Below are 57671 nucleotides of genomic sequence, written 5' to 3' on the forward strand. Positions count from 1 at the left end.
GAATTGCGTTTTTTGTCCAAAAAACAATACAATCGACGACTTCTTTATTGAGTGGAATGTTGCTGATTTGTTTGAGGTTCATAGGGTTTTGCACATAAACGAATCCCTCTTTCAAGCGAGTTATGAACCACGTGGCATAAAAAGCTGGTATGTCTGTACGTCTACTGGCACTTATAATCACAGCACTGCCCCCTGAGACTCATTCACTAAATTAAAAGTATCCAGAGTTTTCCCTAGTATAATTTTTTAACTTTCGGTTATAAAAAAGATGGACATTTAGAAGCGGTCTTATGTATTTTACGTTATAGCGACGCTTATGTGGAGAGTAGCTTTTTTAGGTTGAATACGAAGAGTTGCTATGATAGGTTAGCCATATCAAGGGAGGGAATGGCATGGGGTTTCGTTTTACGAGACGCTTTAGAGTTGCTCCTGGTATTTCCATTAATTTGAGTAAATCGGGAGCTTCTGTTTCTGTAGGGGCAAGAGGTGCGAAGGTAACGGTAGGTCCTCGCGGAGTAAGGAAGACAGTAGGTATTCCTGGGACGGGTCTTTATTACACGACTATGAGCTCCTGGAAAAAAGGTTCAGGCTTAAAAGAATCAGGTTCGCGTTCTATTGCGACGCGGGAGGAAATTATAAAAAAGAAACTCTCTCCTGGCTTTTTTAGAAGATTTTTCCTGTCGCAATCAGAAGAAAACTTTATAGATGGCTTGAGGGCGTATTTAGAGTCTAACGAAGACAAAGCTTTAATTTGCTTTTGCCAATCTCTAAATATAGCAGATTCAGCCTTTATGGCTGGGCTTATAAGCCTTAGCGGGAATAATCCTCAGCAGGCGGTTGTTGCTTTTCGTCAAGCGAAGGAACAAAAGAATTCTCTAGGTTCCCTTTTTAAGAAATTAGGTGTCTGCATGTCGCTTCACTTACCTCTTTCCGAAGAAGTAAACGTGGAAATATGGCCAGATGAAAAGGGAGTTTCCCTTGCTTTAGTAGAAGCCCTGCAGCAAGTGGAGGAGTATGACGAAGCTGTTGTTATACTTAGAGAGCTTATGACAGAAAGTCCCCACGATGTGTCTCTTCGCCTTTCTTTAGCGGAGCTGCTTATAGAAATATCGAAAAATATCCCTGATGAGGCAGTTGCTCTTAAAGAAGTGATAGAGATCAGTGAGGGTATAAATAACGAAACAGCTCTTCATAGCGCTTTGTTGTTATATAGGGGCAAAGCTCTTAGAAAACTCGGCTATTTCTCTGCTGCACGCGATGTGTTGACTGCGGCGTTACGTCGAAAGAAAGATAGACCGACAGATTTGCTTTCAACCATTCGATATGAACGAGCCTGTGTGTATGAAGAGTTAGGGCAGAAGAAAAGGGCTAAAGATGAAATTGAGATCGCAACGGCTGAGAAAGGGGCTTTAGTATAAAGCAATTATTCTTGTTTTTAAGTGCCTATTGCCCTTTCAGCAACGCTATAAGAGATCCTGTCAGTACTAAAATTCCACCAAAATATTGCGAAAAGCTCAGATGTTCTCGAAAAAAGACAATAGAGAGGATAACGGTTACAAGTGGTTCTGTCATGCTAAGAATGGCAGCGATTGCGGGAGTCGTTAGTTTTACACCAAGGAAAAAAGAGAGGAAACCAGAAACGGAAACAAAAGAAATGAAACAGAAAATAAGCCACACAGATGGAGTATGAGAAAGCAACAGATTATGAGTAGTTACGCCAGCTATTAGAAAAGACAAAGCAGAAAAGGAACAGACATAGGCGACAATAATCTGGTATGAGATATTTTTCATAAGAGAGTTCCCGTAAAGAATATATGAGGTGTAAGAAAAAGAAGCGACTCCAGCTAAAAACACTCCTTTTATACTAATTGAATAGATGATGTCCCCTGTAAGAAAAAAAAGGCCTGCCGATGACAAAATAATGGAGGCGAGGAGCATTTGAGTAATAGGTTCCCTATTTATGTATACTGTTACGATGGCAACGACAGCAGGGTATGAATAAAAAATGAGAGTAGCCATGGACGCTGGTATATATTGAAAGCTTGAAAAATAGCTAAAACTAGTAAGAGTAAAGAGAATGCCTCCAAGTACAAACATATGCAGGAAGTCTTTTTTCCCCAATAAAAAGCATTGGTAACCTTTTTTGCGGAAGAGCAAGGCGAAAAGAGCAATGGAAGCAAGAGTGAACCGAATAAAATGAAATGTTATTACATTAACCCCTTCTTTATAGGCATATATAGCGAGGATAGGGATAAAACCAAATAAAAAAGCGGACAAGAGAGCAAAAAATGTCCCTTTCACATAGTTGTCAGAAATAGATTGCTGGTTTTCTCGAGGTGTCTTCATTTTAACTAAGCCTCTCTTTCCATATGATGGCTCTAAGATACATTATTCCCTTGAGACAAACTAGTCTTTGTTTTTTTATTTTTGTATATATTTTGTATATATTAATTTTTTAGTTTTTATGCTCTCATAAAAGCGCTGCTGAGTTTTTGTAAAGGAGAAGTCGCCCAAAAGGTAGTTCTTCCTTTTATTAAGGGGGTATGAAAAATGATCGGCGGATACCGTGTCTTTTTATAAAGTCTTAACGGGAGAGATCAAATACCCCTGCAGGAATTACGAGAGTTTCCGATAGTTTACCTTGAGAAACGTTGTGAAATATTCAGATCTGATGATGGGAAATATCACTTTTTATTAGGGGAAGAGAGTTATTTTAACTGACAGAGACTGTATAATTTACAAGAAGGCCTTGGATTTCTATTTTTTGCTATATTAAAGCACGACGAAAAGTTAAGGAGGGAAGCTGTGGAGGAGAGAAAGGACTTTTTTAACTTATACAATCATAATTTTGTACGTGTTGCTGCGTGTATTCCCGAACTAAAGGTAAGTGACCCTGAATACAATGGGGGCAAGACTATAGATTTGGCTCGGAAAGCTTATGACCAACACGCGATTTTAGCTGCTTTCCCAGAGTTGGGATTGTCCAGTTATACGAATGAAGACCTGTTTTTTCAGGATGCATTGCAAAAATCAGCGTTGTCCAGCCTTGGTATGGTCCTTGAGGCCACTGCTTCAATGGACATGATTGTGATTGTAGGCGCACCTCTTAAAGTTGTGAATGGGCTTTTCAATTGTGCTGTAGTCATACTTAAAGGGGTAATCCTTGGCATTGCTGTCAAGAGCTTTTTGCCAAACTATCGAGAGTTCTATGAGCTGCGCCATTTTCGTCAAGCGAGTGAACTTTTAGTAAATTCCATAGATATTTTAGGACAGAGGAATGTTCCCATAGGGACGGACCTGATATTTGAAGCGGTAAATATTCCAGACTTTAGGCTTTTCTGTGAAATATGCGAAGATCTGTGGACACCTATTCCTCCCTCTAGCTATGCTGCCTTGAATGGTGCTACTATTATCGCCAATTTGTCAGCTTCTAACGTTACTATTGGTAAAGAAGAATATCGTCGCTCCCTAGCGTCCAACCAATCGGCTCGGTGTATTTCTGCCTATATATACACAGCGTCGGGGCCAGGGGAATCCACTACAGATCTCGCTTGGGATGGACATGCCATGATCTATGAAAATGGGGAGCTTATGGCAGAATCGAAGCGATTTTCTTGGGATCCCCAAGTTGTAATGGCAGATGTGGATCTTGGCCGTCTTGCTAAAGATCGAATGATCATGACAAGTTTTGTGGAGAAGAGGACGATGAAGGGGGGAAATAGTGAACCTTTTAGAAGAATTAAATTTTCACTGAAAGTTCCTTCAGGAAAAATTACTCCTGTTCGTACGATTCCCCGATTCCCTTATGTTCCTATGGATGTGGAGCTTCGAGATAAACGTTGTTATGAGATTTTTAATATTCAGGCTCAGGGGCTTGCTAAGAGGATGAAAGCTGCAGGGCTTACAAATCTTGTAATTGGGGTATCGGGAGGGCTTGATTCGACTCATGCTCTCTTGATATGTGCAAAGACGGTGGACATGCTAGGACTATCGAGAGAAAATGTGAAAGCGTATACTTTGCCAGGCTTTGCGACGTCTGAAAAAACCTTGAAGAATGCTTATAATCTTATGAATTCTCTTGGAGTGCAGATTGGGACGATCGATATACGTCCGAGTTGTCTTCAGATGTTAAAGGATATTGGTCACCCGTATGCTGCGGGAGAAAATCTGTACGACATAACTTTTGAGAATGTTCAAGCCGGGCAGAGAACTTCGATTCTCTTTAGGCTTGCAAATTGTCACCGCGGAATGGTAGTGGGAACTGGGGATTTGAGTGAGCTAGCCCTCGGATGGTGTACGTACGGGGTGGGAGATCACATGTCTCACTATAACGTAAATGCAAGCCTGCCTAAAACTTTAATTCAATATATTATTCACTGGGTTGCATCTAGAAAGCTTTTAGGCGCGGATGTTTCTGTTTTTCTTGAAGATATTTTGAATACGGAGATAAGCCCTGAACTTATTCCAGGACAAAAAGGGGATCAACCTGGTCAAAGGACGGAAGCGGTTATTGGTCCCTATGAGCTTCAAGATTTTAATATATTCTACATAACACGTTATGGTTTTCTCCCTTCTAAAGTAGCGTTTCTTTCTTGGTGTGCATGGCATGATGTTACACTAGGAGAGTGGCCTGATATTTCATTAGAGAAAAGGCACCAATATACTTTGTCTGAAATCAAATATTGGCTAGAGATTTTTATTCATCGTTTTTATAAAACGAGCCAATATAAGCGGTCATGCGTTCCAAATTCTCCCAAGGTAGGGTCAGGAGGTTCTCTGTCACCACGAGGAGACTATCGAGCTCCTAGCGACAGCGAAGAAACTCCATGGATGGAAGATTTGCAAAACATACCTGATGAAAATATGTAGCTAAAATTTTTTTGTAGGAGGAATAGAATTCCCTCTCCACAAAATAAAAGGTTTGTGGTGTGGAACATCTGATCCAGCCCTCCGGTGCTACGTTCCCTCTCTACAATGTAAAAGGGTTGTCCTTTTTAAAGGAGGTAGTTTTTTTGAAATTGCTTCAACAGCTTTTGATCGTTCTTGTCATATTTTTTATAGGACAGGCACTGCAATTTTTTACAAAGCTCCCTATCCCTGGGAGTGTCATAGGAATGATGCTCTTATTAGTGCTTTTATGCAGTAACATTATTTCTATAGAATCCTTAAGAGAGTTAGCTGATTTTTGTTTAGGCAATCTGGCTTTTTTCTTTGTACCGGTTATTTTAGGAGTGATTACAAGCAAAGACAAAATTATGCATGTCGCCCCTCAATTTATATTTATTGTTGTTGTCTCAACGTGCCTTGTAATGGCAGCTACAGGAGTTACCGCACAGTATCTGTTGCGAAGGAAAGAGAGAAGATCGAATGGAAACCTTTCTTGATATATTTCGTACCCCTCTTTTTGCTATAGCTCTTACGGTGGGAACGTATGTTCTTGGGGGCTGGGTTCGCAAAAAGACGAGATTGGTTGTTCTGATGCCAGTCATTTTTTCAGCAGTGACCATTGGGCTTATCATAGCAATGACAGATTATAGTTATGAGGATTATCGCAGTGGCGGCGATGTTATATCCATGTTCTTAGGACCTGTGACTGTTTTGTTGGCGGTTCCGATATATCGGGAATTTTCGCGACTAAAAGAAAACCTTTTATCTATTCTAATCTCTATAGGTGTAGGGATTCTGACGGCTTTTATAAGTGTGTGGTCGCTCTGTGGTCTTTTCAATTTTGGAGAGGATTTTTTCCTATCCATGGTTCCAAAATCTGTAACAGCACCAATTGGTATAGAGATAGCCCTTATTATAGAAGGAGTGGTCCCTATTACAGTTCTTGCAATAATTGGTGCAGGAGTTTCAGGAGCTATTATTGCTCCTATTTTGTGCAAAATAGCTTGTATACATCATCCGATTGCACGAGGATTGGCTATAGGTACCAGCTCTCACGCTGTAGGAACGAGCCGTGCTTTTGAAATGGGGGAGATAGAAGGGGCATTTAGTAGTCTGGCTACAGGCCTTTGTGGGGTGTTGACTGTTTTAGCGGTTCCTTTGTTACTTCGAATTGTTTCTTTTATTTCTCAATAGAAGATCCGAATAGTGAGAGAGAGTGCTATAATCTCCTTTGTGAATTCTTGGAGAAGGAGGTGGGGTAGATTATGTCAAAAGTACAGGAACTTGTTGCTAAGATAGAAAGTACGTCTAGAGATCCGAAGGCCACCGACGCAATAATAGATGGACTTCTTAACGAAATGGTAAGTCTGCTGAACAAGGAGCCGGAGGCATGGGATTTATGTACAGACAAGGTTCGTTTCTTGTTAAGTGAGCGCTTTTGTTACACGGGGCCTATGTCTTTCGGATCATATCGTTGAATCGACGATCTACCAACAGCCTCCAGATGGAGGCTGTTTCTTTTTGTTAGAATGAAGGGAGCTATCTTTTCGGCGTCGAGTGGGGGACTGTAGTAGTACCCTTGGATACTTAGGTTGGAGAGACCTAAGTCCAGGCTGTTAATTTGCTCGTTTGTCTCAACGCCTTCTATAACAATATGTTGAACTAAGCTATGGGCCATGCGAATGAAAGAATTAGCAAAGGTTTTTTCTCTCGCAGAGCGAGGGGCATTTGTTATGATCTCTCGATCAATTTTTATTCCATCGAAGGGAAAGCTTTTTACAAAATCTATAGACGAATAACCTTTCCCGAAATCATCTAAGTAGATTTTTACCCCATGGGAACGAATTTCTCCCATGACCTTCTCAAAAAGGCCATGACGATCTCGCAGGGTTTTTTCTGTTATTTCCAGTGTAAGCATTGAAGCTGGGATACTTGTAAATCTAAGTAATTTTTCTATCTCTTCTTTTAAGTGTCGATCTTGATAAATTTGAACAGGAGAGATATTTACTGATATGTTTAATTGGATACCTTGTTTTATCCATTTTTTGGCCTGTACAAAAGCTTCTTGGAGTACCCACCTCCCAATATCTATCATAACAAGGGAAGTCTCGGCCATGGGAATAAAATCGTTAGGAAAAATAACTTCTTTGTAGCCACGATGCCAGCGAAGAAGAGCCTCTACGCCAATAACGTTAGATGTTTTTATATCTATTTGTGGCTGGTATTGCAAAAAAAGCTCTTTCCGTTCTAAAGCTCTGTAGAGGTCTTTTTCGAGTCTTAAAACTTTTTTAACTTCTTCCTCAATGTTGTTGTTATAAAAGATGACATCGTTTGAAATTTTATTTTGCCTAGCTTGATGAAGCGCCATGTCTGCGCAACGCATAAGTTGTTCCGCTGAAGCTGCATTCTGGGGAAAAAGGCTTGCTCCTATATGGGTTGAGATTTCAAATGTTTCATTATCTACAATTATAGGTTGGGAGAAAATCTTTTTAATTCCTTTTATAAGGGAAGAAAGGCGTTCAGGTTTTTTTAGAGGAACAAAAAGGGCGAATTCATTATTTCTCGTTTTAAAGAAAAAATCTTCTTCAGTCAACAAGGCAAAAAGTAATCGGATAGTTTGGATAAGAACCTGTTTCCCGCTAAAAGAACCATTCCCATCTTTAAGAGTTCTGAAACGATCAAAATTAACAATAATAAGAGCAAAAGTGTCGCTCGAAAGTTTTTTCTTAATGCGTTGTTTTAAAAGAAACATAAGCGTTGTACGGTCAGAAATTTGGTATGGCAAGTTAGGATACGTTTCCCCCTTTGTAATGTGAGGCGTTCCTCCCTTTTCAATTCCTGCTCTGACAAGGTATAATTTTCGCTTGTTTTTGCTTATAAGTTGTTGAATAGAAATCCAGTATCGATGGAGTGTTCCATCGTCTATTACGGCGCCTTCCCAAGACCCGTAATTTTCCACCGTTTCCCACACGGCTTCAGGGATGTTGTTTTCTAACAAAGAAAGAATAGAACAGTTTTCTTTATGAAAAGATTTTGTAAGAGAAGGGCTCCCTATTTTATCGGAAAGAAGAACGTTGGTAGCGAATGTTTTTTTGTTTTCATCTAGAAGGATACTATGCTCTTCAACGTAAAATTCTCTTTGCATAATGAGCCTCACTTTATCTATAAAGAAAGGTTTGTGCGTTTGGCACAAGCTCTCTACTATAACGTATTGTTTTTTCACGACCCCTGAATTTTTATATCAGCGAGAGTGTGCTTAGGAAAAGAGGAGGAGGCGTTGATCGATGAAACAAAACTCCCCAGTCCATGGTCGCTAACGGGGTCGGTTCTTGGAGGAAGTAAACAAAATACTGAAAAGATATCCAGAAATAGATAAAAATATTAAAGTATCAACTTTTATTAATATTAAACGACAAATTGGATATGCACAAGGGGTTTTCCTTTTTTTAAAAAAATAAAGAACGATAAATATCTTAAATGATAATTTTTATAGCCAAAGAGATTATTGAGTTATCTATTCCAATGGATACAGTAGTCCATAAGGGCTTTTTTATTAAAGAGGAGATAGGGATGATCGGGCACAGGATAAAAGTAGTTCGACGCAAAAGAGGCTTAACTCAGCAGGAGTTAGCGGAGATTATTGGAGTCACGAAGCTAACAATTTCTCGATGGGAACGAGGAGAACGTTCCCCAAACGCAGAGATGGTATTTGCTGTGGCAAAGGCTTTGCAAACAACTTCCTCTTATCTTTTGGGTGAAACAGATTGCGCTGATGGCTATGAAAAAGAGAATAGTTTTATGTTGCGGGCTATGCGGCAATATCTAGAGCTAAGTTTGTATGAAGCGGCAGGTATTCTAGGCATTTCTCCGCAAACCTTAGAGTATTTAGAAAGAGAGGAAAGTAGAGGATCTATAGAAGATAAAACTTTAATTATAAAAAAATATGGTATCTATATGGCTCGTCTAGATAATGATTCAGGTGTTTATCAAGAGAAAAAACAGAGTGCTATGGACTTTGAGGTATTGTTAAAAATCATGGCATCATATGATCCAGATATAGTTCTCCACTTACGCAGCCTTGCAAAAAATGTTGAAGAGATTTCTGAAGAAGACTGGGAATTTTTAGCTAACCTTCTGAAAATTTCCTTAAAGCGTATTTTGAAAAAATAGAGCGATATTACGTCATCATATGAGGTGTCCTTTAAACTGACTTATATATAAATGGTAATAAAATCCTTGACGTTGTAATAACTCTTCATGGGTTCCTTTTTCAACAAGTTCTCCTTTGTTTATTACAAGAACCTGGTCAGCATTGCGGATTGTACTTAAACGGTGAGCGATTACGAAACTGGTCCGTCCTTCCATAAGATGTAGAAGAGCGTTTTGAATCCGAATTTCAGTACGTGTGTCTACGTTGCTTGTCGCTTCGTCTAATATTAAAATTCTTGGATTGGCGAGGATAGCACGAGCGATAGAGAGAAGTTGACGTTGTCCTTGGCTAAGGTTGCTTCCTCGTTCTGATAGTAGTGTGTGATATTCTTGTGGCAAGAGGCCAATGAAATGATCTGCTTCAGCCATTTTTGCGGCAGTTATTACTTCTTCGTCAGTTGCGTCTAAGCGCCCGAAACGGATATTTTCCATAACGGAATCGGAAAATAAAAAGGTTTCTTGTAGTACGAGGCCGAGTTGTTGCCGCAAGCAAGATTTGGGTATAGTGCGGATATCTACCTTATCGATGGTAATTCGCCCTTCTTTAATTTCATAAAAACGAGTGATGAGATTAGTGATAGTGGTTTTTCCGGCTCCTGTAGGTCCTACTAATGCTACGGTTTCTCCTGCTTTTGTTTCAAAAGAAAGATTTTTAATGATTGGTATCCCAGGTTTATACTCAAAAGAAACGTGGTCGAAACATACATGTCCACGAAGTGGTTGCCCAGGAACAGTACAAACGTTGTCTTCACCTTCTGGTTCCATATCTATAATTTCGAAAACTCTCTCTGCGCCAGCTAAAGCTGCCTGAAAAGTATTGTATAAGTTCGATACCTGGCGAAGTGGCTGAATAAAGTTTTGCCCATAATTGATGAACGTAGCGATCAAACCTACAGTAGCAAGTCCCTTTAATGCCAGCCAACTCCCTAAGCTCACAAGGATGATGACAAAAAAATTTCCGAGCACGCCTGTTAGGGGCATCAATAAAAGGGCATAGGTGTTAGCGTAAATTCCTGCCGTATATACCCTTTGGTTATGGAGTAGAAACGTTTCTGTTACGGCTCCTTCTTTGCGAAAAGCCTTGATTACTTTAGCTCCGCTAATAGATTCTTCCATCACGCTGTTAAGAGTACCCAAGTCTTTTTGTAACAGTTGGTATCCTTTTCGAGTGTAGCGAGCTACAAATTCTGAGAACCCAAACATAAGTGGTACCACGAATAAGGAGGCCAAGGCTAATTTGGTGTCTAATATAAACATGGCTATTAAAATGCCTGCCATTGATAACATGCTGGCAAGCAGAGATGTTATATTTAAAGATATGGCTTGGCTAATAGCATCAATGTCATTTGTGAGGCGACTCATTAAGTCTCCTGCAGGGGTTTGGTCAAAAAAACTGAGAGGCAGAGATTGAAGATGTTGAAAAAGATCCTTACGCATTTGTTTGAGAGCTTTTTGAGAAATATTGCTCGTGACTCTATTGGCAATAGCTTGAAATATGTTATTTAATACATAAACGATGAGCATGAGTGAAGCGATGTTAACTAAACCTTTCGTAGTTTTAAGGGAAATGTAGAGGTCTATGGCAACTCCCATAAGGTAGGGGGCAAGGAGGCCTAAAATAGAGTAAAGAACTATAAGAGTGCATACAAATATTACAGAGATTCTATAACGGTTGAAATAGAAAAAAAGTCGAAGTAGTGTATTGTGCGGATTTTTAGCTTTTTCTATGTTGCCGATATTCCGCCTTCCTCTAGGGAGCATGTACGTTCGAATCTGATTTCTCCCAGTAGTGCGGGAATCCTTTTCACGCGCCATCTTTATTATACCTGTCTTTCTTGTCCACTTTTTTCGCCAAGCTGTGATATGTAAATTTCTTGATAGATAGAGTTTGTCTGTATCAATTTGTTATGAGGCCCCTCTGCTACTATATGTCCGTTATCTAAAACTATTATTTTATCGGCATTTAATACGGTAGAGATGCGCTGAGCCACTATAAAGATGGTTTGTTTTGCAGCAAAAACTTTAATAGCGTTCTGTATTTTCGTTTCAGTTTCTATATCCACTGCACTGGTGCTGTCATCGAGGATTAGAATTTGAGGACGAGGAAGAATGGCTCGAGCAATGGCGATACGTTGTTTTTGGCCGCCAGACAAGTTCATGCCACGTTGCTCAATATAAGAATTGTATCCTTGGGGGAGACCCATAATAAAGTCATGGACTTGAGCTATGTGGGCAGCAGTAATTATCTCTTCATCAGTAGCATGGGGCGAGCCGTAATAGATGTTATCTCGTACAGTTCCTGAAAAGAGAATAATTTCTTGAGGAACAATGCCTATATGGGCGAGCAACGAGCTATGTTGAATAGTCTGTATATCAAGTCCATCAATTAAAATTCGACCGGCAGTAACGTCATAAAATCTTGGAATTAAGTTGACGAGAGTGGATTTACCAGATCCAGTAGCGCCAAGAATAGCCACTGTTTCTCCTGGAAGAGCTTCAAAATTGATTCCTTTTAAGGTTGACTCCCTAGAGTTGTCGCTATTATAGCTGAAAGAAACATCTTCAAAAACAATATGCCCCTGAATTGTAGGGGGCAGTGCTATTTTTTCTAATCGCTTGCGTGTGTCTGGTGATGTTTCCATGATTTCTTGTATACGCTGAGCTGAAATAATTCCGCTTGCCCAAACATTCGATAGCATTGTCATCATTACAAGAGGGGTCATGGTAGTGAGAAGGTAATTCGTGAAAGCCACTATTTGTCCTGTGGTTATATTTCCTTGAGCTGCCTGAAACCCTCCAGTCCACAGTACTATTACTATGCCGATGTTTACGAGAAGCGTTAGTATGGGTGCCATGTAAGACATGAGCATCATAACTTTAACGGATTGATCGAAGAGTGCTTCATTGCAGACCTCAAATCGTTGACTTTCTGAATGAGCTCGCACAAAAGCTTTGACTAACCGTATTCCGCTGATGTTTTCTTGTAAAACAGTATTAAGTCGGTCTAGCTTTTGTTGTATAGATTGAAAAAGGGGTTCTATTTTAAGTATGAAAAAAAATAGAACTCCTGATGTAAGCAGAAGAAGGGGCAGAATGGTGAAGGCCAGCTTTTGACTTGTTTTAAACATAAGGATGAGACTGCCAATCATGAGCAGCGGTGCTCGTGTCCCTATACGTAAAGACATTTGTACAAGACCTTTTATTGTGTTTACATCGCTGGTAAGGCGCACCATAATTTCTCCTGTCTTTTGCTTGTCGAGGTCGCTGAAAGAATAGTTTTGGATCTTGAAGAAGAGATGTTCTCGTAGATCTCGAGCTACACCTTCTCCAACTTGTATGGAAAAAAAGTTGTTCCCAATGGCGGTGAAGGCACCTAAAACAGAGAGACTGACCATTAACAAGGCCGTATGAATTACAATTTGACGATTGCGAGCTGTTATGCCGTAATCAATGATTCTTTGTATAAGTCGAGGAATAAAAAGATCCATTACAACAAGAGATACGAGTAGAAGAAGAGCTATAAAAGATTGTTTCTTATATGGTTTTAAAAAAGAACGGAGCTTTAAAATGTAATCCATTTTATTCTCTCCTTGCTATGTCCCCGAGTTGTGTAAAAACTGGTGCTTGTTATTTAGCGTTATAGAGGAACGTGTTATCTTCTCGCTGTGGATACACTTGCATAATAGTACGGGCTATAAAGGTTTTACCCTCAATATCATGTCCGGCAAGCCAAAAATCAGAGCGGCATGGAAGTGCTTTTTCTGTAAGCTCTCGGACTCGGAAACGAAGAGTCCAGAGACCATTCTCTTCCAGAAGACTTTGGTCTATAGGCGTTGCCCATAAAGTATGGTTGAGCCCCCCCTGTCCCATAAGAATTGATTTCTCTACGGGGTGTCGACCTTTTAAGTTGAAACGGACAACAAGCTCGGTAGATCTATCTCCCTTAAATATATTTGTGGCGCTTGTTAGCAGTGAGATGGGAGCAAAGGGGGCGAAAAACTTTTCCAGCTTTTCTGCTGTTTGTCGCGAAATAGTTTCCCCCCATGCGGTAAGAAGCGTTCTGGCCTCCTCTTTTTCTCCAGAGAGCATCAAAGTTTCAGCTTTCTGGCGTATTTCTTCCTCTTGTTTCATAAGAGAGTCTTCATAAAAAGAGATCCAATTTTGTAAAGAGGGATGGATATCTTTATAAAGCAAGTCTGTAATTATTTGTTGTTGAGTAATATTCCACCATTTTTTTGAGTCTATATCAAGGAGAGACATATCCGGTTGACAATGCTCTTCCAGAGCAGGAATAGGTCTTTTTATGGGGGAAAGTCCTTCTGGTAAAGAGAGAATGCCGCCATGTAATGGAATATAAGGGTGAGAACAAGGACGGCCGGGGGCAATCCAAAGACAAGTGAGCTCTGGATATTCATGAAAGGCGGCTATAATCCCTTCTACTGTTGTTCCAGTGCAGATCCGCCGTAAGGGAGTATAGTGAGGAGAGAAGCCTGAAAAATCCATACGTAAATCATCAGCTGTACCTTCATAGTGGCTACGGAAAATAGCCTTGATTTTATCAAATTCTATTTTTTTACCTGGGTGCACTGTCATTGGGAGCTCTTCATTGACCCCCCATTCCCTGCCAGTGAGAATCGAAAGAGCATGACGTTGACGAAATGTATTGAACTTATGACGCCACCGTTTAGGGTTTTGGAACGCTTTCGCAAAATCAAAATCTTTTTCTTCTAACACATGGGGCGATACCCAGCCTTTTTGTGAGGCGTAATTCAGAAGATCTTTTGAGCAATAAAACTTTCTATTATTTAGATCGCCTTTACGGATGGTGTAATGGTTAGGGATGAAAGCGGCTTCATCGTCTCGTATTTGTACGGCACAATAGTGTTGGCCATGAACTACTTGTATCATCCATGCTTCGTTAGCATCGGCAATAATATAGCATCTACCTGAATCTCGGTATCCATATTGTTCTAATAGCTTCATGGCCAATATTACGCCATGGTCAGCACTGTAAGCTTGTTCAGCTAAAGCGCGGCGGAGGCCATATCCAATCCCGCCAGCTATGCAATCGGGCTCATGATCAGATCGTATATGTCGACAGCTGTCACTAAAAATACCAACACCGTGGTCGTTATAGAATATATCTGCATTTGAAAGGCCACGTTCACCTCGGACTTCACTCCAGAAAAAACCAAAAGTATGGGGTATTTGTGGGATATGGGCAGATTCCTCTTCGCATGTAAAAGTTGTTCCAGGCTTGTGGTCTCTTGGGGGGACAAGGGCGTGTCGCACTAAAAGACGATCACTATCGTCTTCATTATGAGCAACAAGAACTTTCCCTGTAGGGGAAACATCTTTCCCTAATATAAGACCGCTACAGGCACTAGCGCGACGAACAGGAACTAAGATGCCAAGAAGAACAGAAAGAATTAAGAAGGTAGAAAACACTATAAAAACTCCTTTCCTACTCTTTTAATATTTTGAGGCCCTCTTCTTGAGAGCTATTTTTTATAATATCCTATTCTCTGTCTATTATGATAACGGCTTTTTTGACAAACTTTAAAAAATAAGAGAAAACTAAAAGAGCATCTTTCGCCTTCATTAAAAAAAGAGATGCCCTAGGGCATCTCTTTCGAAACTTTTTCTGTAAGGGGTGTTACGGTAAGTTTATTTGTTTCTATTAATTCAGTTTCTGTATCGAGAGAAGAGCTTTTTCATTTTTTCCTCGTTAGGAATCTCTCCAGAAAAAAGTACTTTCCCATCTACAGCTACGGCTGGGATATGCACCATCCCAAAATGTTTGATGATCTCCCTTGTCTCTGTTACGCGCTCAATGTCATTAACAATATTAAGGGTAGTCAGAGTCTGTTTGGTCATCTCGAAAACCTTGTCACAATCTGGGCATATTCGCCCAATGACCTGAATCTTCATTTTTCTCTGCCTCCTTTTCCTCTCAAAAGTACTGGCGCCAGCGAGGGTTTTTATTAAATATTTTCAATAATCAGCATAGCACACAATTCGTATTTGCAAAATGGAGATTTAGGGTAACTCTGTTGATTACAAATAGTTAAGAGCTATTTTTATTGAATATTCATTGTTATCCTGAAAAGATTATATCTTTTCATATCTTGTTTCTAGTTTATATAGAGGATTTGGGATAAAGATATTTTTTATAAGTAATTAAAGAGGCATTTCTTTTTTGAGGAGAGGCTGAGAAAAATGTAAGGAGAGTTGTAAAAGACCCAAAATAATCATTAGTAATTTAGTAGGGTTTATGCTAGCATAATAACCGTGTAAATAAACGAATTTATACATAAAGGAGCGATAGTGATGAGTCAGAAAATATTCGAGAAGGGAACAAAATTTGAGGCTGAAAAAATGGTAGAAGTTCAAGTTGGCTCAGTGGTAAGCCGTACACTTATTGATCATCCTACCGGCACTGTAACTCTTTTTGCTTTTGATAAAGGGCAGGCTCTGAGTGAGCATACAGCTCCTTACGATGCTTTGGTTCAAATCCTTAATGGGAAGGCAGAGATTAGTCTTGGAGGTGTATCTCAACTTGTAGCTCAAGGGGAGTGGCTTATTATGCCCGCCAATGTTCCTCATGCTTTGAAAGCGGTAGAAGCTTTCAAAATGGCATTAGTGATGATTCGTTCTTAAATGAAAAAAAGGTCTCCATTTCTGTGGGAGACCCTTTTGAATATATTATTCAAATCTCCATATATTTCCTGATACATAAGATTCTTTTTCCGTGTATAAATTATAGTGTTTGTGATTCCAGATAACCTGTTTGTAACGTTCTCTATCTTTTTTTGCTTTGCAAAAGGGGTTCTTTCAGGAAATATATTTAGAAGGAGAAGAGTGATGAAGAAACGTCTTTGTTTTTCTTCTGTTTTTCTATTTTTATGTTGGGCAAGTCTCGCTCAAGGAATAGAGGCAATACCAGTAGCGGAGATTTGGGATCTTAATAAGTGTGTAACTATGGCCCTTGCTCACCACCCCGATCTTAAAAGTGCGCAAGGAAAAGTATATGTTGCTGATAGTCGAATAGGCCAGGTCAAATCAAAATTGAAGCCTCAAGTAGATATTGCTACTGGATATACTCGGCAAGATAGTTCTTCTACCAGAGATAGAGAAATTTATTCGAGTAGCGCTGAGGCATCACAACTTATTTCAGATGGTGGTAAGACAGATGTGGAAATAGAAGTTTCTTCGCTTCAGAAAGAGAGTGCTTTTTATACTCTGAAGGAAACGGAACTTTTGATTGTATATAACGTAAAAAAGTCGTATTTTGATCTTCTTGAAGCACAAAAAAATGTCGAGGTAGCAGAGGAAACATTGAGACTTTACCAGTTGCTTTTAGACCAGGCCCAGGGATTTTATTCAGTCGGATCTGTTTCTAAGTATGATGTTACAACTGCTGATGTAGATTTGAGTAAGGCTCAGTTAGGTGTTATTACAGCGAAGACAGCCGTTAAGAAGGCGAAAACAGCTTTGGATAATGCCATGGGAATTACTACTCCTATAGATTATTCCCTGCAAGATATAGTGTCGACGCAAGAGGTGTCTCTGAATCTAGAAGAAATACAGAAAAGAGCTTTTTCGTCCCGGCCAGAATTACAGGCAAAAAAAACAGATAGTATGGCAGCATATCAAAATATTCGTTTAGCGGCGAAAGAAAACTCTCCTGAATTGAAAGCGTCGGGGAAATATACTGTTGGCGGCAGCTCTTTTACAGAGGATGACAATTGGTCTATGGGAATGACCGTGCAGTTTCCCCTTTATGACGGAGGCTTGCAGACAGAAAAAATAAAACAAGCAAAGGTGGAGCTGGAGATAGCAGAATCAGAAGTTGAATCTCTTCGTTCTGACGTTCAGAAAGAGGTAGAGCAATCTTATTTAGAATTCACAGATTCTTTCGATGTTTTGAAGGTGGCAGAAAAAGTGGTGTCTCAATCAGAGGAAAACCTGGATATTGCTCAAAATAGATATAGAGTAGGAGTAGGATCTCCTATTGAAGTGGCTGACGCGACTGAAAAATATAAGGAAGCTAGAAAGGAGTATTGGGCAGCTCTTTATGATCATTGGCGAGCTTGGACTGCCCTGGAAAAAGCAGTTGGAGGTTCTTTAGAATGAAAAAGTTCGCGGCCTTTTTTGTGGTGATGGCTCTTATCGGTAGTTATTTTTTCTTTCGCAGAGGTACGTCCCCAATTTTTACTGTAGAGACTGTACCTATAGTGAGAGGCGAAATTGTGAAGACTGTTTCTGCTACTGGCAGAGTGGAGGCTGTTAATACGGTGAATGTAGGAACGCAGGTGACGGGCACTATTAAGGCTATCTACGTGGATTTTAACTCTTCAGTGAAAAAAGGTCAGCTTATCGCTGAAATTGATCCGTCTTTGTTACAGGCTAATGTTGAGTCAGCAGAGGCTGACGTTTTAGCAGCTCAGGCCAATGTCTTGAAAGCAGAAACTTCAGTGAAAGATACGAAAAAGAGTAGGGATAGGAAAAAAGAACTTTTTTCCCGAAATCTTATTGCGGAGAGCGAACTCGACGAAGCACAGACGGAATATGATACAGCAATAGCTCAACTAAAAGCGGCGCAAGCTAATGTAGAGCAAACTAAAGCGAGCTTAAAACACAAAAAAATTAGCTTGGGATACGCGAAAATAGCGTCTCCTATTAACGGAGTGGTTATAGACAGAGCAGTGGAAGTGGGGCAGACAGTGAATGCCACCCAATCTGCTCCAACTCTTTTTACTATAGCGGAAGACCTGACACAGATGAAGGTAGAAGCAGATATAGACGAAGCAGACATTGGCTTAATTCAGGCAGGACAAGGCGTGCAGTTTACGGTGGATGCTTATGCTGATGTAACGTTCCACGGTTTCGTGGAGGAAATTCGTTTAGCTCCTAACACCGAAGGAAATATCGTAACATATACGGTCATTATTAAAGTGCAGAATCCAGAACTCAAACTTATGCCTGGCATGACAGCTAACGTGATAATAGAGACAATTAAGAAGTCTGGTGTATTGAAGATCTCTAACGCTGCCCTCCGCTTTAAACCAAATTCAGAATTGGGAGTTTTTAACGGAGAGGTACACAATACATCTGCACCCTCTTCTCCTCATTCTTACACTAAAAACCTTTGGCTCTATGATGGGAAAGCTTTCCAGCCAGTTCCTATAACTATAGGGATCTCAGACGGTATGGATACCGAGATTTCAGGAGAAGTAAAGGAAGGTATGAAAATTGTTACGGGAGTTGTATTCGGCAAGGAGACTACGACTGGAAGGGGGTCTCCCTTTGTGCCTGGTCCGCGTCGATAATATTCATAAATCTTATGTCATGGGAGAAGTGGAAGTCTGGGCTTTGAGAGGCGTGACTTTTTCTGTAAGAAAAGGAGAGTTTCTTTCGATTATGGGAGCTTCGGGGTCGGGGAAATCCACTTTAATGAATATTTTAGGATGTCTCGATATCCCAACGGAAGGACATTATTTTCTTAATGGTACTGACGTAAGCTCTTTAGATAAAGATCAATTGGCTGAAATTCGTAAAAACACGATTGGTTTTGTTTTTCAGGGATTTAACCTTCTGCCTCGAATGACTGCGCTTGAGAATGTAGAGCTTCCTATGCTATACAGAGGCATACCAGCGAAGGCTCGGCACAAACAGGCTCTCCATGCCCTCCAAATTGTAGGGTTAGAAGAAAGGGCCGGTCATCAACCTCAACAGCTTTCTGGCGGCCAGCAGCAACGAGTCGCCATTGCGAGAGCATTAGTTAATGATGCCCCTCTTATTCTTGCTGACGAACCCACGGGCAATCTTGATAGTAGAACAGGCGAAGATGTTATGGATCTTTTCGTCCGGTTGAATAAAGAGACGGGCAAAACGATTATTCAGGTAACTCACGAATTGGATATGGCTCGTTTCGGGACGCGGATTATAACTTTTAAAGATGGGATTATGATAAGAGACGAAGAAGTGAGGATTGCATGTTAAGTCTGTATGAGACTATAAAAATATCTTTTCGATCTCTTCGTGCCAATAAAACGAGATCGGCATTGACCATGTTGGGAATCGTTATTGGGGTTATGGCGGTTATTATTATGTTTGCTATAGGATCTGGCGCTAACCGCGAGATAGCTGACAGATTTTCTAGCCTTGGCAGTAACATGATTATAGTGCGACCCAGTACAGATAGGTCAGTAGGTGGAGTGCGAAGTTATTCGGCATATACACTGACAGTGGAAGATGCGGAGGCTATCCGCGAAGAATGTAGCGCAGTTGCCTATTCTGCACCTACTTACGGGGGCACGCTTCAGGCTGTTTATGGTAACGAAAACTATCCTGGGCAGGTTACGGGAACTACGGCCGATTACCTTTTTGTGCGGGATCTTTCTTTGGTTTCAGGCAGGACCTTTGTGGAACAGGATATTCGAAGTGCTACGAAGGTGTGTATTATCGGAGAAACAATTGTCGAAAATTTGTTTGGCAGCGAAGATCCTTTGGGGAAGGTAATACGTTTAAAAGGTGTACCTGTAATGGTAATTGGTGTTTTGGCGAAGATTGGGGAAAGTCCTATGGGGCGTGACGAAGACGATATTATATTGGTTCCTATTACAACAGTTCAAAGAAGAATGATCAGTCCCCCTAAGATGGGGATGACTTCCTCAATTTCCGTAAAAGCACTTTCGGAATATCATTTAGATAGAGCGCAAGAGCAAATTGAAAGCCTTCTGGCGCAGCGTCATCGCATTAAACCGGGAGAAGACAGCGATTTTACGGTTCGGAATTTAGCGCAAATGGTGGAAAACGCTAAGAGTGCTACTCGAGTAATGAGTCTGCTTCTTACAGCTGTAGCGGGAGTTTCTCTCTTAGTAGGTGGTATTGGCATTATGAATATTATGCTCGTATCAGTGACGGAACGAACGCGGGAGATCGGTATCCGGATGGCTATAGGAGCTAAAAAGGCGGATATTAGACTTCAATTTCTTATGGAAGCTCTTATCCTCTCTCTTTTGGGAGGCGTTGTTGGTATTGTTCTGGGAGTTGCAGGGGCTGAGTTTTTTTCGAGAGTCTTGGGATGGACTACTGATATTTCAGTGCTTTCTATAATTCTTTCTTTTGGGTTCTCTGGATGTGTGGGTATTTTTTTTGGTTTTTATCCAGCCTACAAAGCCTCTTTGCTCAATCCTATAGATGCTCTGAGATATGAATAACAGGGAATTATCAGTGTGTGCTGTCATTTCTTTCGTTCGGTTTAAAGGAGTAGCAAAGCGAAATAGAAACTTAACGAGATTTGTCCGTACAAATTTCAAAAACTTTCTTGACTATTATCATTTTCTCCTGTAAACTTACTAAGTTGCAAAATAACAGCAGCACAATAACATTTTTAGGAGGCAACATTTTGACACAAGGAACAGTAAAATGGTTTAACGGCAGCAAGGGCTATGGTTTTATCACCGGCGAAGATGGGAAAGATTATTTTGTCCATTTTAGTGCTATTCAGGTTGATGGCTTTAAGACTCTTGACGAAGGGCAGAAGGTTTCTTTCGATGTTGAGTCTGGTCAGAAAGGTCCACAGGCTAGCAACGTTAGACCTCTGTAGGAGTTCCCTTTAATACAACTTGAAGGATAAAGGTGGGTGGGTGTCCCGTAAGGGGCATCCACCTTTTTTAATTGAATGATCCTCTCTAAAGGCATCTTTTTCAAGAAGCTGTTCTTTATCGAGCTAAAGCAATGAAACGCGAAAACAATTTGTTTAACTATTTATGATATTATTTATCTACGCTATTCTTAAGGGAGGGCTCATGTCTATTTATGTAACAGGCGATAAACATGGAACAGTGGAGATAGATGAACTATTGCCTTTTTATTATACAGTGGGGAAATATCTCACCCCAGAAGATCACCTTGTAATTATGGGTGATTTTGGCCTTTTATTCGATCCTTGCCTTACGGAACGAGAACAAAAGTGGCTTACCTGGCTTTCTTCCATGCCATGGAATACCTTATTTATTGATGGAAATCACGAAAACTTTACACGTCTTGATCATCTTCCAGAAATAGAACGCTTTGGAAATTCCGTTGGAGTTGTATCTGACAATATATTCCATCTAAAACGAGGATATATATACACTATAGAGGGATTTCGCTGTTTTTGCTTCGGAGGGGCTTTAAGTCTCGATAAAAATATGCGGAGACCTGGTATTTCATGGTGGGAACGAGAAATTCCCTCAGAGGAAGAGATGGCGAGGGGGTGGCAGTCTTTAGATCAGGTTCAATGGAAAGTTGATTATGTTTTTACCCATATGGCCCCAAATCTAGTATTAATAGAGCTTTGCCATAAGAAATATATCGGCGCAAAGCTGAAACTTGCTCATGTGCCCAGGGATCCTGTAGCTATTTATCTCAATACAATTGTTTCTCGTCTCTCTTTTCGGAGGTGGTACTTTGGCCACTTGCATGTCCAAACTCCACCTTTTTGTATAGATGTTGTTCCTCGGAAGTGTTTCCAAGCCTTATATCGCCTCGTAGTGCCTATTGAGGAAGGGCTTACTTCTTCTGGCAGTTTGCCTCTTAAAGAACCTCAAGAAAAAAGCCTTACCCAGATTTTACTTCAGTCTCAATCTCTTCTTGACGTTATAGATAACCACGGAGACCTGCTGAATGCATGGCTGAAGTATGGGAAAACTCTTGATGGCAGGGATGTCATGTCTTTCCAAAGGCTAATTCGTCGGGCAACCCCGCAAAATATGGAAATAGCCATAGAAAATGCTCAGAAAAAAGGATATTATTACCTTCTAATAGCTCTAAAAATGGAATATAAAGAAATGACATGTTAATACCTTCCTTTTTTTCACAAACATCAATGCTTTCCTCTAAAAAATGCGATTTCCGCATTTAGGACCATTATTTTGGCTATATCTCAGCTGATAAGATACGGGAATCGTTGGTCTTGCCATTGCAATAGTCGCATATTATGGCTATCTTTAGTGTACGATTATGTGATACTTCTTTTATAGTTTATAGAGTGAAATGATGGGAGGATATAAAATGCGACTTCGTTCTGAACGAGAAGCGATAGTGGAATATTGTCAAAAAATGGTTACTTCTAGGTTGACAACAGGAACAGGAGGCAATATTAGTATTTTTGATAGAGTCCGTGGAGAAGTAGCCATTACCCCGACCGGGATCGATTACTTCGAGATGGAACCAGAAGATGTTTTGGTGATGGATATTGAAGGGAATATTATAGAGGGTGTAAAAAAACCTTCCAGTGAAACTGCTATGCATCTAGCTTTATATCATAAAAGGAGCGATGTTTGTGCCGTTGTGCATACCCACTCTGTTTTTGCTACAACTATCGCTTGTTTAAGATGGGAACTTCCTGCTGTTCATTATCTCATTGGATTTTCAGGAAATAAAGTTCCTTTAGCGTCTTATGCCACCTATGGAACTCCAGAACTTGCTCATAACGTGGCAGAGTCCATAGGACAATATAATGCGGTTCTTATGGCCAATCACGGATTGCTTGCAGTAGGCGCAACTCTTCCCGGAGCTTTTGGTACTGCAGAGGAGATAGAGTTGGTGTCTGAGATTTATTATCGAACGAAGTGTATTGGAGAGCCAGTGATTCTTCCAGATGAGGAAATGGCTGAGGTCGTTCGCAAGTTTGCAGGGTATGGACAACAATAGACCAATGATACAAGGGGATATGACGCACCTTCTTGCTTTTGACTTCGGCAGTTCGACGGGAAGGGCTTTATGGGGAACTTACAAAGATGGCCAGCTCTCTTTTGAAGTGATCCATTCTTTTCCTAATGGCCCTATTCGACTCAACGGTTCTTGGTATTGGGATATCTTAAGAATATATGATGAAATGTTGGTAGCTCTAAGAAATGCGGGACAGTTAGCGCAAGGAGCCCCCTTTACTGTAGGTATAGATACTTGGGGCGTCGATTGTGCTTTTGTTGATAAAACAGGACAACTTATGGCGCCAGTACATCACTATCGAGATCCGAGGACAGAAGGGCTTTACAGTGAAATTTTTCAAAATGTTGCGCGGGAAGAAATTTATTCTCGTACAGGTATTATGTTCATTCAGTTCAACTCTCTTGTGCAGCTTTTTGCCGAAAAGAAAAGCCGACCTTGGCTTTTAAATCAGGCAGAAAAACTCTTATTCCCTCCAGATTTATTTACATATTTTCTTACAGGCCAATATTTTAACGAGATTACAATAGCGTCTACCTCTCAGTTTCTTGATCCAGCGACGCGGTCGTGGGATCGAGGGCTTTTAGAGTGCTTGGAGATTCCGCACCATTTCTTGTGCCCTTTAATATCTCCAGGAACCATTATTGGGCCGCTATCTCCCTATGTACAAGCTGAAACCGGATTGGGCAATGAGGTGACAGTGGTGGCAGTTGGCGGACATGATACGGCTTCAGCTCTTTCTGCTGCACCCACGGAAACGTCTGCTTCGGCTGTGATCAGTGCCGGGACCTGGTCGCTTTTAGGGCGAGAGCTTGATAGTCCAGAGCGAAGTTCTCACTCTTTGAATGCTAATTTTACCAATGAGTGTAGCGTGGGAAATAAGATTTTTTACCATAAAATTCTTTGCGGCTTGTGGCTTATTCAAGAGTGTCGTCGTATTTGGGAGGAGGAAGGGAAGGAGCTTTCCTATAGTGAAATCCATGAAGCAGCGGAGATGGCGGAGCCGTTACAGCATATTTTTTATCCTGACGATCCCCGCTTTATGAATCCACTTAATATGCCAGATGAAATTAGGGGGTTCTTTCTAGATAGGGGAGAGGATGCTCCAGAGGGCGTGGCCGAAATGGCGCGTTCCATATATGAAAGTCTTGCTTTAAACCATGCTTATGTGCTCCAAGGCATAGAAAAAACGTTAGGGACAGCTATAGATGTAGTGCATATTGTGGGGGGAGGGTCTCAGGCAGAACTCCTTTGCCAATTTACGGCGAATGCTTCTGGTAAAACTGTTGTAGCTGGACCAATAGAAGCGACTGCGCTGGGAAATATGCTAGCTCAGCTGAAGGCACAAGGGCTAATATCCGGTCTAGAAGAGGGACGGCGTATAGTCCGAAATTCTTTGAATCTAAAAGTTTATAAACCTCGGAACATGTCTTTTTGGGTAGAAGCTTTGAATGTTTTTATGGAAAGGCTGTGAGGTGGAAGGGAACTTCCCCCTTTAACAAGTAATTACATAAAATCTAAAGGAGTGTGGATAGCATGAAAAGAGTAACACGAATCATGGCTTTAGCTCTAGCTCTAGCTCTAGTATTTACAGGCTGTGCTTTGGCTAAAGAGCACGAAATTGCAGTAGTGGTTAAAATTAATGGAATTCCTTGGTTCAACCGCTTGGAAGAAGGCGTGAAAAAAGCTGACGCAGAGTTTGATGATGTAAAGGCCTATCAGCAGGGACCTTCCGATGCAGATCCGGCACAGCAGGTAAAAATTATAGAAGACCTTATCGCCAAGGGTGTAGACGCTATTTGTGTGGTGCCCAATGATGCGAAGGCTCTTGAACCTGTCTTCGAGAAAGCCAGATCCAAAGGCATCATTGTTTTAACTCACGAGTCGGACAAACAGAAGGGTGCCGACTATGATATCGAGCTTATCGACAGCAAAAAGTTCGGAGAAGAAAACTTCGAGACTCTTGCCCAGGCTATGGGAGGCAAAGGAGAATTTGCTCTTTTTGTAGGTGGCTTGACTGTGCCTCTTCACAACTATTGGGCTAATGTAGGTCTTGAATATGTAAAAGCTAAATATCCGGAAATGAAACTCGTTACCGATCGTATCCCTTGTGGAGAGAGCGTTGAGGAATCTTTCAAAAAGACCATGGAGCTTACAAAAACCTATCCGAACCTGAAGGGTATCGTTGGTTTTGGAAGCCTTGGCCCCATCGGCGCCGCCCAGGCTCTTAAAAAGAAAGATATGAAAGGCCAGATTGCTGTGGTTGGAACAGTTATTCCGAGCCATGCTGCTCCATATCTTAAGGAAGGATATATTACCCACGGCTACCTTTGGGATCCAGCAGATGCAGGATATGCTATGGTGGCAGTAGCTCGAGAAATTCTTCAGGGTAAGACCATTACCGATGGCATGGAAATAAAAGATCTTGGAGCTATCCAGCTTTTTGAAGATCCAGAGACGAAGGGCAAAGTACTTAAGTTCGATAAAATTCTCGATATTACGGCAGAGAACGCCGAATCTCTCGGTTTTTAGCCTGAATAATAAAAGACAAGGTGCGGGCCTTTGTTCGACCCGCACCTTTATCTTGTAAGTGGGGACTGATGGGTGTTGATGGAGCTAGAAAAATTCCTTGAGCTGAAAAATATTCGTAAAAATTTTGGCGGAGTTCAGGCCTTAAAAGGTGTGGATTTCGATTTATATAAGGGGGAGATCCATTGCCTTGTGGGAGGGAATGGGTCAGGTAAGAGCACTCTTATTAAAATTATATCTGGGGTATATCAGGCGGAAGAAGGAGCGGAAATTCATATTAATGGGGAGATTCTTTCCCATTTAACTCCTTTGGAGTCTATAAATAAGGGGATCCAGGTTATTTATCAAGACCTGTCTCTTTTTCCTAATTTATCTGTAGCGGAGAATATTGGTATTGGCCAATATTTAGAGAAAGGCCGCATGTTTGTAGACCGGAAGAATTTGATACAGCGTTCTGAAGCGGCGATGAATAAAATAGGAATCTCTCTTCCATTAGAGAAAACGGTAGGAGAGCTCTCCATAGCAGATCGACAGTTAGTGGCTATTTGTCGGGCTATAGCCAATGAGGCGAGGCTTGTCATTATGGATGAACCGACAGCTTCCCTTACGCGGAATGAAGTTGATGCTCTCTTTCGGGTAGTTCGGGATCTTCAATCTCGAAAAATCACGATATTATTTGTAAGCCACCGGCTCGACGAAATTATGGAGATAGCCCAACGAGTGACAGTTCTTCGAGATGGAGAGAAAGTCGGGGTCTATGAAGCCTCAGAATTAGATGATCATAAACTGGCGTTTTTAATGACAGGTCAGCAGTTTAAATATGAGGTGAATTGCTCTCCATATAATAAGGAAGAGGTTATTTTAGAGGTAGAAAACCTCTGCAAGGAAAAGAACTATAAAGATATCTCTTTTTCTCTTCATGAAGGGGAGATTCTGGGGATTACAGGTCTTTTAGGATCCGGGCGCACCGAATTGGCTCTCTCGCTTTTTGGGGCTAATCCTCCAGATAGCGGAGAGATTCGTCTTGATGGGAGGCCGGTTTCTCTATCTAATAAAAGAGATGCTATTGCAGCTGGCATAGGGTATGTGTCGGAAGATAGGCTTTCTTTGGGGCTTATTCTTGATCAGCCGGCAGATAATAATATGATTTTAACGATTATGGATCAGATTCTCGGGAAGGGAAATCTCATTGACCGGGAGAAAAAAGCATCGTGTTTTAAAAAATGGGTTAACGAATTGAATATTAAGGTCTCGACTCCTGACATAGCTGTGAAAACCTTGTCTGGCGGCAACCAGCAGAAGGTAGTTTTATCAAAGTGGCTGGCTACGTCTCCCAGAATTCTAATTCTTGACTCTCCTACCGTAGGTGTGGATATAGCTGCTAAGAATGGGTTGTATCAGGTTGTGAAAGATTTAGCCTTGCAGGGAATGGGGATCATTATAATATCAGATGAAGTTCCGGAGGTTCTTTATAATTGCCATCGTGTTTTGGTCATGAGAAAAGGACATATTGTTGGAGAATGCTTTCCCGCTCAAATTACAGAAAAGGAGTTGACCCAGAAGATCAATGAATACTAAACTACTGAACTTTATGAAACGTGGAGAATTTTATTTGCTCGTAGTGTTGTTTCTTATGGGGGCATTCCTTTCTGTAGCTACTGAAGATTTCTTTTCTCTCGAGAATCTGTTTGATTTGCTCGTGAGCTATTCTTTTGTAGGCATTATGGCTACCGGTCTGCTTGTTGTCCTTATATCGGGTGGTATCGATATTTCTTTTACGGCGACAGCTACAGTGGCCCAATATGTGGTGGCTATGTATATTATCAAACATGGTGGAAGCTGGTTTACTGCTTTTGCCATGGCTGGAGCCATTGGTATAACTTTGGGAGCGATTAACGGTCTGCTTGTTCACTATTTAAAGGTTTCGGCCATTATTATCACTATTTCTACCCTTAATATTTTTTATGGATTGCTTATTTTTATTACTAAGGGTAAATGGCTGTATGATTTTCCTGAGTGGTTTGTGAATGGGTGGGAACTCTTCAGATTTCAAAGTAGTTCGGGGAATATTTATAGCCTTTCCATGCCAATAGTGGCTCTTATAGTAGCCTTTGCTTTTACTGCATTTCTATTAAATAAAACTGTTTTAGGACGTGGAATTTACGCTATGGGCGGTCATCAGGAGGCTGCCAAACGCATGGGGTTCAATATATTAGGTATCCATGTTTTTGTTTATTGTTATATGGGTTTGGTAGCGGCCTGGGCTGCTATTATCCAGGCTCAGGTAGTTCAAACAGTAGCACCGAACTCTATTGTGGGGCGAGAGCTGGAAGTTCTGGCAGCTGTTGTTCTGGGGGGAGCTAATTTAGCAGGTGGTGCAGGGTCTTTGCTAGGGACCTTTCTGGGTGTAGCTTTAATTGCGGTGCTTTCCAATGGATTGACGCTCCTGGGGGTTTCATCCTATTGGCATCAAATTGTCATCGGTTTTGTGATTCTAATCAGTGTTAGTGTTACCGCTTGGAACAGCAAAAACAAGGAGCGGAAGGGAGCGGATATTGATGTGGAAGCGTGATCCTTTACTTCGTAATTTACTTTTGCTTCTCATCGTGCTGGTAAGTGGCTTTTCTCTAGTTCTTCATGGCCAATTTTTTAGTATGGCAAATCTTCAGTCTATGGCCTTTCAGCTCCCGGAATTAGGCATTCTTGCTATAGCCATGATGATAACTATGGTGAGTGGCGGTATTAACTTATCTATTATTGCTACGGCGAATGTAGCGGGAATATCGGCAGCGTATATACTCACCTCTATGCTCCATGAAGGTATATCTGCCAGTGGTATGGTCTTCGTTATTTTGCTTGCTTTTAGTGCGGCTCTTTTCGTGTCCTTTATAGTAGGAGCTATTAATGGATTTGTTGTCTCTTATATAGGGGTATCTGCTATTTTGGCCACATTAGGGACCATGACTGTCGTAGAGGGACTAAGCGTTTTGATCACCAAAGGATCTGTTATTTCTGGGTTCCCCGCTCCGATTCTTTTCATTGGAAATGGAACTATCGCAGGTATTCCTGTTCCTCTTTTTATCTTTGCCTTTTGTGCGATAGTCGTGTCTATATTTCTCGAGAAAACACCTTTTGGCGTGGGTGTGTATATGATAGGTTCAAATATTAAAGCTACAGATTTTTCTGGAATAGAAGTAAAAAAAGTCCTTGTAAAGGTTTATATCCTTTCAGGTATATTGTGTGGCATTGCAGCTCTTATAATGATTTCCCGTTTTAATTCGGCTCGAGCGGGATACGGTAGCTCCTATCTCCTTGTAACAGTATTGGCTTCTGTCCTTGGAGGTATCAATCCAGATGGAGGTTTTGGGAAAGTTGCGGGGCTTGTGATAGCTCTCGTGGTTTTACAGGTTATATCCAGCGGATTAAATTTGTTGGGCATGAGTGCTCACTTAGCTATAGCTTTGTGGGGAGGAATCCTTATATTTGTTATCTCTTTAAGCGTTTTAAAAGATAAATTTTCAAAACCACAAGCTAAAGCGTAGAGAAGAAGGGGGCATTTCCATGGGGTATTTAATAGGTCTTGATATAGGGACGTCAGGGACGAAAGCCATTCTTCTAAGCGAAAAGGGGCAAATAGTGGCTTCCAGTCATGCCGAGTATGGAGTGGACCAACCGAAGCCTTTATGGGCGCAGCAGGACGGGGAAATTTGGCTTGATGCCACATGTAAAGTTCTTCGTGATCTTCTCTTTGTAGGAAGGGTTCCTCTTGCAGACATTGTAGGTATGGCTATTAGTGGGCTTTATGGTGGTTCCGGTATCCCTGTCGATAGTCAAATGAATCCTCTGGCGCCTTGCCTTATTTGGATGGACCGACGCGCCTCTCGTCAGGTGGAATGGGTTAAAGAACACGTACATTTGGAGCGCCTCTACGAGATCACGGGCAATACAGTGGATTCCTATTACGGTTTTACTAAGATGATGTGGGTACGTGACAATTGGTCAGATGTATGGCAAAAAACGGCTGTTTTTTTGCCTCCCAACGCTTGGGTTATATATAAACTCACTGGGGAAGTAGCTATCGATTATTCATCAGCTGGAAATATCGGTGGTATTTTCGACCTCGGGAAAAGAGGTTGGTCTGACGAAATGTGTTCTATCTTAGGGGTTCCTGTATCCAAGCAGCCTGAACGTTTAGTAGCTTCGTCAGATATAGTGGGAAAGCTCTCTCCAGAAGGAGCTGCTCTTACGGGGCTTCTTGCTGGGACTCCTGTTGTAGCTGGTGGCATAGATGCAGCGGTAGCTACGTTAAGCGCGGGAGCTTTTGAGGAAGGTAATCATGTAGCCATGGTAGGAACATCTATGTGCTGGGGGTTTATTACCGAAAAGGCGAATCTCACCGACCGATTGATCAGTTATCCTCACGTTTTGGATCCTCTTAAAAAGAATTACACTTTTGGAGGAGCTGCTACAGCTGGTGCAGTTATTCAGTGGTTCAGAAATAATTTTGGAACTCTTGAATTGGAGACCCAGAATCGTCTCGGAGTCAGTGCATATTCTTTGCTGGAACTTCAAAGTCAGGATGTCCCTGCTGGTTCAGATGGCCTCGTATTTCTTCCGTATATGATGGGCGAGCGTTCCCCTATTTGGGATAGCAGTGCCCGTGGAACGTTGATGGGGTTGAGCCTTTATCACGGCAAAGGTCACATATATCGAGCCTGTATGGAAGGGGTTGCTTATGCCCTTCGTCATAATATGGAGAGCATCTTAGGAACGTCTGTGAAGCTTGATCCAGAAATGGTTCTTGTAGGCGGCGCGGCGAAATCCTCCCTTTGGACATCTATTTTTGCCGATGTAAGTGGTTATCCAGTGAAAGTCCTTCAAGAAGATGTAGAAGCTCCTCTTGGAGATGCCCTATTGGCAGGTCTTGGTACGGGTGTTTTTGACAGGCCAGAAATCTTGAAGGAGTGGCTACATTTTAAAGAGCCCGTCTATCCAGTAACTGAACATACGGAAGTTTATAATGAGCTGTACTCTGAATATAAGGCAGTTTATCTGGGGTTGCGAGATTCCATGAAGCGCCTTTATAGTGAAGGTAGAGAAGAATAATCAAAAGCGGTGTTTGGGATGTGAAGTGCGCTCAAAAAGTTGGACATAGAATCCAGCAAAAGGGGTGCTGAACAGATGTCCCAGCACCCTTTTTTTATATAACAAATTACATATCCGTTCTCTTATATAGTGGCTCAAAATCAGGTTGTGTTTGCAATTGCCTTTCGTAATCATTAAGAACTTTTACTACGACTCCAGAGAGCAAAAGAATGCCAACAAGATTCAATAAAGCCATTAATCCATTAAAAAAGTCTGCCAACTCCCATACGAGTGGTACAGAACTTACGGCTCCAAAAATAATCATACCTAAAACGGCGATTCGATACGAAAAAAGCAAAGGTCCCTTTTGTGCTTGCGGGAAAAGGTACATTAAATTACTTTCACCGTAATAGTAATTTCCAAGAATAGATGTCCAAGCAAAAAAAGTAAGGGCAATAGCGATAAAAGCTGGCCCCCAAGAACCTAAAGCTGTTTTAAGAGAAAGTTGCGTCAACTCCACTCCAGTTTCGCCACTGCCGAGCTGTCCAGAAATAAGGATAAGAGCAGCTGTAGCAGTGCAAATAATAATAGTATCTGTAAAGACACCTATCATGGCTACAAAACCTTGGCGAGCTGGATGTTTTACGTCTGCTGTAGCGTGGGCATTGGGGGTGGATCCCATCCCCGCCTCGTTAGAGAAAAGCCCTCGAGCCATACCGTAGCGGAATGCTTGAGCCACTGTATGCCCGAGTATACCTCCTGCCACTTGTTTTATTCCAAAAGCGCCTTTGAAGATAGTAACTAAAATGGCGGGTAACTGCTGTATATGGATAATAACTACTACTAAGGCAATAAGAATATAGAACAAAGCCATAAATGGAACCACGACCTCCGCTACGTGAGCTATCCGTTTTAGTCCACCGAAAATAACAACAGCAGTGAGGCCTGCTATGACAATTCCCAAGTAGAGTTCAATGTTTCCTCCTTCTTTTACATTAGAGAAAAAAGCTCCTCGCAATCCGGCAACAATAGAATTACACTGAACGGCGTTAAAAACAAAAGGCATAGCGACAATAATGCTTATCGCAAAAAGGACTCCCATCCACCGTTGTCCTAACCCCTTTTCCAAGTAATAAGCAGGACCACCACGATATGTGCCATCTTTATTTTTGACCCTAAACAACTGGGCTAGAACGGCCTCTGCAAAAATAGTTGCCATCCCGACAAGGGCGGTTACCCACATCCAAAAAACAGCGCCAGGTCCTCCCGAAACAAGTGCAGTTGCAACACCTGCTATGTTGCCAGTACCTACTTGGGCTGCTAGTCCTGTACATAAAGCCTGAAAAGACGTAATACCACCCTCTTCTGACCTCCTGCTTCCAAACAATACCTTAAAAGTGTGCCCAAAATGGTGGAATTGTGGAATCCATAACCGAATGCTATAAAAAACCCCAGTTCCCAGAAGAAGCCACGTCATAAGCTTCCCCCAGAGAATTCCATTAGCAAATTTAACTACTTCCATCAACACAAGAAACACCTCCATATGTATAACGTTACTGTAGTGCCTTCTTAAGGAAACCTCCTTTGCTTTTATTCGATAAGAAATATGTATGCACAATATAAAGTCAAAATTCAAACTGAGGGTTGATAATAACACCTGTTAAGTTGTGGAACAAGATCGGAGGAGATAATGGCGGGCATTTTTCGAAGTGCACCCCAAATGCCAGCGTTGCGTTTGACATTTGGGGTACTGAATATTCTTTCTATGTCAACCTAATAATTTTTTCCCTATTTCGGTTAAATATAGCTCAGAGAGTTTTTCTTTAGTCGGAACCCCTTGACTATCCCAACCTTTTATTTTATAAACCAGCTCTAAAAGCCTGCCTTGATCGACGACTTGTCCTTTCCCTGGTCCATCTGGCGCGGGCTCAGTACTAAATCGCTGAGGGAGATAGTCGTCTTTTTTCGAAAATCCCTCGCGAATATTGAAAAGCCGCTCTATATTGATAACTCGTTCGCTTGCTTTAAACAAGTCTATATAGCTGTACTTTCTTCCAGATCCACTGCTAAAAAGCTCTGCCCATGTCCTTCCTTTTATGGCTAGGGTGATACTAGCGAACAAGCATACGCCAAGCAAATTTGCGGCCATAGAGAGCTCTTCAAAAGGCTTGAACCAATCTTTGTTTTCTTCACTGAATGGATCTACACGTTCGGTAACGCCAAGTTCTTCTTCCAGGTAGCCGAAAGCATCGACAGTAGCACCATATGGACGTAAATGGTCTGCCCCTCGTGGAGAAAGCATATGCGATAGAGCTTCTCCCTTACTGCTTCGCACTCCATCTGCGGCCATTTCTTGCCCTTTCACGTGCATAACATATTTCTCTGCGTCCCCTCCGATACTTTGTGCAGCTCTGAGAGATCCCTCTCCGAGGAGAGTGGCAAAATCACCTTGTCGCCTAGCAATGCGTTCTACTATCTCCACAATAGCATCGCTGTTTCCCCATGAAAGAACAAGTCCGTCGGTTTTGTTTTGATCGATAATTCCTTTCTCATACCACTCCATGGCCGTGGCTATTACTTGCCCTGCCGAAATAATATCAAGGCCGAGATCGTTTGCAATATAGTTTGCGGCAGTGATAGAGTAGAGGTCCTTATTCCCCAGTTTTTGCCCAAATGCAGCTAATGTCTCATATTCAGGTCCCGATCCGGAACGACCCTCATATTTCCCTTTTGGAATGCGCGTGAGGCGAACACAGCCAATTGGACAGTTGTAACATCGATCCTGTTTTACCTCCAATTTTTCATGATAGGCTTTATGTCCGAGACTATCGTTGAAATTCGTTGTGGTTCGTTGCCAGTTATAAGCTGGTACAAGACCAAGGCTGTTCATGGCATCAAAGAAAGAAGGGGTACCATATTTCATAAGCTCTTCCCGAATAAAGGCTTCATTGTGAAGTTCTTGTATGGCTTTTTTTACAGCGTTATTAAATTGGTCATTATTATGTATTTGCGTTCGTGCTTTTGTTCCATAAACAGCAATTGCTTTAAGTTTTTTCGCCCCCATTACAGCACCGCCACCCCCTCTTCCGGCAGCGTGTTCGTTCCCAACCATTATGGTTGCAAAGCGCACAAGCTTCTCTCCTGCCTCGCCGATACATGCGATTTCTGCTTCGGGATTCCCCAGTTCTTGACGGATTATTTCCGTCGTTTCCTTTGTAGTTTTCCCCCAAATTTTTTCTGCAGAATGCAGGGTGATCTCATCGTTATTGATTGAAAGATATGTTGGATTTGGAGTTTGCCCATGAACAACAAGCATATCGAATCCCGCCCTTTTGAGCTGGGGGGCCCAAGCTCCTCCCACATTGGAAGCTCCGATGGTTCCTGTAAGGGGAGACTTGAACATAACCACAGTTCGGCCACAACAAGGGGCCTTTGTATCAGTTAAAGGGCCACATGCAAAAAGAAGCTTGTTTTCTGCTGATAGACCATCAATTCCTTTAGCTAAAGATTCAGCAAGATAAATAGCTCCAAAACCTTCTCCTCCAATATAGTTTCGGACCCAATTCTCGGATAAAGGAACTGACCATATTTCCCCATTTGACAGGTCTACATGTAGAATTTTCCCAGCATAGCAGTCAAACATATAGTTCTCCCTCCTTAGTTTATAGTAAGGGATTCCTTTCCAAACGCGGGAGGCGCAGCAGTTTCCTGCTACGCCCTATAGGCTTGAAGCCATGTTCTCTATAGAATGCAGGCTATCAAGCTCGGGATCCTTTCTTCTCGCGGGAATATATATGTATTTTATCCTGAATATTTAAACTTTTACAAGTATCCATTGCATCAGACATGTGATAATGCTGTTTATTTTTTTACTTTCAGGGATATTTCAAAAAATACTACTATGAAATAGAGCGATAAAAGATTTTCTTGATAATTTCTGCACTGAGGGTCATGCACATTATAATGACAAAAAGTGTCCATAAAAGAAAAGAGGGAAGAGGAGAAAAGCCGAAGAGTGTGGCAAGGGGAGTAGCGGGGAAAAGAAGAATAAAAAAGAGTACACCTATTGTGGCTATAAGAAGTTTGAAACCAGGTAGAGATTTGAAAAAAGGTCTCCTGCTCCGTACAACCAATACGACAAGGCAAGCCGAAGCTATGGATTCCAGAAACCATCCAGTTCTGAATTGGGAGATTGGAGTATGGAAAAAGAACAAAAGAATTATAAAGGTAATGTAGTCGAAAAATGAGCTCATAAGGCCAAAAACGACCATAAATTTGCGAATGAAAGATATATCCCATCGTTGAGGCTTTTGGATGAGTTCTTTATCCACGTTGTCCATGGCAATAGTCATCTCTGGTAGATCTGTCAACAGGTTCATAAGTAAAATTTGTTTGGGTACTAAAGGAAGAAAAGATAAGAAGAGCGAGGCTCCAGCCATACTGAACATGTTGCCAAAATTAGCACTCGTGGCCATAAATATGTATTTCATTGTGTTTGCGAATGTTCGTCGTCCTTCTATAACGCCTTCAGAAAGTACGGCGAGGTCTTTTTCAAGAAGTACTATGTCAGCGGCTTCTTTGGCTACATCTACTGCTGTATCTACCGAAATGCCGACATCTGCATTATGAAGGGCTGAAGCATCATTTATTCCATCTCCCATAAACCCTACACTGTTCCCGGATTTTTTGAGGGCCATAATGATTCGTTCTTTTTGATTCGGCTCTACTTCTGCAAATAGAGAGCATTGATTGGCAAGGTGGAAAAGAGCTGCATCACTTATTGATCGAAGGTCAGCACCAGTTATAACGCGAGGTGCAATAATGCCCACTTGTTGCGCTATGTTTTTGACTACATGTGCATTGTCTCCGGAAATAATTTTTAAGGAGATGCCTAGTTCAGAAAGTTTTTGGATGGCTTGAATAACTCCATCTTTGGGAGGATCGTAAAACGTTAAAAAACCTATAAACGTCATGTTTTTTTCGTCTTCTTTTGTGAAATGTATCAAGGAACCAATGTTTTTAATGGCTACGCCTAGAGTTCTTAGCCCCTGAGAGCTTAATTCGTTATACAATTCTATAATAGAAGGCAAATAAGACTCTATAGAAAAGGTGTTTTTCTCATGTCCCATATCTATAGAGCTGCAAATAGAAAGAATTGAATTCACAGCTCCCTTGCTGACAATAAGGTTTTGTTCGTTATATTCCAGAAGTACACTCTGCCTTTTTCTAACAAAGTCGTAGGGTACTTCGTCGTATTTTTGAGCTTCTTTATATGAGATGGGGTGTGCGTTTTTTATTGCCGTGTCAATAGGATTATTGAAGCCTGTTTCTAATGCTGAGTGCATGGCAGCTACGTGCAAGACATACTCTGAAGGAGACCCATCTGGTGCAAGGGCGGTATGAAGCCGTACATTTCCTGCCGTGAGTGTTCCGGTTTTATCACAACAGAGGATGTTCATGCTTCCAAAATTTTCTATAGCTGAGAGTCGTTTGACGATAACCTTACTTTTTGCCATTTTTTTAGCGCCATTGGCTAAATTAACGCTTACTATTGCTGGAAGAAGCTGAGGAATGAGGCCTACAGCCAAGGCGAGAGAGAATAAAAAAGAGTCTAAAACAGGCCTGGAGAGTAAAACATTAAAAGCAAAAATAAGAATAACAAGCAATAATGTAACCTCTACTAGAAAATAGCCGAAACGTCGGATCCCTTTCTCAAAATCTGTTTCTATGGGGCGGATGCGGAGTTGTTGGGCAATCTTTCCAAACTCTGTTTTTTTGCCTGTATTTACGACGATCCCTCTTCCTGTGCCGCTAATGACGTGAGTGCCCAGGAAAAGGGTGTTTGTTCGCTTGTTCAACGAAGTTTGCGGGGCCAAAAGGAGGGGGATTTTTTCTATAGGGTATGTTTCGCCAGTGAGGGACGCCTCATCTACAAAAAGATCTTTGCTTTCGATGAGAAGACAGTCTGCTGGAATAATATCGCCGGCGGACAGTAAAACAACGTCTCCGGAAACAACTTCCTCTAGGGGGATATTCGTTGGCTCTCCCTGTCGTATAATTTTCGTTTTTATTTGAACCATTGCTAAAAGTTTAGAGGTAGCTTCCTGTGCCCCTTTTTCTTGTTGAAAAGATAAAAAACTGCTTGTTAGCACAATCGCTAAAATTATAAGGGCATCAGAAGGATTATGAAGGAAAAAAGAAATGCAGGCGGCGCAGATGAGAATAAATACGATAGGGGTTCGTAACTGAGCCCAAAAAAGTCGAGTCAGTGTATAGCTTTTTTTAGCTTTAAGTACGTTAGTTCCAAGTTTTTCTCGCCGTTTTTTTGCTTCTTCCCACGAAAGGCCGGTAGGTTGCGTTTCAAGGGCTTTAAAAGCAGTCTCAACACTCCAACTCCAATAGGCATTAGGATCTTCCATTGGATACCCTCCCTTCTTTGTTGCTTCAAAGGTATATTTCCCTCACAACGCAAAACGATGAAGTGCAGAGTATCTCTAGTATTGTAGTCTTTTAACCTAATCCCCCCTATGTCCGAAGGTAGATGGCATAGCTACGTAGAGTGTCTCTGTATTGTAGCCTTTTAGCTACGTAGAGAATAGGCGGGAGTATAGTTTTGGCAGAAGGGGAAGAAGTAAAATAAAAATATTTTTCTCAATATTAGGGCCTAGATTAAGAACAAAAATAGTTAAGAATTTTCTGTTTAGTTGCATCATGCTAGATTCATGATACAAATTGATATCCTTTTTGTATATTAATAATATCTCGTAATAAGGAGGCTGCGGCTGATGTCGTTCCAGAAGCCCCTCCTATTATCGTGAGTTCTCCCAGCGAGTCAGATATAAATCGCACGGCTTTGTTTGTTCCGTTGACTCCGTAAAGAGGATGAGAAGAATCTATAGTTTCAGATTGTACTGATAATATCACGTCGTTTCCGGTTTTTCTGGCTTTCCCTATTAATTTGATTCGTTTTCCATCTCTGCGCACCTCTTGTATTTTCCCCGCAGAAATGGTTGTGATCCCTTCAACACATATATCGGAGAGTTTTTTATTTTCTCCCATCAATACATTGACAAGAATTAATAGCTTTATTGCAGTATCCCATCCTTCTACATCTAAAGTGGAATCTGTTTCAGCTATGCCCATTCCTTGAGCTTTCTTAAGAGCGTCTAGATAAGAGGTTCCATTTAATTCCATCTCTTGAAAAATGAAGTTAGACGTGCCATTTAAGATACCCTCTATAGATGATATAGAGGCCCCAGCCATATCGAAAAGGCCAGCATTAATTACAGGAAGAGCCCCTCCAGTGGTGCACCCTATAGCAAATTGTACGTGGTTCCGTTTCGCCATGACGTACAAATCTCTATAAGCGAGGAGAACTGGCCCTTTGTTAGCCGTAACGACATGAATTCCTGAATTGAGGGCTTCTGCGATATGGGTTAACCCAGGTTCCCCTGTCTCCTTATTGGTAGGCGTAGCTTCCACAAGCAAATCCACATCTCGTCGTTTTATAAGGGATTGAAAAGTTATGGCAGGATTGAAGATGAGACTTGAGGAATTAGTGATACCCAAAGGATCATATACTCCGCCTTGACTGCGGATAATGTAGGTAAGAGAAATAGAAATATTTTTCCGGTTCAGTTCCTCTTTTTTTTCTTCCAGAAGGCGAGTAAAAGCTTTCCCTACCCCTCCAAAACCTATAAGAGCAATACGCATGCACTAGCTCCCCCTATCTTCCCCGATTGTTTTTACGTTAACATAAAAAATGGGAAAATCCTAGAAATTATCTCTCTTAAGGTTCTATTGGAAGATAAGACAGATTAATATACAATATAGACGACATAGAAAAAGAAGGGGGGCTATATATGTATAATCGTAGGGGAATGCCGATGAATCCTTATTTAGCTGGAAGTTTGGCAGGAGCGCTCTCTGTCCTATCCACATGGTTTACTGGAAAGTATTTTGGAGCATCGACTTCTTTTGTAAGATCTGCCGGTTTTGTGGAGAAGATTTTTAGCCCTGAGAAAGTAGCCCAAATGCCATATTTTATGAAAGAAATCCCCCAAATAGACTGGCAATTTATGTTTGTTATAGGTATCTTCCTTGGTTCTCTTGTAAGCTCTCTTTTTACTAAAACGTATAGAGTGCAATGGGTCCCCATTACATGGCGAGATCGTTTCGGCAAAAGCTCGTTACGCCGTGCTGTTACCGCTTTTGTAGGAGGTATTATAGCCATGTTTGGAGCGCGACTCGCAGATGGCTGACCGAGTGGTCACGGACTGAGCGGTACGCTTCAGTTAGCTGTTAGCGGATATGTTGCCCTAGCCCTTTTCTTTGGAGCAGGAATTCTTGTTGCTCGTTTATTATATGGGGAAGGTGACAGGTTGTGAAAACAGAGCTTGTTTTGGGGTTGCTGACGGGTTTTATTTTTGGCATATTGCTTCAGCGATCTGAAACTGTTCGTTATGACAGACAATTAGGTGCCTTGAAGCTGAAGGATTTTACCATTTTGAAGTTTATGCTCTCTACTATTACTGTGGGTATGATTGGGACTTATTTTTTATTTGACCTTGACATAGTTAAGCTATCTATTAAGCCTACTGTTTTGGGAGCTTTGCTGCCCGGAGGAATTTTATTCGGAATAGGATGGGCTCTGCTGGGATATTGTCCTGGCACGTCTCTAGGGGCTATTGGAGAAGGGCGACTTGATGCTATTTGGGGAATTTTAGGAATGTTATCAGGTGCAGCTCTGTATGCTGAAGCGTACCCTTTTTTGCAAAGGACGATTCTCGTCTGGGGTGATTTGGGGAAAATAACAATTCCCCAGATTCTAGGTACAAGTCACTGGATTATTATCGGTATATTTGTAGCCCTTGTTTTGATTTTTTTCCGATACATAGAGAGGAAGGGGTTATAAAACCCCTTCCTTATAAAAAGCTAAATTTAACGTAAAGCTCTAAGCCTCTTGACGTGCTGCTACAGACTGAGTTTTATCCTGTGTAATGGTACCGTCTGCTTTTCTCCAGAAAATACCTATGCCAGCAAATGTCATAAGGAAAGCTACGATAGGATTTAGCCAGTTGAAGAAGGCGTAGGGCATAAAAGTGAAAGATCCTACCCCGAGCACATTGCTCATGAAGGCTCCACAAGCTGTCCAGGGGATGAGAGGGGAAGAGATAGTGCCGCAATCCTCCAAAGTTCTTGAAAGCATACGAGGAGCAAGTCCCATCGCTTCATAAGCGGGTTTGAAAGTCCTTCCCGGAACGATAATGCCGAGGAATTGATCGCCAAGAAAGAAGTTGCTGAGGTAACTGGAAATGAGAGTGATTCCCACAAGAGAGTGTACGCTTTTGAGATATTTGCTGAGATGGGAGAGGATGCTTTCGAGAAATCCGCAGCTTTCCATAATGCCTCCAAATGAAAGAGCGCAAACGATGAGAGAAATGGTCCACATCATGCTGTCAAGTCCGCCTCGAGTTAACAGATCATCAACAGCCTTGACTCCAGTTTCAGATTCATATCCATAATGGACGATGGAAATAAGGTCTGATATTCCTTGTCCCTGCATGAAGAAGGCTGTGAGACAAGCGAGAAAAATTCCAATCATAAGAGAGGGGATAGCGGGCCACTTTTTCCAAGCGCTTACTATAATAAAAATAGGCGGGATTAACGTAATAATATTGATTTTATATGTCTGAATCATTGTATTAGAGATGATAGCTATATCCTCTAAGTTTCCTGTATCTCCACTAAAACGAAGGCCAATAACGATATAAATAATAAGAGCTATGATGTATGTAGGAGCTGTGGTCCAGACCATGGCTCGAATGTGGTCAAAAAGTTCACCGCCAGCCACTGCTGGGGCTAGATTCGTCGTATCAGAAAGAGGCGACATTTTATCTCCAAAATAAGACCCAGAAATAATGGCTCCGGCTGTCATGGGGCTGGGGATACCAAGCGCTCCGCCTACCCCCATGAGGGCGATTCCTACTGTTCCTGCGGTAGTCCAGGATGTTCCGGTTGAAACAGCAACAATAGAACAAATAAGCAAGGTTGCAGCAAGAAAGTATCTAGGTGATAGTAATTTTAATCCATAATAGATAAGAGCAGGAACTGTTCCCGAAGCAATCCAGCTTCCTATAAGAAGGCCAACAAGCATAAGGATAATAATAGGTATAAGCGCTAATTGTATGCCATTCACAATGCCGTTTTCTACATCTTGCCATGTTTTCCCGAGGAAAAACATAGCTACGGCAGCACAGATCGTGGCGGCAATGACCATGGGAATATGAGCATCAACGCCTAGTTTCATAATGGAAAAACCAATGACGAATGCGCAAAGGGCAAATGTGCCTAACGATAGACCAAGTGGAGCGAGTTGTTTTTCTTTGACTTCTTTTGATTTTTGAGTCATAAGATCCCCCTCCTATTTTTTAGATTACGTAATAAAGCACACATGAAATCATGTCACTGTATGCATCATAGTGTCTAGATATATAATATGTCAATAAGATTCGTGAAAATATGCTTTGAAAAAATTTTTAATAAACGCGAGGATAAAAGAAGAAAGAGCAATAATGATCGGCACTATTAGTAAGGATATGATTGGTTCCGCTATGTAAGGAGACTCATAGGACTGTATTTTTAGTGGGAGATATTCTGACACACATGCATGTTAAAAAGGTTCTATGACAGAGGGACCTTTGGAAACCCCAGTAGAATTTTATAAATGTATAGTATTATTGTTAGATAAAAAGTTGACCAATATTGTAATAAATTTTAAAATAAAATATCAATAATTTGTACTTTATTTAGCAAACACTATTGACATGTTTGCTCATCGGGAGTAAAATTTTATTATACTTGTTTGATAGGGTATAAAGGTTTTGAGTGGGATACAAGAGGTGATTGTAATGTCCTTATTTTTAATTTTGGCAAGTTTGGCGGTAGTATTTTCCCTTTCTATGTCGGATGGTTCGGTAGAAGCGTAGGGTTTTGTTTAAAGTGATATTTAAAGCCAGGGATTTTTCCCTGGCTTTTTTTATTATATTAAGGGGGGAATATACTTCTCTTCTCTTTCTTAAAAGAGGTTTCAATTCAATGTTGACATAAATTAAACTAGGCGTCGAGCTTAAGCAGCTACTGCAGACCGGTATTGAGTGTTGTCATACATTAGACTGGGAGCTTAATGAGCCCCAGTCTTATTACGGTAAGAGAGATAAGGGAAACAAGAATCCATAATGTTATTGCTTTCAGCAATGATCCTCCGCCTATTTTTTTTAGATCTTCTCTAGTGAGACCGGCTCCAACAAAAAAGAGAGTTGTAACCATAAGCTTTTTACCGCTTATAGCCAACAGATGCCATAGGTCCTCCATCCCTGGGAAGAGGGAACGGATCAGAGCTGCAAGAAGGAAGCCAAATAAGAACCACGGCACCTTTGCCTTGCTATCACTTTTGTTAAGCTTCGCCCCTAAAAAAGAAAGGGGTAATATCCATAGGGCACGTGTGAGTTTTATAGTTGTGCCAATAGCCAGAGCCTCTGCTCCGTAAATAGCGGTTGCCCCTACTACGCTGCTTGTATCATGAATAGCCAATGCGGCCCACACCCCGAAGTCAGCTTGATTAAGGCCTATAAGGTGCCCCAAATGGGGAAAGACGAGAAGGGCAATTCCGTTGAGTAAAAAGACCACAGCCATAGCAATAGCGGTTTGTCCCTGAGACGCGCCAATAGCAGGAGCCATAGCTGCAATAGCGCTTCCACCGCAAATAGCCGTACCACTGCTGATGAGAATAGAAACACTCCGCTCCACTTTAAATAATTTTCCTAAAACCCAACCTAGAAAAAGTGTTGTGGAAATGCTGAAAAAAGTAATGCCTATGGAAGAATAGCCGACTTTCAATATAACATTAAGCTGCAAACCGAACCCAAAGAGAATAACAGCAAGTTGCAGAAGATATTTTGACAGCATCCCCGTAACTTTTTTGGCAGGATTTCCCCATAAAAGAGCAATGGCACTTCCAAAACAGAGAGCAATGGCAAGAGACTTTGTTAAGAGAGTTAATGCTAAGCTTGTTATGATCCAGAAATATGGAGATTGAAGTATTATCATCAAAGTATAACCCCTTTAAATTATGATAAATTCCAACGTAGATGCAACATACTATAACCAGACTGTATTATTGATTCCAGCTTATTATTATGATAATTTCAATCAATAAAAATGATGAATGAGGTTTAAGTATGGAAATAATGACATTTCGCCAATTAGAAATTTTTGTGCAAATAGCGCGTTATGAAAATTTAACGAGGGCTGCTAAAACACTTTTTATAAGTCAATCAGCGGCGAGTATGGCTTTAAGAGAATTCGAAAGAATTATAGGAGGCCCTGTTTTTCATCGAGTAGGAAGAGGGCTGGTTTTAAATGATCGTGGGCGGATGCTGTTTCCTGAAGCAGAGAAGATTCTTGCTTCAGCTAGAGAATTAGTGGATATGGCTAAAAGTGAAGAAGGAGATTTAACAGGGGAACTTTTCATAGGGTGTAGTACAACTATAGGAAATTATTTTTTCCCTTCGTGGCTGAAGATTTTCTGCGAGGAAAATCCCCAAGTAAAGGTGACTTTAAATGTAGGCAATACTAAAGAAATTGCAAATCTTGTTCGAGAGGGGGCTCTGGATATAGGCCTAGTGGAAGGAGCTATAGACGGCTGTGACTTATATGAAGAAGAATGGCTTTGGGATGAACTGGTGATAATAGCGTCGCCTTCCCATTCTTTTGCTGGGGCTCGTCCCGTGGTTTCTGTAAAAGAGATAGCTAATGAACAATGGATTTTGAGAGAGCGAGGTTCTGGTACTTTGAGTACATTTGAAGCAGCGTTGACTCATAAAAACATTCGCTTGCATAACGTACAAGAGATTGGGCACACTGAGGCTATTAAGCGAGCAGTAGAGGCTGGTATGGGGTTGAGCTGTCTTTCACGTATGGCAGTAGAGGAGGAATTATTAGATGGACGTTTGGAAGAGGTTGCTACGGACCTTATTATAACAAGATGGTTTCGTATTATTTCTTTGCCGGAGCAGTATCGAAGCAGACTTTTTCAACATATGATGACGTGGCTTCGTACTCTTTCTTCTCGCTTTATAAATGAGAAAACGGCACGTTCATAATGCGAGAACGTGCCGTTAAAGTTTCTTTCATTTAAGAAGAGGAAGGATCGCATCCATATCTTTGTCTCCTCGCCCAGAAAGATTGACGAGGATACTTTCCCTCCGGGTAAGTTTGGGAAGTAGTTTAAAAGCGTAGGCTAACGCATGAGAGCTTTCAAGAGCGGGGATGATCCCTTCTTTTTGGCAGAGCAGTTTAAAGGCATCAATGGCTTCTTGATCTGTGACAGACACATAGTTTACCCGACCGCTGTCTTTCAAATAGGCGTGTTCTGGGCCAACGCCAGGATAATCAAGCCCTGCTGATATAGAGTATACATTGGCTGGTTCCCCGTTTTCTTTTGTAAGTACGTAACTCTTGAACCCATGAATAATAGATGGTTTCCCCACAGACAATGTAGCTGCATGCTCCCCAGAGGCCAACCCCTTCCCGGCTGGTTCCACTCCGAACAACTTCACGTCCGAGTCGTTGAGAAAACCTGCAAAAAGACCAATAGCGTTACTTCCACCACCTACACAGGCCAAAGCATAGTTTGGTAATGTACCTTCGCGGTCCAGAAATTGTTGTCTTGCCTCTTTACCGATAATACTTTGAAAATCATGAACCATAGTAGGATAAGGATGAGGTCCTACAGCTGAACCTAACAAATAGAAAGTTTCAGGTCGTTCTGCAAAAGCTTTTAGAGCTGCATCAACGGCTTCTTTAAGAGCTTTCTGTCCTTCCTCTACAGCTATAATTTCTGTTCCTAATACTTTCATACGGGCTACATTCGGGGCTTGGCGAGCTACATCAAGAGCTCCCATATATACAGTGCACTTCATTCCCATAAGAGCCGCTACGGTGGCACTGGCTGTGCCGTGCATTCCAGCACCTGTCTCTGCTATGAGTTCCTTTTTCCCCATACGTTTAGCTAGAAGAGCTTGTCCTAACGCATTATTTATTTTGTGGGCGCCAGTGTGATTGAGATCTTCTCGTTTCAGAAATAGTCGTCCTCCCCCAAAGTATTTTGATATATTTTTACACTCTGTAAGAGCCGATGGCCTCCCCACATATTCTTTTAAAGTCGTTGTAAATTCTTCGGCAAAAGATTGATCATGACGGGCGTCCTCATAAGCTTTTTCCAGCTCATTGAGGCGAGATTGCAATGCTTCCGACACAAAACTACCACCATATTCTCCAAAGAATCCTTTCTTATTCTGTTTCATGAACAATACCTCCCTTGTTTTATATAAAAAAAGGGACCTCTTCCTTTTTGGGAAGAAGCCCCTTTCTTCGAACTCTGTAAAAGATAGCGATAGATCAAAAGAAAAGGGGCTGCGGTTTTTTGCCCCGCAGCCCCTGAAAAATCAAGCCATACCTGCGGCGGCGCTAACAGCGCCACCACCAGAACTTATTGATAGAATTAAAATCTCTGAGATGTTTCATTGTTTTTTTCATGGAGATACCATAGCAATATCCTTAGTGTTCTGTCAAGGGCCCTAAATGATATACTTTTTTAAGTGTTTCTATGGAGGTGATAAGTAATGAAAATACTTGCTCTGTTAGGAAGTCCTAGAAGAAAGGGAAACACAGCAGCGTTATTGGAGAAGTTTGTAGAGGGAGCCGCTTCAAAAAAAGTTGTAGCGGAGACTGTTTTTCTTCACGATTTACATATAGCTCCATGTACAGCATGTAATGCCTGTAAGCGAAAGCAAGGTGCCCCTTGTGTTATTGATGATGATATGAGCTCCTTGTATTCCAAAGTATATGAGGCAGATGTTCTTGTTTTAGCTACACCTATCTATTGGTGGAATATCTCGGCCCAGTTGAAGTTATTTATGGACCGCTTGTATGCAGCGGATTATGAGAAACTTAAAGGTAAAAAAATCTTTCTTGTTATGACTTATGGGGGGGAGTTACCTAATTTAGGTCCAGAACTTGTTGAGAAAATGTATGTTGATATTTGTGATTGGCTAGAAATGGATTTTGGTGGGGTCGTTGGGGCTTGTTCCGAGTTGTTGCCTGTTGCTCAAAATCAGGATGCCTTAAACGAGGCCTTTTCGTTAGGAGCGTCGGTGAAGGGCTAAAAATAACCGTACTGTATAGTGATGAATTAGAGCAGATGCGTGTTTCTGTTTGAAGAAGAACAGTGGTAAGACCGCTCGAAAGGATCTCGTTAGATCGTTCATTTCGAGCGGCCTTTTATAACCATAAACGCTATCGTTGCTCATTCTTTAAAACCTCTCGATAGGCGAAGGAAAGTCCCTCAAAATCAAATTCATTTTCCTTGGGATCGTATCTTTTGTCTATTCTAGTCAGAGAAGCTTTTTTTTCATTTGATTTCGCCATGATAGTTATCTCCTTTGTATTTTCTGTTTCTAACATTAAGCCACGTGAAGCACTCGAAGAGCTTTCCCTTCATGTCTGCCAAGGGCTTCGGGATCTTCTATTCGTACGTTTACTCGAATGCCTAGGTTCTCTTTCAGAACGCAAATAGCCTGTTCCATTAAGAGTTTCTTTTCTGTTTCAGCAAGAAGGTTTTGGGATTCACAAACAACTGTTAGATCGGGCATACCATTACGGTCACAGACTTCAATGCGGTAGTGAAGAGTAATCCCCCCTACATGGGCGAGAGCCGCTTCTACTTGAGAAGGAAAAATATTTACGCCGCGAATAATGAGCATGTCGTCATTTCTTCCAGCGACACGATTGATGCGTTTCCCTTTTTGTCCGCATGGACAAGGCTCCGTGCGCAGCGACGAAAGGTCTCTTGTGCGATACCGAACAAGGGGGAAAGCTTCTTTAGTCAAGGTCGTAACAACCATCTCGCCTAAATCTCCATCAGGAAGAGGGGTGCCTCTCTTGGGGTCTATAGTTTCTATATAAAAATGCTGTTCATTAAAGTGCATGCCTTGTTTTTCGGGACATTCCATCGCTACTCCAGGCCCCATAATTTCAGATAGTCCATAAGAGTTTATAACAGTAACCCCTAACATATTCTCTATCTGCTCTCCTAAATCTTCAGTCCAAGCTTCTCCCCCGAGAATGGCTAATCTCAGGCGAAGACGAGCTCGAAGATTTTCTTTCTCTATACGCTCTGCTAAGTAGAGAGCATAGGACGGGGTGCTAGTAAAGACAGTGGTTCCAGCATCTTCCATGAGGAGGAGTTGTCTATCTGTAAAACCTCCACCAGAAGGAATAACCATGGCACCTAATTGCTCTGCTCCATAATGAAAACCGAGAGCCCCGGTAAATAGGCCGTAACCGAGAATAATTTGGAATACATCGCTAGATCTTACGCCAGCTGTTTCTAGACGTTCTGCCATGCATTTTCTCCACATGTCTATATCTTTTTGAGTGTAAGGAACGAAGGTAGGTTTTCCTGTAGTGCCTGAAGAAGCGTGAAGTCTTACAACCTGTTCTTTGGGACATGCTAGCATGCCGAGAGGGTAGGAGTCTCGTAAATCCTGTTTCGTGGTAAGGGGGAGTTTTTTAAAATCGTCCATAGATCTAATGTCTTCTGGAAGAATATTTAATTCTTCCATTTTGCGCCTATATAAGCTATTAGAATCCCAGACCCTTTGTACTACGCGTTGAAGTTGCTGCAAGACTTGTTCCTTAATATCATCCATTTGTTATCTCCACCTTTTCTTGTAGTTAAAAGCATAAAAAAAGGGCCAAGCTCCCTATGAGTAGGGAACCCGGCCCTGGTAAAAGCCAACACGCTCTAGGCGTCGGCCCTCCAGTAGGGTCCCACGCTGGCGTAATAATATCCCAAAAAGCAGTTAGAAGAAGCAATCTTTTGCAATTTCAACATCTTGATTAGATCCTCCAAACTGGCTGAATATTGTTAAAACTTATATCATGGAAAATTATAGAAGTCAAATAGACTTTTATCACACACAAACAGTCTGTAGAGTGAGATAGTATGATAAAAAATATTTTAACGACGTTGCTAATCCTTTCAAAGGGAGAGAAGGAGTTGACCAAAACTGATGAATAAATTATATGTGTCTATTAACAAGTTACCCCCCCTTTTTATTGTGCTCTTTTGTGTCGTGTCTCTTTTTATTTTTGCTTTTCTTATTGTTTGCTCAGCAGAAGCTAGCGGAGCAGATAAAAATGTTTCTGGCCTAGAATTTATGAGTCAGAGCCCTTTTTGTACTATTTCTAGGGATTATTCAGAGCGCCTTATAAGTGAAGAAAAACAAATGGCATGTAACCGTTATTTTGATGAGAAATTTTTCGCTCCATGGTCCCAAGATAAACCTGTCGGGGGTGTAGATTTGCTGCTTTGGGGATTTCGGGCTTTTTCCAGAAGAAAAGTTTTTGGGGAAAATCGGCAGCCTCGATCAAAGGAATGGTTTGGAGTTCAGCATGATAATGCTTCTATTGAATCTTTTGGTACTCTCAATCGTAAGGCCATAAGTGTGGAAGAGACGGACCTGCGAGTTTTCCCTACACAGGATCCTCTTTTTTATTCTTTCGATGAGCCTGGAGAAGGGTATCCCTTCGACTACCTTCAAAACTCTACTGTTCAACCAAGAGAACCCCTTTTTGTCTCTCATATCTCAAAAGATGGCATGTGGGCTTTCGTTAATGCCTCCACTGCTTCTGGATGGATGGATATACGTCGTTTGGCTTGGATTTCAGAGGCTCAGATTGAGGAATGGAAAAAACATAGTTTATGTGTAGTAGTGAAAGATAATGTTCCTCTTCTCGATAGTGAAGGAGTTTTTTATGCTCTGTCTAAAGTGGGAACTATATTGCCTATTTCCCGAGACAGAACTTTGGCAGATTGCTACGAGGTATTAATAGCCATTCGAGGAAGCGGGGGAAATGCTCTTTTCAGGAGCGTGTCTTTAGATAAAAAAGCTGCTGTTGCCAAACCTTTTCCCATGACAAAATGTAACGCCGCTTTTATTGCGTCTCAATTTATAGGGGAGTCTTATGGGTGGGGCGGATTAAATTTAAAACGAGATTGCAGTGCCACAACTCGAGATTTTTTTACAGTATTTGGCATTTGGCTTCCAAGAAATTCAAAAGCTCAGGGGCAAATAGGGCAAAAAATAGATGTACAAAATCTTTCAGTATGTCTAAAGGAAAAGCGAATAAAAGAAGAGGGCATTCCTTTTCGTACTTTAGCGACTATGCCAGGGCATGTTATGCTTTACATTGGAGAGTATTATGGCATGCCTGTTTTCCTGCACAACGTCTGGAGATTTCGCTTTTTAGAGGAAGGGAAAGAATATTCGCATATTGTGGGAAGGGCTGTTATTACTCCCTTAAACCCAAGAATAAAAAGTGAAAAAGGAGAGCTTATAGAGACGAGAATAGGAGAAAGGGTATCTCATTTTGTTATTTTAGGTGATAAATAAGATAAGCCGCTCTGGGGATAGAGTGGCTTATCTGAAGGGGAGATCATGAGGCGTTACTGTAAAACTATTTCCTTGTTCAACATGTTGAGAATTTCATATGTGAGAGTTCCGAAAGTAGGGTCAGATCGCTTTCGAGGCCTTGGTATATTTATGTTTATAATTCTTTTTATTTCACCTGGCCTGGCACTCATGAGAACAATTTTATCGGAAAGAAACACTGCTTCATCTACGCTGTGAGTTACAAAAAGAATTGTTTTTTTATGAGCTTCCCATATGCGAAGGAGTTCTTGTTGAAGCAAAATTCTCGTATGAGCATCTAATGCTCCAAAGGGTTCATCCATAAGGAGCACTTCAGGATCATTAGCCAGAGCCCGCGCTATAGCGGCTCTTTGGCGCATCCCTCCAGAAAGCTCATGGGGGAAAGCTTTCCCAAATTTCTCAAGTCCCACAAGTTTAAGGTACTCCATACTTTTCTGCTGTTTTTCTTCAGTGGATTTTCCTGCAAATTCCAAACCAAGGCCGATATTATCGAGTATATTACGCCAGGGGAAAAGTGAGTATTCCTGAAAAACCATCCCACGCTCTCTTCCTGGACATGAGATTAACTCCCCTTGGTAAGAGACTTCTCCGGAAGTTGCTTTTTCTAGGCCAGCTATAATGCGCAACAGTGTGGATTTGCCACATCCAGATGGGCCTACTATACAGACAAAATCATTTTTCTGTATTTCGAGGTTAATATCTACAAGTGCACATATTTTTTCGCTCTGACTCGTAGAAAATGTTTTTCTGAGATTTCTTACGTGGATAATTGGTATCATAATTCTCTCCTATTTAGCTACATGCTGCCAAGCAAATCTCTTTTCTTCCATATATCTAAATCCAAGATCGAGCAGGGCGCCAATAACGCCAATGCAAATCATACCTGTAATGACGATGTCGACACGAGCAAGCTCATATGCGTGAGTTATAAGATATCCCACGCCAGACAAGCTTCCGGGTAACATTTCGGCGGAAACGAGACAACTCCAAGCAGAACCTAACCCGGTTCTCATGCCGTTCATTAAAGTAGGAGCAGCTCCAGGAAGAAGAACCTTCTTAAAAATATCTGTTTTCCCGGCACCGAGTACGCGGGCAGAATCAATATAGGTTTGGGGAACGTTTTTTACAGCATGGATAGCACTAGTAATAATGGGGAAGAAAGCTCCCAGAAAAATAATATAGACCATGGATAATTTAAAATTACTGAGATACACGTACCAAGGACCCTGTCGAACACCAAAAAGAGTAGCGAAGCTGGATAATCCAAGCCAAGCCAAAATTAAAGGGACCCAAGCTATAGGTGGGACTGGACGGAAGAGGCCTATAAATGAATTAAAAAAATAGTATACTTTGTTGTTGTATCCCATAAGAATGCCAAGGGGAAGAGCTATGAATACTGCAGTTATATATCCAAGGAATACACGAATAAGGCTAACCGCAATATTTGTCATTAGAGAGCCAAGACCTATAAGGCTTTCTTCAGGAGCGAGAAATTGTTTTAAAACATCCGTCGATGATGGAAGAATCATGGGATTAGCAACATTATTAGCAAGGAGTCCCCACATGAGCAAGACTGAGAAGGGTAAAATAAGAGAAAATCCGGTTTTGATGGCGAATTTTTTCATTTCAATCACTCCTGTTTTTTCTTGAGAATGAGGGGGGATCCCCCCTCATTCTTTTATTTCACTTTGTTAATAAAGCTAAAGTCAAAGAAAAAATTCCGTATATCATTAAAATCTTTACCCCTCATTTCGCCATTAAACTTGCCGAGATCGTTTAATACGTCTACGTACAATTTAACCCCTTCCATCCATTTCTCTGTAGGAGTGGTTGTGAACACAATGGTAGCTGCTTCTACAGCTTCTTGTGGAATACCAATAATATCAGCATTTATTTTTGCAGCTTCTCTTCTGTTTTCCATAGCCCAATTGGCACTGTTGTGGAGGAGTTGTGTCAGTGCCTGGTAGATTTCTGGATGCGCTTTAATAGAGTCCTCCCGTGCGGCGAGCGTACAACAGGGGAAATCGTACCACTGACCTTGTGGAGGAAAGTCTTTTAGGTTCAACACGATCTTTCCTATTCCTTGAACCTCTGCTGTTTCAGGATAGTGAGACGGACCGACCCATCCATCTACCTGACTTCCTGTAAAAGCTGGCAATAAATTTCTTGACCCTTTTAGATCTACAAGTAAAACTTCAGCATCAAAGTCATTCGGATTTTCTGTCACTTTCAAACCAGCTCTCTTCAAGGCTGTTTCGAGAACAACGCGTGGGGCACTGGCAGGAGAATGATACCCTAAGCGAACTGGAGTTTTCGATTCCTTAATATATTTTTCTACAGCATCCCATCCGTAAAAATCTGTCTTTGGGGGGAAAACAAGACCAATCCCATCTACGTGAATTGGACATAAAATTTGTACGGGCGTTCCCTGATCGCGGGCAAACATCATTCCTGTTATAGAGTTGACGCAGCAATCGATTCTTTTCTGACCGAGTAGAACAGCTGATTCAGAGCTCCCCTTTGTTACCACCATTTCAAGAAGTGCTAGTTTTTCCCCGTTACTATAAAGTTCATATTGCTGTTTTTCTACAAGAGGTTTCAAATAAACGCCACTATCTTTAAAAGCTTCTCCTCGAGCTGTAGCCACAAGAAGAGCTCCCGCATGAAGATCAAAATCCCATGCAAAGTGAATAATAGGGACTTCTTCTGCAGCATAAAGAGGGACGTTCATAAAAAAAACAAATAGGGCAATTACAAAAACAAAGGATGACAAGCACACGCCGTGTGCTTTTAAAGAACGTAATTTCATAGGATAGCCAACCTCCCTAATAATGGAATAAATCTTATTACTTTTTATCATGTGCATGCACTATTGAATATTACCATTGAGTTCTTGTGAAATCAATACTAAAGTTTAATAGAAATAGAAAAGGGAAAAGGTTGGCTTGTAAGCTATAAATTTATAGCTCCAAGTCTTTCCTCATAGACCCGAAGAGGTTGCACTCTACAATTACTGTTATCTTTTTGGGGGTTAACGTAGAATCTATTTTAAAAATATCTTTTTGTCCGCCGAACTCTTTTTGATCGGTATACGTTCTTTCCTCTAGAAGTTTCCCTTCTACCTCAATACGAATTTTTTTAATAAAATGGCGTTGAGGATTATCTACGAAGTGAGTTACATATACTAAGAGTGTTTTATTTACATCATCCCATTCCAAAATAATGCTTTGTGGTGGGTGAGCAAAAATAATAGAAGGTGCCCACATCAAAAAAATCGAAAATATGATAAACTGAACAATCTTTTTCATTTGCAGCTTTTCCTCCTTTGCCTCCCCTTTTGTTCAAGAAATCTAAATGATAGATAACAGAGAATTATTTTATAAAAGATTTATGCGACCGTGGTTTCATGAAAAAAATCAGACTTTTTGTTATTGTATTTTTAGTTTTTTCTCTCGTCAATAAAAAGCAGAAAGTCTTCGGGGGGATATTTGGGGGTAGAAGAGAGAAGAGGAAGGAGAGGGGGAGTTTTATATATGTCCATAAGGCCAGTAGGTTTGTTTTATGTTTATGCTGGAGCTGGGCATAAAGCGGCTGCCGTCGCTTTACGAGAAGTTTTTGATGAGAGGCACGTTTCGAATGTACTTACCGATATTCTTGTCTTTTCAAATAGGTTCTTTAAATGGGTCTACAGCAGCGGGTACGATATTATAAGCGAGCATGCTCACCTTGCTTTGAAGGGAGTATTTCGACTTACTGATCAATCTAGAGGGGACAGCAACGTTGTTCAATTTATTGATTATATGAGTATGCTTAATGTGGAGGGATTTGTTCAGTATATGCGGGATAATCCTTCAATGACTGCTATATGCACTCATTTTTTCCCTGCCAATGTCTTATCTAACCTTAAAAAAAATGGAGTATATAAAGGGAAACTCTACGTGGTGGTTACGGATTATGGCTTCCATAAAATGTGGTGCAATGAAGGTGTAGAAAAATATTTTGTAGCCAGTTCTGTAGTAGAAAAAGGTCTTTTATCTCTTGGTGTAGAGAACGAACGGATTTTAAAGACAGGCATACCTATAGAACAAAAATTTCTAACCGAAGTGACAAAAAAAAATATTTGGAAGAATCTATGTCTGCCCCAATCCCGTTTTACCTTGCTCTTTGTAATGAGCGCTATCCCCGATATTCATGTTACACGAATACTTGAAAAGTTGTTTCGTTCGAATATGGAAATGAATCTTATTCTTATAGCTGGTAGAAATAAAGATCTCCTTGGAAAGTTAGAACACTTTAACTCGAGCGAAAAAATTTCCTTAAAAAAATACGGTTTTGTGGATAATATGAATGATTTTTTGTCTGTTGCTCACCTTATTTTGACAAAGCCAGGAGGGCTTACAATTAGTGAAGCCTTAGTCAAAAAAGTTCCTATATTGATGTTTGATCCCATCCCTTATCAAGAAACCGAAAATGCCAATTATATAGAACAACAGAGAGCTGGAATATTGGCTAAAACAGAGGAAGAGGTGGCGGATATAGTAGAAGAACTTTATGACCAACCTTTTAGATTAGAAGATATGCGAGGACGGGCTGGAACTATATCTTACCCTCATGCAGCTTCTCATATAGTCGACTATATCTTGGGAGAAGGCATATGAATAAAAAGGAGGCTTTTTATGCTTATGAACCATTACTCTATTCTACTTAATGGTTTTATTGTACTTGTCTCTTTTTTAGACGACTTTACTTTTATGGGCTTATTTTTCCCAGGAACAGTTATTTTAGGTCTCGTTGGTTTTTTTGCTTCAAGGTGGAGTTCAAATTTCCATGCTCTTTTTGTTTGTGCCTTGCTGGGTGCTCTGATGGGTGACAGTGTTAGCTTTTTATGGGGAAGACTTTCAGAGAAAGATATTGTGAGGAAACGTTTTCTTGTTGTGCGTTCTCTTTATCAGAAAAACCGCTTATCTTTTGAAAATAACAGAAAAAAGGCACTTCTCTTATCTAGATTTATGGTTCCTAAAGGCATATTTATTTCTTTTATCGCCGGGTTTAAAAAAATGCCACCAGTTCTTTTTTTGCTATGGGATTTTATAGGGACTTTTTTATGGGCGGGAAGCTCCCTTTATGGTGGTGTAATGATAGGAAGAGTTTGGCAGATAGTAGAAGTTTGGGGTACTTCTATATGGTTTTGGATTGGTGGTTTTTGCCTCCTTTTCTTTTTGTTTCATATGGTAAAAAAATTTATGCTGCTATATGGTGAATATATATTGAGGTTTTTAAAAGATATAAGGATAGCTGCGGCGAATGCCATAAGGAAGAACCCTGAGATAGAGCAGTTCGTCGAAAATCATCCCCATCTTTTAAGTTTTATACAGAGGCGTTTTGATCGACGAGTTTTTAGTGGATTGCCGCTTACCGTTCTTTCCATTTCGTTTTTCTACATAGTGATCCTTTTACTCGGCATTATTGAAGACGTTGTTACTTCAGAGCCTGTTTTTGCCGCCGATATTCGTATAGCACATTTTGTTACCTTGCTTCGTCATCCCTTTTTAAGTCGTATTTTCTTTTGGATTACCCTACTAGGCAATGCTTTTATAGTAATAAGTTTGGCTTTTACTTTAAGTCTGATTGCATGGTTTTGGGGGAAGAACAACTTTATCTTGCCTTTATGGTTGACCTTAGCTGGAAGTCAACTTTTTACTACATTAGGCAAAATGGCTTTCCATCGTCCAAGGCCAGATGTTGCTATGTATCTGGAGCATTCTTTCTCTTTTCCAAGTGGTCACGCTTCTTCAGCTGTAGCTCTTTATGGCTTTGTAGCCTACGCGTTAATACGGATTACCCATGAATGGAAAAAGAAAGTAGATATTTTTTCTGGAGCACTTCTTGTTGTTTTAGCAATCGGTTTTAGCCGTCTTTATTTTGGAGTACATTATGCAAGCGATGTTTATGGTGGGTATTTAATCGGTTTAATGTGGTTGATTATTTCAGTGAGTTTTTTAGAGCAAATTTCGGCAGGAAGTCAAAAATTGAAAAAACATTTTTCTAAACACGCTAAACGTTATTCCTGCCTCAGCGGTCTCTTTTTCATCGTGTTTTATGTATTAATGGGATTCTTTTATTATCCTTCAAAAATAACTATTTTAAAAACGCCTTTGCAAGCTCCAAAAGTGATGCATTTTGAAGAAGCGCCTTTTTTCACGAGCGATTCTTTCCCTTGTTGGAGTGAGACAATAACGGGGGGGCGGCAGGAGCCTATTAGCTTTATATTGTATGTTGAAGATCCTCAACATTTAATAACTATTTTCAGAGATGCTGGTTGGTTTGTTGCCGATAAGGTTAATTTTATTTCTTTATATCGTGTGGCTTGGTCAGCACTCTCTAATTCTGAATATGATACAGCTCCAATGACCCCATCTTTCTGGAATGAGGATGTTAATGATTTAGGTTTTCAAAAACCTACAGAAAAGAGAAGTGTTCGTAGAAGACACCATGCTCGTTTTTGGAATACAGGTTACGTGTCGAAGGAAGGTAACTTTTTATTTGTAGGAACAGCTAGTTTTGACAGTGGCATTAAATGGGGCATTACTCATCATATAGAACCTAATATTGACTCAGAAAGAGAATATCTTTTTCAAAACCTTCAGGATTATGGGCATGTTAGCCAGTTTAAGAAAATACAACTTGTCGACCCAGTTTTAGGTAAAAATTTTATAGGAGATCCCTTCTTTTCCGATGGAAAGGCCTATATTGTATATCTTTCTCCTTGACTGGAGTACCTTAAGCGTATCGAGATGGTGGCTTCTCTTAGTGGTGACTATCTAGTAGTAAATAATATAAATAAAAAATGAGGAGGAGAGGAATATGAGCATAAGTTTGGTAGTTATTATCGGTGTAGGTGTTGTTACTACTCTTTTGTTGAAAACCCGTAGAGTGGAAGCCCATTGTGACACGTTAGATGGTCCTGTAGTACAGGCAGCTCGAAAGGCTTTGGCCGATGGAAATGTTTTGCATGCATTGAAATGGGTTCGGCACGATGATGAAGAGGAAGTTCGAAAAGCCTTTGAACTTGCTCGGAAAGTCTCAACCTTGGGGATGGATGCTAAAGAGGTAGCTGAGAGATTTTTTTTCGAGACTTTAGTGAGAATTCATAGAGCTTCTGAGGGAGAACCATACGAAGGGTTAAAGTCAAGTGATACAGTTCCACCTGTGATTCGATTAGCAGATGAAGCCCTTGATACGGGAGATGTGTCTCAACTTTCAACACGTATGCCAGACCACGTGAAACGGGCTATAGAAGAAAAGTTTCATCGAGCGTGGGAGTTAAAAGGTCACGCTGAAAATTCTCTAGAAGCTGGTCGTGAGTTTGTAGAGGCATATATAACGTTTATTCACTATGTGGAGGGTATACATGCCCTCACTATGGGAGTTCACCCTCATAAACATCTCAGATGAAGAAACGATCTTTATGAGGTGAGAAGAGACATACAATAAAGATGATAACGCGCAATGTAAGGCATATATTGGGAGGATGAAATATGATTGCTGAATTGTTTGACGTATTCTTTTTGGATCTTGACGGAGTCGTTTATATTAGTAGAGAACCGACATATGGTGCCATAGAAGCCCTAGATAGGTTAAGAAAAATAGGCAAGTCTGTTCGATTCCTGACGAACAATCCCACGGGGAGAAACTTTATCGCTCAACGTTTGAACAGAATGGGTATTGAGGCTGATGAGAGAGAAATAGTGACTTCTGGTTGGGCTACTGCACGTTTTTTAGCAAAGAAGGGAGTTTCTAAAGTATGGGTATTAGGCGATGAGCCTTTAAAAAAGGAGATAGAACAGGCAGGAATAAGCATAGTGGATCAATTACCTTGTGACGCAGTTGTGACTGGTTGGGGAGACGCTATTACGTTGAGGGAATTAAGGAGGGCAGCTCTTGCTATTCGTAACGGCGCTCTTTTTGTGGCTACTAATGTAGATAAAACATTTCCCTCTGCGTATGGTCCTCTTGCGGCTGTAGGAGCTGTGGTAGAAGCATTACGAGTCGCTTGTGGACAAAATCCTGTTGTCATTGGTAAACCTTATCCGCCTATGTTTTACGAAGCGATGCAGACGGTATCTTCTGATCGAGTTGTGATGATAGGAGATAGCCCTGAAGTAGACATTTTAGGGGCTCATCAAGCTGGAATTTCTGCTATTCTTATGGGGGATCACATGCCTTTCCCCTTTGAAAAAGACTTTAGAAATGCTGATGCTCGTATTCACTCTCTTATAGATCTTTTTAACCCTCAGGTGCTTATAAAAAAGTGGTCTTTACCTTCTTTTCCTTGGCCAGAAAAAGTGGAACCAGGAGTAGCAGGCATAGTTTTTGATGATCAAGGACGAGTTCTTTTAATGAGAAGAGCTGATAATGAACTATGGGGCATTCCTTCAGGACATGTAGAACCCGCAGAAAGGGTGGACCAGGCCATTGTTCGAGAAATATTGGAAGAGACAGGGCTGAGGGTGCGAGTAAAGCGGCTTATTGGTGTTTATTCAGATCCTTTCTCACAAATTATATGCTATCCAAATAAGTGTACGTCTCACTTTATAACCATCTGTTTTGAGTGTGAATTAATAGGGGGGCACATAAAAAGAAGAGGGGTTGAAACCCTAGATGTAAACTTTTTTAGCCCCCAGG

Annotated in this window: 49 protein-coding genes and 1 riboswitch (2 of these 50 cut by a window edge); of the genes, 29 read left to right on the top strand and 20 right to left on the bottom strand. The window is 41.1% G+C overall.

Features of this window, described 5'->3' with window-relative positions:
* Window positions 1-181 carry the start of a DUF1848 domain-containing protein gene (locus B4J50_RS06745; RefSeq protein ID WP_024822743.1) on the bottom strand. The gene continues 755 nt to the left of window position 1, outside the view, so only the first 181 of its 936 coding nucleotides appear in the window; the start codon lies at window positions 179-181; its stop codon lies off the left edge, out of view.
* Window positions 182-392: 211 nt separating this feature from the next.
* Here B4J50_RS06745 and B4J50_RS06750 point away from each other — a divergent pair, with 211 nt between their 5' ends.
* Window positions 393-1418 (top strand): DUF4236 domain-containing protein, encoded by a 1026-nt coding sequence (locus B4J50_RS06750; RefSeq protein ID WP_024822742.1) that lies wholly within the window; start codon window positions 393-395, stop codon window positions 1416-1418.
* Between the two features lie 25 nt (window positions 1419-1443).
* Here the strand turns inward: B4J50_RS06750 and B4J50_RS06755 are convergent, their stop codons facing one another.
* Entirely contained in the window at window positions 1444-2346 is a 903-nt protein-coding gene (locus tag B4J50_RS06755) for a DMT family transporter (protein WP_024822741.1), read from the bottom strand.
* 459 nt (window positions 2347-2805) lie between these two features.
* Here B4J50_RS06755 and B4J50_RS06760 point away from each other — a divergent pair, with 459 nt between their 5' ends.
* From B4J50_RS06760 to B4J50_RS06775, 4 genes are all read left to right on the top strand, one after another.
* Window positions 2806-4869, top strand: a complete 2064-nt coding sequence (locus B4J50_RS06760; RefSeq protein ID WP_286846042.1) for an NAD(+) synthase — start codon at window positions 2806-2808, stop codon at window positions 4867-4869.
* Between the two features lie 143 nt (window positions 4870-5012).
* Window positions 5013-5384, top strand: a complete 372-nt coding sequence (locus B4J50_RS06765; RefSeq protein WP_286846041.1) for a CidA/LrgA family protein — start codon at window positions 5013-5015, stop codon at window positions 5382-5384.
* On the top strand, window positions 5368-6081 hold the full coding sequence (locus tag B4J50_RS06770; RefSeq protein ID WP_286846038.1) for an LrgB family protein: 714 nt from the start codon (window positions 5368-5370) through the stop codon (window positions 6079-6081). Before B4J50_RS06765 ends, B4J50_RS06770 begins: the two co-directional genes overlap by 17 nt.
* A gap of 71 nt (window positions 6082-6152) precedes the next feature.
* Window positions 6153-6365 carry a hypothetical protein gene (locus B4J50_RS06775; protein WP_024822737.1) on the top strand — a complete coding sequence of 71 codons (213 nt, stop codon included), beginning with the start codon at window positions 6153-6155 and terminating at the stop codon, window positions 6363-6365.
* Here B4J50_RS06775 and B4J50_RS06780 read toward each other — a convergent pair.
* Window positions 6329-8032, bottom strand: a complete 1704-nt coding sequence (locus B4J50_RS06780; RefSeq protein WP_286846037.1) for a putative bifunctional diguanylate cyclase/phosphodiesterase — start codon at window positions 8030-8032, stop codon at window positions 6329-6331. The two genes, B4J50_RS06775 and B4J50_RS06780, sit on opposite strands and share 37 nt — an antisense overlap.
* A 425-nt stretch (window positions 8033-8457) precedes the next feature.
* Here B4J50_RS06780 and B4J50_RS06785 point away from each other — a divergent pair, with 425 nt between their 5' ends.
* Entirely contained in the window at window positions 8458-9057 is a 600-nt protein-coding gene (locus B4J50_RS06785) for a helix-turn-helix domain-containing protein (protein WP_024822735.1), read from the top strand.
* Between the two features lie 15 nt (window positions 9058-9072).
* Here the strand turns inward: B4J50_RS06785 and B4J50_RS06790 are convergent, their stop codons facing one another.
* From B4J50_RS06790 to B4J50_RS06805, 4 genes are all read right to left on the bottom strand, one after another.
* Entirely contained in the window at window positions 9073-10911 is a 1839-nt protein-coding gene (locus B4J50_RS06790) for an ABC transporter ATP-binding protein (protein ID WP_286846032.1), read from the bottom strand.
* A gap of 5 nt (window positions 10912-10916) precedes the next feature.
* Window positions 10917-12674, bottom strand: coding sequence for an ABC transporter ATP-binding protein (locus tag B4J50_RS06795; protein WP_286954027.1), 1758 nt, complete (start codon window positions 12672-12674; stop codon window positions 10917-10919).
* 49 nt (window positions 12675-12723) lie between these two features.
* Window positions 12724-14544 carry a C69 family dipeptidase gene (locus tag B4J50_RS06800; RefSeq protein WP_286846029.1) on the bottom strand — a complete coding sequence of 607 codons (1821 nt, stop codon included), beginning with the start codon at window positions 14542-14544 and terminating at the stop codon, window positions 12724-12726.
* A 237-nt stretch (window positions 14545-14781) separates the two neighbouring features.
* The gene (locus B4J50_RS06805) at window positions 14782-15027 is read right to left on the bottom strand and encodes a thioredoxin family protein (protein ID WP_024822731.1); all 246 of its coding nucleotides are present in this window, start codon (window positions 15025-15027) and stop codon (window positions 14782-14784) included.
* 399 nt (window positions 15028-15426) lie between these two features.
* Here B4J50_RS06805 and B4J50_RS06810 point away from each other — a divergent pair, with 399 nt between their 5' ends.
* The 14 genes from B4J50_RS06810 to B4J50_RS06875 all read left to right on the top strand — a co-directional run bounded on the left by B4J50_RS06810 (window position 15427) and on the right by B4J50_RS06875 (window position 30450).
* Window positions 15427-15756, top strand: a complete 330-nt coding sequence (locus B4J50_RS06810; protein WP_024822730.1) for a cupin domain-containing protein — start codon at window positions 15427-15429, stop codon at window positions 15754-15756.
* Window positions 15757-15960: 204 nt separating this feature from the next.
* Window positions 15961-17232: a TolC family protein gene (locus B4J50_RS06815; protein WP_286846026.1), complete on the top strand. Its 1272-nt coding sequence runs from the start codon at window positions 15961-15963 to the stop codon at window positions 17230-17232.
* Window positions 17229-18428 carry an efflux RND transporter periplasmic adaptor subunit gene (locus B4J50_RS06820; protein WP_286846024.1) on the top strand — a complete coding sequence of 400 codons (1200 nt, stop codon included), beginning with the start codon at window positions 17229-17231 and terminating at the stop codon, window positions 18426-18428. Before B4J50_RS06815 ends, B4J50_RS06820 begins: the two co-directional genes overlap by 4 nt.
* Window positions 18406-19101 (top strand): ABC transporter ATP-binding protein, encoded by a 696-nt coding sequence (locus B4J50_RS06825; protein ID WP_274532068.1) that lies wholly within the window; start codon window positions 18406-18408, stop codon window positions 19099-19101. The genes B4J50_RS06820 and B4J50_RS06825 overlap by 23 nt, the downstream gene beginning before the upstream one ends.
* Window positions 19095-20321, top strand: a complete 1227-nt coding sequence (locus B4J50_RS06830; protein WP_286846020.1) for an ABC transporter permease — start codon at window positions 19095-19097, stop codon at window positions 20319-20321. The genes B4J50_RS06825 and B4J50_RS06830 overlap by 7 nt, the downstream gene beginning before the upstream one ends.
* Before the next feature lie 185 nt (window positions 20322-20506).
* Entirely contained in the window at window positions 20507-20710 is a 204-nt protein-coding gene (locus tag B4J50_RS06835) for a cold-shock protein (protein ID WP_034327014.1), read from the top strand.
* Window positions 20711-20873: 163 nt separating this feature from the next.
* A complete protein-coding gene (locus B4J50_RS06840; RefSeq protein ID WP_286846017.1) occupies window positions 20874-21947 on the top strand; it encodes a metallophosphoesterase in 1074 nt (357 codons plus the stop codon).
* A gap of 211 nt (window positions 21948-22158) precedes the next feature.
* Window positions 22159-22800 carry an L-fuculose-phosphate aldolase gene (locus B4J50_RS06845; RefSeq protein ID WP_024822723.1) on the top strand — a complete coding sequence of 214 codons (642 nt, stop codon included), beginning with the start codon at window positions 22159-22161 and terminating at the stop codon, window positions 22798-22800.
* Entirely contained in the window at window positions 22787-24289 is a 1503-nt protein-coding gene (locus B4J50_RS06850) for a rhamnulokinase (protein WP_286846015.1), read from the top strand. Before B4J50_RS06845 ends, B4J50_RS06850 begins: the two co-directional genes overlap by 14 nt.
* A gap of 62 nt (window positions 24290-24351) precedes the next feature.
* Window positions 24352-25347: an autoinducer 2 ABC transporter substrate-binding protein gene (locus B4J50_RS06855; protein ID WP_024822721.1), complete on the top strand. Its 996-nt coding sequence runs from the start codon at window positions 24352-24354 to the stop codon at window positions 25345-25347.
* A 78-nt stretch (window positions 25348-25425) separates the two neighbouring features.
* Window positions 25426-26922, top strand: coding sequence for a sugar ABC transporter ATP-binding protein (locus B4J50_RS06860; RefSeq protein WP_024822720.1), 1497 nt, complete (start codon window positions 25426-25428; stop codon window positions 26920-26922).
* On the top strand, window positions 26912-27916 hold the full coding sequence (locus B4J50_RS06865) for an ABC transporter permease (RefSeq protein ID WP_286846011.1): 1005 nt from the start codon (window positions 26912-26914) through the stop codon (window positions 27914-27916). The genes B4J50_RS06860 and B4J50_RS06865 overlap by 11 nt, the downstream gene beginning before the upstream one ends.
* Window positions 27903-28886, top strand: coding sequence for an ABC transporter permease (locus tag B4J50_RS06870; protein WP_024822718.1), 984 nt, complete (start codon window positions 27903-27905; stop codon window positions 28884-28886). The genes B4J50_RS06865 and B4J50_RS06870 overlap by 14 nt, the downstream gene beginning before the upstream one ends.
* Window positions 28887-28905: 19 nt before the next feature.
* Window positions 28906-30450 carry an FGGY-family carbohydrate kinase gene (locus B4J50_RS06875; protein WP_024822717.1) on the top strand — a complete coding sequence of 515 codons (1545 nt, stop codon included), beginning with the start codon at window positions 28906-28908 and terminating at the stop codon, window positions 30448-30450.
* Between the two features lie 106 nt (window positions 30451-30556).
* Here the strand turns inward: B4J50_RS06875 and B4J50_RS06880 are convergent, their stop codons facing one another.
* The 4 genes from B4J50_RS06880 to B4J50_RS06895 form a co-directional block, all read right to left on the bottom strand.
* Window positions 30557-31951 carry an alanine/glycine:cation symporter family protein gene (locus B4J50_RS06880; protein ID WP_286954050.1) on the bottom strand — a complete coding sequence of 465 codons (1395 nt, stop codon included), beginning with the start codon at window positions 31949-31951 and terminating at the stop codon, window positions 30557-30559.
* 246 nt (window positions 31952-32197) lie between these two features.
* A complete protein-coding gene (locus B4J50_RS06885) occupies window positions 32198-34072 on the bottom strand; it encodes an aldehyde ferredoxin oxidoreductase family protein (RefSeq protein WP_286846007.1) in 1875 nt (624 codons plus the stop codon).
* A 16-nt stretch (window positions 34073-34088) separates the two neighbouring features.
* Window positions 34089-34211, bottom strand: a riboswitch (molybdenum cofactor riboswitch).
* 117 nt (window positions 34212-34328) lie between these two features.
* Window positions 34329-36848, bottom strand: coding sequence for a magnesium-translocating P-type ATPase (mgtA, locus tag B4J50_RS06890; RefSeq protein ID WP_286846005.1), 2520 nt, complete (start codon window positions 36846-36848; stop codon window positions 34329-34331).
* 301 nt (window positions 36849-37149) lie between these two features.
* Entirely contained in the window at window positions 37150-38142 is a 993-nt protein-coding gene (locus B4J50_RS06895; RefSeq protein ID WP_286846004.1) for a homoserine dehydrogenase, read from the bottom strand.
* 149 nt (window positions 38143-38291) lie between these two features.
* On the opposite strand from B4J50_RS06895, the gene B4J50_RS06900 reads away from it, so the two are divergent.
* Both B4J50_RS06900 and B4J50_RS06905 read left to right on the top strand, forming a co-directional pair.
* The gene (locus B4J50_RS06900) at window positions 38292-38816 is read left to right on the top strand and encodes a YeeE/YedE thiosulfate transporter family protein (RefSeq protein WP_156923387.1); all 525 of its coding nucleotides are present in this window, start codon (window positions 38292-38294) and stop codon (window positions 38814-38816) included.
* Window positions 38813-39343, top strand: coding sequence for a YeeE/YedE thiosulfate transporter family protein (locus B4J50_RS06905; RefSeq protein ID WP_024822711.1), 531 nt, complete (start codon window positions 38813-38815; stop codon window positions 39341-39343). The genes B4J50_RS06900 and B4J50_RS06905 overlap by 4 nt, the downstream gene beginning before the upstream one ends.
* Before the next feature lie 39 nt (window positions 39344-39382).
* On the opposite strand, the gene nhaC is transcribed toward B4J50_RS06905, so the two are convergent.
* Window positions 39383-40840 (bottom strand): Na+/H+ antiporter NhaC, encoded by a 1458-nt coding sequence (gene nhaC / locus B4J50_RS06910; RefSeq protein ID WP_024822710.1) that lies wholly within the window; start codon window positions 40838-40840, stop codon window positions 39383-39385.
* 758 nt (window positions 40841-41598) lie between these two features.
* Window positions 41599-42537, bottom strand: a complete 939-nt coding sequence (locus B4J50_RS06915) for a YeiH family protein (RefSeq protein WP_024822709.1) — start codon at window positions 42535-42537, stop codon at window positions 41599-41601.
* Window positions 42538-42677: 140 nt separating this feature from the next.
* Here B4J50_RS06915 and B4J50_RS06920 point away from each other — a divergent pair, with 140 nt between their 5' ends.
* Complete coding sequence (locus tag B4J50_RS06920) at window positions 42678-43592, top strand: LysR family transcriptional regulator (RefSeq protein WP_286954031.1); 915 nt, start codon at window positions 42678-42680, stop codon at window positions 43590-43592.
* Between the two features lie 27 nt (window positions 43593-43619).
* Here B4J50_RS06920 and trpB read toward each other — a convergent pair whose 3' ends face one another.
* A complete protein-coding gene (trpB, locus tag B4J50_RS06925) occupies window positions 43620-44795 on the bottom strand; it encodes a tryptophan synthase subunit beta (protein ID WP_024822707.1) in 1176 nt (391 codons plus the stop codon).
* A gap of 318 nt (window positions 44796-45113) precedes the next feature.
* Here trpB and B4J50_RS06930 point away from each other — a divergent pair, with 318 nt between their 5' ends.
* Entirely contained in the window at window positions 45114-45656 is a 543-nt protein-coding gene (locus B4J50_RS06930) for a flavodoxin family protein (protein ID WP_024822705.1), read from the top strand.
* A gap of 130 nt (window positions 45657-45786) precedes the next feature.
* Here B4J50_RS06930 and B4J50_RS06935 read toward each other — a convergent pair whose 3' ends face one another.
* Window positions 45787-45918: a hypothetical protein gene (locus B4J50_RS06935; RefSeq protein ID WP_274532067.1), complete on the bottom strand. Its 132-nt coding sequence runs from the start codon at window positions 45916-45918 to the stop codon at window positions 45787-45789.
* A gap of 35 nt (window positions 45919-45953) precedes the next feature.
* Entirely contained in the window at window positions 45954-47201 is a 1248-nt protein-coding gene (locus tag B4J50_RS06940; RefSeq protein ID WP_286845992.1) for a phenylacetate--CoA ligase family protein, read from the bottom strand.
* A 363-nt stretch (window positions 47202-47564) separates the two neighbouring features.
* On the opposite strand from B4J50_RS06940, the gene B4J50_RS06945 reads away from it, so the two are divergent.
* Complete coding sequence (locus tag B4J50_RS06945) at window positions 47565-48947, top strand: SH3 domain-containing C40 family peptidase (protein WP_286845989.1); 1383 nt, start codon at window positions 47565-47567, stop codon at window positions 48945-48947.
* Window positions 48948-49000: 53 nt separating this feature from the next.
* Here the strand turns inward: B4J50_RS06945 and B4J50_RS06950 are convergent, their stop codons facing one another.
* The 4 genes from B4J50_RS06950 to B4J50_RS06965 form a co-directional block, all read right to left on the bottom strand.
* A complete protein-coding gene (locus tag B4J50_RS06950) occupies window positions 49001-49765 on the bottom strand; it encodes an ABC transporter ATP-binding protein (RefSeq protein ID WP_024822702.1) in 765 nt (254 codons plus the stop codon).
* 9 nt (window positions 49766-49774) lie between these two features.
* Window positions 49775-50611 carry an ABC transporter permease gene (locus B4J50_RS06955; RefSeq protein WP_024822701.1) on the bottom strand — a complete coding sequence of 279 codons (837 nt, stop codon included), beginning with the start codon at window positions 50609-50611 and terminating at the stop codon, window positions 49775-49777.
* A gap of 53 nt (window positions 50612-50664) precedes the next feature.
* Window positions 50665-51795 carry an ABC transporter substrate-binding protein gene (locus B4J50_RS06960; RefSeq protein ID WP_286845985.1) on the bottom strand — a complete coding sequence of 377 codons (1131 nt, stop codon included), beginning with the start codon at window positions 51793-51795 and terminating at the stop codon, window positions 50665-50667.
* A 151-nt stretch (window positions 51796-51946) separates the two neighbouring features.
* Window positions 51947-52294 carry a hypothetical protein gene (locus tag B4J50_RS06965; RefSeq protein WP_024822699.1) on the bottom strand — a complete coding sequence of 116 codons (348 nt, stop codon included), beginning with the start codon at window positions 52292-52294 and terminating at the stop codon, window positions 51947-51949.
* Window positions 52295-52519: 225 nt separating this feature from the next.
* Here B4J50_RS06965 and B4J50_RS06970 point away from each other — a divergent pair, with 225 nt between their 5' ends.
* The 4 genes from B4J50_RS06970 to B4J50_RS06985 form a co-directional block, all read left to right on the top strand.
* A complete protein-coding gene (locus tag B4J50_RS06970) occupies window positions 52520-53644 on the top strand; it encodes an MGDG synthase family glycosyltransferase (RefSeq protein WP_286845982.1) in 1125 nt (374 codons plus the stop codon).
* A gap of 18 nt (window positions 53645-53662) precedes the next feature.
* Entirely contained in the window at window positions 53663-55756 is a 2094-nt protein-coding gene (locus B4J50_RS06975; RefSeq protein WP_286845980.1) for an LssY C-terminal domain-containing protein, read from the top strand.
* A 94-nt stretch (window positions 55757-55850) separates the two neighbouring features.
* The gene (locus tag B4J50_RS06980; RefSeq protein WP_024822696.1) at window positions 55851-56441 is read left to right on the top strand and encodes a DUF6448 family protein; all 591 of its coding nucleotides are present in this window, start codon (window positions 55851-55853) and stop codon (window positions 56439-56441) included.
* Window positions 56442-56524: 83 nt separating this feature from the next.
* A protein-coding gene (locus tag B4J50_RS06985; protein ID WP_024822695.1) for an HAD-IIA family hydrolase crosses the window boundary here: on the top strand, window positions 56525-57671 show its 5' portion. Its footprint extends 83 nt past the window's final position; only the first 1147 of its 1230 coding nucleotides appear in the window; the start codon lies at window positions 56525-56527; the stop codon falls past the right edge of the window.

It is taken from the genome of Aminobacterium sp. UBA4908 (genome assembly GCF_002398115.1).
Taxonomy (GTDB): Bacteria; Synergistota; Synergistia; order Synergistales; family Aminobacteriaceae; genus Aminobacterium; species Aminobacterium mobile.

Bases quoted from the DNA above. Each gene is read 5' to 3' on its own strand.
- B4J50_RS06885 (WP_286846007.1), bottom strand. From the start codon at position 34,072: ATGTTTGACTGCTATGCTGGGAAAATTCTACATGTAGACCTGTCAAAT.
- B4J50_RS06870 (WP_024822718.1), top strand. From the start codon at position 27,903: ATGTGGAAGCGTGATCCTTTACTTCGTAATTTACTTTTGCTTCTCATC.
- B4J50_RS06950 (WP_024822702.1), bottom strand. From the start codon at position 49,765: ATGATACCAATTATCCACGTAAGAAATCTCAGAAAAACATTTTCTACG.
- B4J50_RS06790 (WP_286846032.1), bottom strand. From the start codon at position 10,911: ATGGCGCGTGAAAAGGATTCCCGCACTACTGGGAGAAATCAGATTCGA.
- B4J50_RS06775 (WP_024822737.1), top strand. From the start codon at position 6,153: ATGTCAAAAGTACAGGAACTTGTTGCTAAGATAGAAAGTACGTCTAGA.
- B4J50_RS06820 (WP_286846024.1), top strand. From the start codon at position 17,229: ATGAAAAAGTTCGCGGCCTTTTTTGTGGTGATGGCTCTTATCGGTAGT.
- B4J50_RS06980 (WP_024822696.1), top strand. From the start codon at position 55,851: ATGAGCATAAGTTTGGTAGTTATTATCGGTGTAGGTGTTGTTACTACT.
- nhaC (WP_024822710.1), bottom strand. From the start codon at position 40,840: ATGACTCAAAAATCAAAAGAAGTCAAAGAAAAACAACTCGCTCCACTT.
- B4J50_RS06755 (WP_024822741.1), bottom strand. From the start codon at position 2,346: ATGAAGACACCTCGAGAAAACCAGCAATCTATTTCTGACAACTATGTG.
- B4J50_RS06785 (WP_024822735.1), top strand. From the start codon at position 8,458: ATGATCGGGCACAGGATAAAAGTAGTTCGACGCAAAAGAGGCTTAACT.
- mgtA (WP_286846005.1), bottom strand. From the start codon at position 36,848: ATGGAAGATCCTAATGCCTATTGGAGTTGGAGTGTTGAGACTGCTTTT.
- B4J50_RS06945 (WP_286845989.1), top strand. From the start codon at position 47,565: ATGAATAAATTATATGTGTCTATTAACAAGTTACCCCCCCTTTTTATT.
- B4J50_RS06935 (WP_274532067.1), bottom strand. From the start codon at position 45,918: ATGGCGAAATCAAATGAAAAAAAAGCTTCTCTGACTAGAATAGACAAA.
- B4J50_RS06895 (WP_286846004.1), bottom strand. From the start codon at position 38,142: ATGCGTATTGCTCTTATAGGTTTTGGAGGGGTAGGGAAAGCTTTTACT.
- B4J50_RS06850 (WP_286846015.1), top strand. From the start codon at position 22,787: ATGGACAACAATAGACCAATGATACAAGGGGATATGACGCACCTTCTT.
- B4J50_RS06920 (WP_286954031.1), top strand. From the start codon at position 42,678: ATGACATTTCGCCAATTAGAAATTTTTGTGCAAATAGCGCGTTATGAA.
- B4J50_RS06880 (WP_286954050.1), bottom strand. From the start codon at position 31,951: ATGGAAGTAGTTAAATTTGCTAATGGAATTCTCTGGGGGAAGCTTATG.
- B4J50_RS06830 (WP_286846020.1), top strand. From the start codon at position 19,095: ATGTTAAGTCTGTATGAGACTATAAAAATATCTTTTCGATCTCTTCGT.
- B4J50_RS06970 (WP_286845982.1), top strand. From the start codon at position 52,520: ATGTCCATAAGGCCAGTAGGTTTGTTTTATGTTTATGCTGGAGCTGGG.
- B4J50_RS06750 (WP_024822742.1), top strand. From the start codon at position 393: ATGGGGTTTCGTTTTACGAGACGCTTTAGAGTTGCTCCTGGTATTTCC.
- B4J50_RS06975 (WP_286845980.1), top strand. From the start codon at position 53,663: ATGCTTATGAACCATTACTCTATTCTACTTAATGGTTTTATTGTACTT.
- B4J50_RS06965 (WP_024822699.1), bottom strand. From the start codon at position 52,294: ATGAAAAAGATTGTTCAGTTTATCATATTTTCGATTTTTTTGATGTGG.
- B4J50_RS06930 (WP_024822705.1), top strand. From the start codon at position 45,114: ATGAAAATACTTGCTCTGTTAGGAAGTCCTAGAAGAAAGGGAAACACA.
- B4J50_RS06770 (WP_286846038.1), top strand. From the start codon at position 5,368: ATGGAAACCTTTCTTGATATATTTCGTACCCCTCTTTTTGCTATAGCT.
- B4J50_RS06865 (WP_286846011.1), top strand. From the start codon at position 26,912: ATGAATACTAAACTACTGAACTTTATGAAACGTGGAGAATTTTATTTG.
- B4J50_RS06940 (WP_286845992.1), bottom strand. From the start codon at position 47,201: ATGGATGATATTAAGGAACAAGTCTTGCAGCAACTTCAACGCGTAGTA.
- B4J50_RS06815 (WP_286846026.1), top strand. From the start codon at position 15,961: ATGAAGAAACGTCTTTGTTTTTCTTCTGTTTTTCTATTTTTATGTTGG.
- B4J50_RS06805 (WP_024822731.1), bottom strand. From the start codon at position 15,027: ATGAAGATTCAGGTCATTGGGCGAATATGCCCAGATTGTGACAAGGTT.
- B4J50_RS06875 (WP_024822717.1), top strand. From the start codon at position 28,906: ATGGGGTATTTAATAGGTCTTGATATAGGGACGTCAGGGACGAAAGCC.
- B4J50_RS06855 (WP_024822721.1), top strand. From the start codon at position 24,352: ATGAAAAGAGTAACACGAATCATGGCTTTAGCTCTAGCTCTAGCTCTA.
- B4J50_RS06810 (WP_024822730.1), top strand. From the start codon at position 15,427: ATGAGTCAGAAAATATTCGAGAAGGGAACAAAATTTGAGGCTGAAAAA.
- B4J50_RS06955 (WP_024822701.1), bottom strand. From the start codon at position 50,611: ATGAAAAAATTCGCCATCAAAACCGGATTTTCTCTTATTTTACCCTTC.
- B4J50_RS06795 (WP_286954027.1), bottom strand. From the start codon at position 12,674: ATGGATTACATTTTAAAGCTCCGTTCTTTTTTAAAACCATATAAGAAA.
- B4J50_RS06860 (WP_024822720.1), top strand. From the start codon at position 25,426: ATGGAGCTAGAAAAATTCCTTGAGCTGAAAAATATTCGTAAAAATTTT.
- trpB (WP_024822707.1), bottom strand. From the start codon at position 44,795: ATGAAACAGAATAAGAAAGGATTCTTTGGAGAATATGGTGGTAGTTTT.
- B4J50_RS06840 (WP_286846017.1), top strand. From the start codon at position 20,874: ATGATATTATTTATCTACGCTATTCTTAAGGGAGGGCTCATGTCTATT.
- B4J50_RS06845 (WP_024822723.1), top strand. From the start codon at position 22,159: ATGCGACTTCGTTCTGAACGAGAAGCGATAGTGGAATATTGTCAAAAA.
- B4J50_RS06915 (WP_024822709.1), bottom strand. From the start codon at position 42,537: ATGATAATACTTCAATCTCCATATTTCTGGATCATAACAAGCTTAGCA.
- B4J50_RS06960 (WP_286845985.1), bottom strand. From the start codon at position 51,795: ATGAAATTACGTTCTTTAAAAGCACACGGCGTGTGCTTGTCATCCTTT.
- B4J50_RS06780 (WP_286846037.1), bottom strand. From the start codon at position 8,032: ATGCAAAGAGAATTTTACGTTGAAGAGCATAGTATCCTTCTAGATGAA.